This is a genomic window from Corynebacterium sp. (genome assembly GCF_030538285.1).
Classification (GTDB): domain Bacteria; phylum Actinomycetota; class Actinomycetes; order Mycobacteriales; family Mycobacteriaceae; genus Corynebacterium.
This window is the reverse complement of sequence record NZ_JAUNUG010000011.1, coordinates 1-56,916: the sequence shown is the minus strand read 5'-3', so window position 1 is coordinate 56,916 and position 56,916 is coordinate 1. Positions and strand designations below refer to the sequence as shown.

General features: G+C 65.6%; 54 protein-coding genes. 20 read left to right on the top strand and 34 right to left on the bottom strand.

What is annotated here, in order from left to right; genetic code table 11:
• Positions 1-51: 51 nt before the first annotated feature.
• Positions 52-558, bottom strand: coding sequence for a hypothetical protein (locus Q4G50_RS05545; protein ID WP_303376655.1), 507 nt, complete (start codon positions 556-558; stop codon positions 52-54).
• Between the two features lies 1 nt (position 559).
• Entirely contained in the window at positions 560-970 is a 411-nt protein-coding gene (locus tag Q4G50_RS05540; RefSeq protein WP_303376674.1) for an HAD-IA family hydrolase, read from the bottom strand.
• Between the two features lie 91 nt (positions 971-1,061).
• Between Q4G50_RS05540 and Q4G50_RS05535 the strand changes: the two genes are divergently transcribed.
• Entirely contained in the window at positions 1,062-1,436 is a 375-nt protein-coding gene (locus Q4G50_RS05535) for a hypothetical protein (protein WP_303376654.1), read from the top strand.
• On the opposite strand, the gene Q4G50_RS05530 is transcribed toward Q4G50_RS05535, so the two are convergent.
• The 4 genes from Q4G50_RS05530 to Q4G50_RS05515 are packed head-to-tail and all read right to left on the bottom strand — an operon-like array spanning position 1,387 to position 4,957.
• A complete protein-coding gene (locus Q4G50_RS05530) occupies positions 1,387-2,685 on the bottom strand; it encodes an amidase (RefSeq protein WP_303376653.1) in 1,299 nt (432 codons plus the stop codon). The genes Q4G50_RS05535 and Q4G50_RS05530 overlap by 50 nt on opposite strands.
• Complete coding sequence (locus Q4G50_RS05525; protein WP_303376652.1) at positions 2,678-2,821, bottom strand: hypothetical protein; 144 nt, start codon at positions 2,819-2,821, stop codon at positions 2,678-2,680. The genes Q4G50_RS05530 and Q4G50_RS05525 overlap by 8 nt, the downstream gene beginning before the upstream one ends.
• Positions 2,822-2,825: 4 nt before the next feature.
• The gene (locus Q4G50_RS05520) at positions 2,826-4,322 is read right to left on the bottom strand and encodes an acetyl-CoA hydrolase/transferase family protein (RefSeq protein WP_303376651.1); all 1,497 of its coding nucleotides are present in this window, start codon (positions 4,320-4,322) and stop codon (positions 2,826-2,828) included.
• The gene (locus Q4G50_RS05515) at positions 4,322-4,957 is read right to left on the bottom strand and encodes an HD domain-containing protein (protein ID WP_303376650.1); all 636 of its coding nucleotides are present in this window, start codon (positions 4,955-4,957) and stop codon (positions 4,322-4,324) included. Before Q4G50_RS05515 ends, Q4G50_RS05520 begins: the two co-directional genes overlap by 1 nt.
• A 70-nt stretch (positions 4,958-5,027) precedes the next feature.
• Between Q4G50_RS05515 and Q4G50_RS05510 the strand changes: the two genes are divergently transcribed.
• Positions 5,028-5,972, top strand: a complete 945-nt coding sequence (locus tag Q4G50_RS05510) for a GlxA family transcriptional regulator (protein ID WP_303376649.1) — start codon at positions 5,028-5,030, stop codon at positions 5,970-5,972.
• 15 nt (positions 5,973-5,987) lie between these two features.
• On the opposite strand, the gene Q4G50_RS05505 is transcribed toward Q4G50_RS05510, so the two are convergent.
• The gene (locus Q4G50_RS05505) at positions 5,988-7,502 is read right to left on the bottom strand and encodes a PucR family transcriptional regulator (protein ID WP_303376648.1); all 1,515 of its coding nucleotides are present in this window, start codon (positions 7,500-7,502) and stop codon (positions 5,988-5,990) included.
• Positions 7,503-7,617: 115 nt separating this feature from the next.
• Here Q4G50_RS05505 and gabT point away from each other — a divergent pair, with 115 nt between their 5' ends.
• From gabT to Q4G50_RS05470, 7 genes are read left to right on the top strand one after another with little or no spacing between them, the layout of a single operon-like run.
• Positions 7,618-8,943: a 4-aminobutyrate--2-oxoglutarate transaminase gene (gene gabT, locus Q4G50_RS05500; RefSeq protein ID WP_303376647.1), complete on the top strand. Its 1,326-nt coding sequence runs from the start codon at positions 7,618-7,620 to the stop codon at positions 8,941-8,943.
• A gap of 28 nt (positions 8,944-8,971) precedes the next feature.
• Positions 8,972-10,432, top strand: a complete 1,461-nt coding sequence (locus Q4G50_RS05495) for an NAD(P)/FAD-dependent oxidoreductase (protein WP_303376646.1) — start codon at positions 8,972-8,974, stop codon at positions 10,430-10,432.
• Between the two features lie 2 nt (positions 10,433-10,434).
• Complete coding sequence (locus Q4G50_RS05490; RefSeq protein WP_303376645.1) at positions 10,435-11,412, top strand: alpha/beta hydrolase; 978 nt, start codon at positions 10,435-10,437, stop codon at positions 11,410-11,412.
• A gap of 21 nt (positions 11,413-11,433) precedes the next feature.
• Complete coding sequence (locus Q4G50_RS05485) at positions 11,434-12,744, top strand: hypothetical protein (protein ID WP_303376644.1); 1,311 nt, start codon at positions 11,434-11,436, stop codon at positions 12,742-12,744.
• Positions 12,745-12,755: 11 nt separating this feature from the next.
• Positions 12,756-13,874: an alcohol dehydrogenase catalytic domain-containing protein gene (locus Q4G50_RS05480; RefSeq protein ID WP_303376643.1), complete on the top strand. Its 1,119-nt coding sequence runs from the start codon at positions 12,756-12,758 to the stop codon at positions 13,872-13,874.
• A gap of 31 nt (positions 13,875-13,905) precedes the next feature.
• Complete coding sequence (locus Q4G50_RS05475; RefSeq protein ID WP_303376642.1) at positions 13,906-15,447, top strand: hypothetical protein; 1,542 nt, start codon at positions 13,906-13,908, stop codon at positions 15,445-15,447.
• Entirely contained in the window at positions 15,448-16,923 is a 1,476-nt protein-coding gene (locus Q4G50_RS05470; RefSeq protein ID WP_303376641.1) for an NAD-dependent succinate-semialdehyde dehydrogenase, read from the top strand.
• A gap of 15 nt (positions 16,924-16,938) precedes the next feature.
• Here Q4G50_RS05470 and Q4G50_RS05465 read toward each other — a convergent pair whose 3' ends face one another.
• The gene (locus Q4G50_RS05465) at positions 16,939-18,492 is read right to left on the bottom strand and encodes a hypothetical protein (RefSeq protein WP_303376640.1); all 1,554 of its coding nucleotides are present in this window, start codon (positions 18,490-18,492) and stop codon (positions 16,939-16,941) included.
• Between the two features lie 174 nt (positions 18,493-18,666).
• Here Q4G50_RS05465 and Q4G50_RS05460 point away from each other — a divergent pair, with 174 nt between their 5' ends.
• Positions 18,667-20,718 (top strand): hydantoinase/oxoprolinase family protein, encoded by a 2,052-nt coding sequence (locus Q4G50_RS05460; RefSeq protein WP_303376639.1) that lies wholly within the window; start codon positions 18,667-18,669, stop codon positions 20,716-20,718.
• A gap of 38 nt (positions 20,719-20,756) precedes the next feature.
• The gene (locus Q4G50_RS05455) at positions 20,757-22,742 is read left to right on the top strand and encodes a hydantoinase B/oxoprolinase family protein (RefSeq protein ID WP_303376638.1); all 1,986 of its coding nucleotides are present in this window, start codon (positions 20,757-20,759) and stop codon (positions 22,740-22,742) included.
• 36 nt (positions 22,743-22,778) lie between these two features.
• Here Q4G50_RS05455 and secA read toward each other — a convergent pair whose 3' ends face one another.
• The 8 genes from secA to Q4G50_RS05415 all read right to left on the bottom strand — a co-directional run bounded on the left by secA (position 22,779) and on the right by Q4G50_RS05415 (position 31,711).
• The gene (secA, locus tag Q4G50_RS05450; RefSeq protein WP_303376637.1) at positions 22,779-25,310 is read right to left on the bottom strand and encodes a preprotein translocase subunit SecA; all 2,532 of its coding nucleotides are present in this window, start codon (positions 25,308-25,310) and stop codon (positions 22,779-22,781) included.
• Positions 25,311-25,429: 119 nt separating this feature from the next.
• Positions 25,430-26,095, bottom strand: coding sequence for a ribosome-associated translation inhibitor RaiA (gene raiA, locus Q4G50_RS05445; RefSeq protein ID WP_303376636.1), 666 nt, complete (start codon positions 26,093-26,095; stop codon positions 25,430-25,432).
• 90 nt (positions 26,096-26,185) lie between these two features.
• The gene (locus tag Q4G50_RS05440; protein WP_303376635.1) at positions 26,186-26,788 is read right to left on the bottom strand and encodes a ComF family protein; all 603 of its coding nucleotides are present in this window, start codon (positions 26,786-26,788) and stop codon (positions 26,186-26,188) included.
• A 1-nt stretch (position 26,789) separates the two neighbouring features.
• On the bottom strand, positions 26,790-28,490 hold the full coding sequence (gene lpqB / locus Q4G50_RS05435; protein WP_303376634.1) for an MtrAB system accessory lipoprotein LpqB: 1,701 nt from the start codon (positions 28,488-28,490) through the stop codon (positions 26,790-26,792).
• The gene (gene mtrB, locus Q4G50_RS05430; protein ID WP_303376673.1) at positions 28,487-30,034 is read right to left on the bottom strand and encodes an MtrAB system histidine kinase MtrB; all 1,548 of its coding nucleotides are present in this window, start codon (positions 30,032-30,034) and stop codon (positions 28,487-28,489) included. The genes lpqB and mtrB overlap by 4 nt, the downstream gene beginning before the upstream one ends.
• Positions 30,035-30,058: 24 nt before the next feature.
• On the bottom strand, positions 30,059-30,739 hold the full coding sequence (gene mtrA / locus Q4G50_RS05425; RefSeq protein ID WP_303376633.1) for an MtrAB system response regulator MtrA: 681 nt from the start codon (positions 30,737-30,739) through the stop codon (positions 30,059-30,061).
• Between the two features lie 6 nt (positions 30,740-30,745).
• On the bottom strand, positions 30,746-31,357 hold the full coding sequence (locus Q4G50_RS05420; RefSeq protein WP_303376632.1) for a dTMP kinase: 612 nt from the start codon (positions 31,355-31,357) through the stop codon (positions 30,746-30,748).
• A complete protein-coding gene (locus tag Q4G50_RS05415) occupies positions 31,358-31,711 on the bottom strand; it encodes a DUF4259 domain-containing protein (protein WP_303376631.1) in 354 nt (117 codons plus the stop codon). It abuts the gene before it with no gap.
• Between the two features lie 106 nt (positions 31,712-31,817).
• Between Q4G50_RS05415 and Q4G50_RS05410 the strand changes: the two genes are divergently transcribed.
• Positions 31,818-32,504 carry a hypothetical protein gene (locus tag Q4G50_RS05410; protein WP_303376630.1) on the top strand — a complete coding sequence of 229 codons (687 nt, stop codon included), beginning with the start codon at positions 31,818-31,820 and terminating at the stop codon, positions 32,502-32,504.
• Positions 32,505-32,690: 186 nt separating this feature from the next.
• Here Q4G50_RS05410 and manA read toward each other — a convergent pair whose 3' ends face one another.
• Complete coding sequence (manA, locus tag Q4G50_RS05405; protein ID WP_303376629.1) at positions 32,691-33,851, bottom strand: mannose-6-phosphate isomerase, class I; 1,161 nt, start codon at positions 33,849-33,851, stop codon at positions 32,691-32,693.
• Entirely contained in the window at positions 33,852-34,844 is a 993-nt protein-coding gene (locus Q4G50_RS05400) for a hypothetical protein (RefSeq protein WP_303376628.1), read from the bottom strand.
• 54 nt (positions 34,845-34,898) lie between these two features.
• On the opposite strand from Q4G50_RS05400, the gene Q4G50_RS05395 reads away from it, so the two are divergent.
• Positions 34,899-36,035 (top strand): polysaccharide pyruvyl transferase family protein, encoded by a 1,137-nt coding sequence (locus Q4G50_RS05395; protein WP_303376627.1) that lies wholly within the window; start codon positions 34,899-34,901, stop codon positions 36,033-36,035.
• Here Q4G50_RS05395 and Q4G50_RS05390 read toward each other — a convergent pair.
• The 3 genes from Q4G50_RS05390 to Q4G50_RS05380 form a co-directional block, all read right to left on the bottom strand.
• The gene (locus tag Q4G50_RS05390; protein ID WP_303376626.1) at positions 36,022-37,395 is read right to left on the bottom strand and encodes a phosphomannomutase/phosphoglucomutase; all 1,374 of its coding nucleotides are present in this window, start codon (positions 37,393-37,395) and stop codon (positions 36,022-36,024) included. The genes Q4G50_RS05395 and Q4G50_RS05390 overlap by 14 nt on opposite strands.
• A gap of 27 nt (positions 37,396-37,422) precedes the next feature.
• Positions 37,423-38,001, bottom strand: a complete 579-nt coding sequence (locus tag Q4G50_RS05385) for a hypothetical protein (RefSeq protein WP_303376625.1) — start codon at positions 37,999-38,001, stop codon at positions 37,423-37,425.
• 70 nt (positions 38,002-38,071) lie between these two features.
• Positions 38,072-38,518: a DUF3499 domain-containing protein gene (locus Q4G50_RS05380; RefSeq protein WP_303376624.1), complete on the bottom strand. Its 447-nt coding sequence runs from the start codon at positions 38,516-38,518 to the stop codon at positions 38,072-38,074.
• Between the two features lie 81 nt (positions 38,519-38,599).
• Here Q4G50_RS05380 and Q4G50_RS05375 point away from each other — a divergent pair, with 81 nt between their 5' ends.
• Entirely contained in the window at positions 38,600-39,052 is a 453-nt protein-coding gene (locus Q4G50_RS05375) for a metallopeptidase family protein (protein WP_303376623.1), read from the top strand.
• Positions 39,053-39,113: 61 nt separating this feature from the next.
• On the opposite strand, the gene Q4G50_RS05370 is transcribed toward Q4G50_RS05375, so the two are convergent.
• The 3 genes from Q4G50_RS05370 to Q4G50_RS05360 all read right to left on the bottom strand — a co-directional run bounded on the left by Q4G50_RS05370 (position 39,114) and on the right by Q4G50_RS05360 (position 41,669).
• Positions 39,114-39,431, bottom strand: coding sequence for a WhiB family transcriptional regulator (locus Q4G50_RS05370; RefSeq protein ID WP_303376622.1), 318 nt, complete (start codon positions 39,429-39,431; stop codon positions 39,114-39,116).
• Between the two features lie 248 nt (positions 39,432-39,679).
• Positions 39,680-40,771, bottom strand: coding sequence for an NDP-sugar synthase (locus tag Q4G50_RS05365; RefSeq protein WP_303376621.1), 1,092 nt, complete (start codon positions 40,769-40,771; stop codon positions 39,680-39,682).
• Complete coding sequence (locus tag Q4G50_RS05360; RefSeq protein WP_303376620.1) at positions 40,764-41,669, bottom strand: glycosyltransferase family 2 protein; 906 nt, start codon at positions 41,667-41,669, stop codon at positions 40,764-40,766. The genes Q4G50_RS05365 and Q4G50_RS05360 overlap by 8 nt, the downstream gene beginning before the upstream one ends.
• Positions 41,670-41,742: 73 nt before the next feature.
• Here Q4G50_RS05360 and Q4G50_RS05355 point away from each other — a divergent pair, with 73 nt between their 5' ends.
• Positions 41,743-43,356: an LCP family protein gene (locus Q4G50_RS05355; protein WP_303376619.1), complete on the top strand. Its 1,614-nt coding sequence runs from the start codon at positions 41,743-41,745 to the stop codon at positions 43,354-43,356.
• A 4-nt stretch (positions 43,357-43,360) separates the two neighbouring features.
• Here Q4G50_RS05355 and Q4G50_RS05350 read toward each other — a convergent pair whose 3' ends face one another.
• The 10 genes from Q4G50_RS05350 to Q4G50_RS05305 form a co-directional block, all read right to left on the bottom strand.
• On the bottom strand, positions 43,361-43,714 hold the full coding sequence (locus tag Q4G50_RS05350) for a RidA family protein (RefSeq protein WP_303376618.1): 354 nt from the start codon (positions 43,712-43,714) through the stop codon (positions 43,361-43,363).
• Between the two features lie 94 nt (positions 43,715-43,808).
• A complete protein-coding gene (locus Q4G50_RS05345) occupies positions 43,809-44,720 on the bottom strand; it encodes a hypothetical protein (protein WP_303376617.1) in 912 nt (303 codons plus the stop codon).
• Positions 44,721-44,823: 103 nt separating this feature from the next.
• Positions 44,824-45,612 (bottom strand): hypothetical protein, encoded by a 789-nt coding sequence (locus Q4G50_RS05340; RefSeq protein ID WP_303376616.1) that lies wholly within the window; start codon positions 45,610-45,612, stop codon positions 44,824-44,826.
• Between the two features lie 276 nt (positions 45,613-45,888).
• Entirely contained in the window at positions 45,889-46,746 is an 858-nt protein-coding gene (locus Q4G50_RS05335) for a prenyltransferase (RefSeq protein WP_303376615.1), read from the bottom strand.
• On the bottom strand, positions 46,743-47,033 hold the full coding sequence (locus Q4G50_RS05330) for a lycopene cyclase domain-containing protein (RefSeq protein ID WP_303376614.1): 291 nt from the start codon (positions 47,031-47,033) through the stop codon (positions 46,743-46,745). Before Q4G50_RS05330 ends, Q4G50_RS05335 begins: the two co-directional genes overlap by 4 nt.
• A complete protein-coding gene (locus Q4G50_RS05325) occupies positions 47,030-47,362 on the bottom strand; it encodes a lycopene cyclase domain-containing protein (protein WP_303376613.1) in 333 nt (110 codons plus the stop codon). The genes Q4G50_RS05330 and Q4G50_RS05325 overlap by 4 nt, the downstream gene beginning before the upstream one ends.
• Complete coding sequence (crtI, locus tag Q4G50_RS05320; RefSeq protein ID WP_303376612.1) at positions 47,359-48,930, bottom strand: phytoene desaturase family protein; 1,572 nt, start codon at positions 48,928-48,930, stop codon at positions 47,359-47,361. The genes Q4G50_RS05325 and crtI overlap by 4 nt, the downstream gene beginning before the upstream one ends.
• A complete protein-coding gene (locus tag Q4G50_RS05315) occupies positions 48,927-49,814 on the bottom strand; it encodes a phytoene/squalene synthase family protein (protein ID WP_303376611.1) in 888 nt (295 codons plus the stop codon). Before Q4G50_RS05315 ends, crtI begins: the two co-directional genes overlap by 4 nt.
• Positions 49,807-50,766, bottom strand: a complete 960-nt coding sequence (locus Q4G50_RS05310; RefSeq protein ID WP_303376610.1) for a polyprenyl synthetase family protein — start codon at positions 50,764-50,766, stop codon at positions 49,807-49,809. Before Q4G50_RS05310 ends, Q4G50_RS05315 begins: the two co-directional genes overlap by 8 nt.
• The gene (locus tag Q4G50_RS05305; protein ID WP_303376609.1) at positions 50,763-51,536 is read right to left on the bottom strand and encodes a glycosyltransferase family A protein; all 774 of its coding nucleotides are present in this window, start codon (positions 51,534-51,536) and stop codon (positions 50,763-50,765) included. The genes Q4G50_RS05310 and Q4G50_RS05305 overlap by 4 nt, the downstream gene beginning before the upstream one ends.
• Before the next feature lie 119 nt (positions 51,537-51,655).
• Here Q4G50_RS05305 and Q4G50_RS05300 point away from each other — a divergent pair, with 119 nt between their 5' ends.
• The 5 genes from Q4G50_RS05300 to Q4G50_RS05280 form a co-directional block, all read left to right on the top strand.
• Positions 51,656-52,303, top strand: coding sequence for a TIGR03089 family protein (locus Q4G50_RS05300; RefSeq protein ID WP_303376608.1), 648 nt, complete (start codon positions 51,656-51,658; stop codon positions 52,301-52,303).
• Between the two features lie 544 nt (positions 52,304-52,847).
• A complete protein-coding gene (locus Q4G50_RS05295) occupies positions 52,848-53,843 on the top strand; it encodes an ABC transporter ATP-binding protein (RefSeq protein WP_303376607.1) in 996 nt (331 codons plus the stop codon).
• Between the two features lie 103 nt (positions 53,844-53,946).
• Positions 53,947-55,254, top strand: a complete 1,308-nt coding sequence (locus Q4G50_RS05290; protein WP_303376606.1) for an ABC transporter substrate-binding protein — start codon at positions 53,947-53,949, stop codon at positions 55,252-55,254.
• Positions 55,255-55,356: 102 nt separating this feature from the next.
• Positions 55,357-56,367, top strand: coding sequence for a carbohydrate ABC transporter permease (locus Q4G50_RS05285; RefSeq protein ID WP_303376605.1), 1,011 nt, complete (start codon positions 55,357-55,359; stop codon positions 56,365-56,367).
• On the top strand, positions 56,364-56,916 hold a 553-nt coding region (locus tag Q4G50_RS05280), incomplete at its 3' end, for a carbohydrate ABC transporter permease (protein ID WP_303376604.1). The genes Q4G50_RS05285 and Q4G50_RS05280, both read left to right, overlap by 4 nt.

Sequence of the window (56,916 nt, the reverse complement as noted above, 5' to 3'; positions counted from 1 at the left end):
CGCGTAGCCTACGCGAACGTAACCAGGTTGTCTATCACCCGCAAAACTATCTCAGAGTAGTTCTATAAGGAAGGGCAGCTCAGTCGGGTCATAGAAGGCCATGAAATTGTCCTGCGCATCACCGACCGTGAGCTCGGCGTCCTCATCGCCGAGATCGGCGGCGTCGATAAGCTCGACGGCAGCCTGCGTGGCTGCCTCCGACTCCTCGATGTCAATGTGGATCGCCGCGATGTCCTCCACGCGGATCTGTGCGGGATTCAATGCCACGACAGACTCCCCGTTGTCCGGGGCCAGCGTCACCACCTCATCGGCGACGTCGACCGAGACCACCACCCGGCGGTGCGGGAAGGTCTCCTCATCGCCGATGGCCAAAAGCCGCAGGGAGGCCTCCGCGGCGTCAAGAAAAGCGGCGTAACCGATCTCATCCTCATCACCCGAGGTGTAGAACTCCAGCAGCGCGGGCGTGGCGGCGAAGCCCCATCCGGAGCGCGCGGACATCGTGCCCGTCTCGTGCAGCGTGGTGAGCATGCCAAACGTTGCCGGCAGGTAGACGCGCACCCTAGAACTCGCCCTCGATGTCAAAGATGGAACAGATCTCAATGACTGCCCGGTCAAACACCTGGTAAAGCACCCCCACCAGACCGGCCTCGACGGCGCCGCGGACATTGAGGATCGAGTCATCGACATGCACGCAGTCGTTCATCGGCAGGTCGATGGCGGCGGCAGCAGCAGCGAAGGCCTCAGCCTCCGGCTTTTCCGCGCCGACCTCACCCGACAGCACAACAGCGTCGACGATGCCCTTGTACTCCCACTCCCGGATGTGCTCCGCGCCCGGGCCGCCCGGATCGTTGGAGAGGATGGCGGTGGACACCCCGTTGGTCTTCGCCGCGGCGAACAGCTCGCGCCAGCGACGCTGCTCCTCCTCCGGCCCGTCCAGCACTCCCACATAATCCACGATCAGTCCACGCACGCGCTGCTCCCTCATGTCATTTCACTCTCGGCGTGCCACAATGATACCCAGCCCACCCCGCGTCTGTCCCCGGTGACTCACTGGAGCAGCCATGTTGTCCCCCGTCCCCGGTCTCACGCACCTGAAGGTGCTCACCCCGCAACCCCCGCTTATCGACGCCCCCGCACCCCCACCGTCCCAGCCCTCCCCCGCGCACCGCCGCGCGGAGGCCCTGACACAGATTGCCCTGGAGGCATGCTTCGGGGTGCGCCCCATACATCACCTCCGCGCCGACTATTTCGCGCCGCCCGTGCGGGTGCACGCGGCGGCGCGTCAGAAAGTGGGTATCCGGCGCCCCGTCCGGCAGGAGTCTTTCCACCTGCGTGGCGACGGCGAAATCTACGGCACCGCCACCTCCACCGGCCGCGCCTTTGCCTTCACCGGGCGGGTGGACGGAGACAAGCTTTTGAGTTTCCGGGTGCTGTGAGAGCCTGCCCGGCCCGGTAGACGGTTTCCTCATCATGGTGGCGGCCGATAATCTGCAACCCCACCGGTTGGCCGTCGACCACGCCAATGGGCACGGTCAAGGCGGGATGTCCGGTGAGATTCGCGGGCACCAGCAGTCGCGTGAGGTCGCCACGCGGGGACAACCCCGGGGAGGGCAGGGTCGGCGCGAGGAGCACGTCGACGGTCTCCAGCGCGCGGTCGAGTTCCGCCCGGATAATCTCCCGGACCCGGCGCGCCTCGAGGTAGTCTACGGCGGCGATTGCCTCCCCCAGCTGCAGGTTGAGCCGCACGGGCAGCGAGATATCCTCGGCACGTTCCTGCAATGTGCGGTGGTGGATCGCCGACGCCTCGGCCAGAGCAATGGTGGAGGTAGCCCACGGCGCATCCTGCAGTGCAGGCAGGTTCAGCTCCCGCACGGCCTTACCTTCCAGTGCACCGTCGAAAACGGCAAGTACCTGCCGGTCGACGCCGTCGAGGAACCAGCTCGCTACACCGTAAGTAAGTGGACCTGCCTCCAACCGATAGGTGCGCCCTGTCAGCGCTGCGAGGACGGCGGCGTTATCAGCGACATCTGCGGTCATCGGGCCGATACACCCCACGGTCGGGGCCAGGGCCACATCGCCACGGGTCGACACGAGCCCGTGGGTGGGTTTCAGACCTACCCCGCCGCATACCGCGGAGGGTAGGCGGATGGAGCCGGCGGCGTCGGCACCCAGCGTGGCGAACGCCAGGTCCGCCGCCACTGCCGCCGCACTGCCACCGCTGGATCCACCGGCCAGCGTGCCTGGGACGACCGGGTTGCGGACCGGCCCAAACCAGGGGTTCTCCCCGGTGATGCCCCAGGCGTACTCATTCATGTGAAGCTTGCCCAGGATGACGCACCCGGCTTCTCGCAGTTGGGTGACCACCGTGGCGTCATAGGGAGCGATGTAATCCCGGTGGGTCTGAGACCCCAGGGTGGTCACCTCGCCGGCCAGATAGATGCTGTCCTTGAGCGCCACGGGCACACCGTGCAGGGGACCGCGGGAGTGCCCGGCCGCCAGTTCCTCAGTGAGGCGAGCGGCCTCGGCGCGGGCGGCGTCGTAACGCACTGAAATATAGGCGCCGATCTCACCATCGAGGGTACCGATGCGCTGCAGTTGAGCGTCGACAAGCTCGGTCGGGGTGACGTCGCCGGCGTCGATGGCGCGGCCAACTTCGAGTGCACTGAGCGAGAGGAGATCACTCATCGGCGTATACCTCCGGGCCCGGACTGGCAGGGCGGCGCGCCTGCAGCGCCCGGTACCGTTCGGCGAGCACCTCAATCTCACCCTCCGTGGCGGGGATTCCGCGGGACTCCATGAGCTGCCGGATGAGTTTCTCCATACCCCTAGCCTTTCATTGATCCGGTTTCGAGGAACCGAGTGTGGAAGGAGAAGGCCGTGGCGAGGTCATGCGGGGTATGTAACGCTCCCCGTGCAGCTCTCTCGACGTACTCCTCGAGCAGGGGTCGGTAGTCCGGGTGCGCGACGGCGATCATCTGCTTCGCCCGGTCCCGGGGCGCCAGCCCCCGCAGGTCTGCGTAGCCATATTCCGTGATCACCACCATGGCGTCATGCTCGGTGTGGTCGATGTGCGAGGCGAAGGGCACGATCGCGGAGATCGCCCCCTCCTTCGCCGCCGACGGGGAGATGAACGTCGAGGTGAAAGCGTTGCGGGTGAAGTCACCGGATCCGCCGATGCCGTTCATGATGCGCGACCCTGCCACGTGGGTGGAGTTGATGTTGCCGTAGAGGTCGGCCTCGATCATTCCGTTCGACGCAATGAGGCCGACGCGCCGGATCACCTCCGGATGGTTCGAGATCTGCAGCGGCCGGGTGACCAGGTGCTCCCGGTAACGGGCGGCCTCGGCGTTCATCTTTTCCGCGTACTCCGGTGACAACGCGAAGGAGGTGGCGGAGGCGACGGTCATCTTGCCGGCGTCGATGAGGTCAAGCATGCCGTCCTGCACCACCTCGGTGTAGGCCTGGATGTTCTCGAACTTCGAGTCCAGCAGGCCTGCCATGACGGCGTTGGGGACGTTGCCCACCCCCGACTGCATGATGTAGCCGTCATAGCGCAGTCGCCCGGCCGAGACCTCACCCTCGAGGAAGTCGAGGAAGTGACCGGCGATCTGACGGGAGGTCTCGTCGATCGGTTTGAAGGGTGAGTTGCGGTCCGGTGCGTTCGTCTCGACGACCGCCACCACCTTGTTCACATCGATGTCGATGTAGGTCGTGCCGATGCGATCTCCGGAGTTACTGATGGGGATTGGCGTGCGGTTCGGCAGGCGCTGGATGCGGTAGACATCGGCCATGCCCTCCAGGTCGAGGGACTGCCACTCGTTGACCTCGATGATGATCTTCTCGGCGGCATCGAGGTACTCGACATTGTTGCCCACGCCGGAGGAGGGGATGAGGTGGCCTTCCTCGGTGATGCGGGTGACCTCGACGATGGCGGCGTCGATACGCCCGAGGAAACCGTGTTCCACCTGCTGCGCGGAATGTGACAGATGCATGTCCTGGTATTTCATGTCGCCGGCATTGATGGCGGCGCGCATGGAGGGGTCCGACTGATAGGGCATGCGGTAGTTGATGGCCCCGGCCTCGGCCATGACGCCGTCGCAGTCGGGTGCGGTGGAGGCACCGGTGTAGACGTTGATGTGGAACTCGTCCCCCGCGGACTGCGCTTGCTTCGCCCGCTCGGCGATGGCGGTGGGCAGTGCCTTGGGGTAAGCGGCACCGGTGAAACCGGACATGCCGACAGTGTCTCCGTGGTCGAGGAACTCAGCGGCCTCGTCGGCGGACATGACCTTGCTGCGGAGCTGTGCGTTGGCGATACGGTTCATTACTCTGCCCACTTCGAGTTGCGGATGACCTCGACGAAATCGGTGCGTTCGAAGCCGGGGACGGTGTGCGCCAGGACGTCGGCCTTGACGTTACCGAAGGTGGTTTCCGGGCGATGGCGAATGCCCGCGCTGAAGGCCTCCACAATGCCCCGCTTGAAGTCCGGGCGCGGGTGGGCGGCAACGATGGCCGCCCGATCCTCATCGCTGACGGTGTCGTAGCCGATGCCCAGGACATCGTGCTCGACACCGCGGGTGAGCAAAGCGATCTCGGCGCCCATGTGCAGCGGCACTTCGGGGGTGGTGTGCAGGGCGATGGCTGCCCACACCTTGTCGGCGTCCGCGTCAGCGATACCGTGGGTGCGCAGGAAACGGCGGGCTTCGTCAGCACCGTCGATCTCGAAGCGCTGGTCATCGCGGGCGTAGGTTCGGGTGAGCCCAAGGTCGTGGAACATGGCGGCGACGTAGAGGAGTTCGGGATCGAAAGTGACGTTGTCACGCTCGCCTCGCAAGGCGGCGAAGAGGTAGACGCGGCGAGAGTGGTCGTAGACAAGGTCGGTGGTGGCTTCGCGGACCAGCTCGGTGGCCTCGCGGGCGAGTGGGGAATCGGGGAAGGTTATGCCTGCTATGGATGTCATGTTTCCTAGTGTCTTCGCTGGCTTACACTGGGGCCATGTCCTTTCCGCCACGAATCCCTCAGAATCCGACATGAAACGGGTCGGCTTTCTCGTCTTCGAGGGCGTCACCATGTTGGACGTCACAGGCCCCGCGGAGGTGCTCAGCCGCGCCGGCATCTACGAGCTGATCTTGTTCTCCCCCACCGGGGCACCCGTCACTGCCTCCACGGGGCTGCCAGTCACCGGCACCCATCCACCGCTTATCGACGCCGCGCTCGACACCGTCATCATCCCCGGTTCCGATTCCCTTGCGGACCACCCCTTCGACGCGGCACACCTCGCGGCCGCCCGGATCCTCACCACCGGGCCACGGCGGGTGGCCAGCGTGTGCACCGGCGCCTTCCTCCTCGCCGAACTCGGGCTTCTCGACGGCCGCCGCGCCACCACCCACTGGCGCAATGCCGCTGACTTAGCCCGCCGCTACCCGCGCGTCCGGGTCGAGCCCGACACCCTCCACGTCCACGACGGCCGGTACCTCACCTCTGCCGGCATCTCCGCCGGCATTGACCTCGCGTTGTCCCTGGTGGAGGAGGATCTCGACGCCGCGGCCGCTCGCCGCATCGCCCAGGAGATGGTCATGTTCATGCACCGACCGGGCGGGCAATCCCAGTTCGCGTCCGGCGTGAACACGCCGTCCGTGCAGCACCCCATCCTGCGGGAAGTCATGCGGCTCGTGGAGGACTCGCCCGCCGAACCCCACTCGATCGCCACCTTGGCCGCGCGGGCCGCAGTGAGTGAACGTCATCTGACACGGCTGTTCCGTGCCGAACTCGGGGTCACCCCCGCCCGCTGGCTGGAACAGGCGCGCCTGTCCACCGCACAGCAGCTGCTTCTCGACGGCCACACCGTCACCGCCGCCGCCTCCCGCTCAGGATTCGGCAGCGATGAATCCCTCCGCCGTGCATTCGACCGGCGGCTGCACACCACCCCTTCGGAGTACCGGGCGCGCTTCCGCTCCACGTTCCGCGCGCGGTAAGATTCGTCCCTCCTCTCAGTCTGCACGTCGCAATGCCACGGCGACGATGAGCAGTTCGGCCGTGACCACCGGGTCGTCGAGATCCGCCTCGATGAGTTCCTCGATGGTGCGCAGCCGCTTCTTCACCGTGTGCCGGTGCGACTGCAGCTCCTCCGCGGTACGGCTGAGATTGCCCGAATTGCGGAGGAAGGCCTCGAGTGTCTGCATCAGAGCGGGGCGGGAGTCCAACTTGTCCCAGGTTTCGCGGGCCCGGCGCGACAAGGCCAGCTGGACCTCCTCCCCCGCGATCCACCCGAGAGCATGGGCATCCGGCCCGGCGTACTGCCCCTCCTTGAGCCCCAGGGCGACACGCTGCAGTTCAGTAACCATGTCACTGTCCAGGTCCTGCCAGGACAAGGTGGCGCCGAGGGCGACGCGCATGCCCCGCCGTGAGCCTTCGAGTAGCTGCATCACCTCGGCGACGCTGCGGTCACCGCGGAACAGCACGAGGGTGGAGCGGTCGTCGAGACGCAGCGAGAAGAGGATCCGGCCGCGCCGTCGCAGCTCAGTATCGAGGGAGACGAGGGAGCGTTCCAGCAACCGGGAGTTCTCGGAGCTCAGGAGCACCGGGCGGATGAGTCCGCGTGAGTCGCGGACGCTGTGGAACACCTCCGACATGGCGGCGTCGGTCTGCGTGATTCCCAGCTTGATCGCCAGGGCGAGGGAGTTGAGTTCCTGGTGGGTGCGTCGATAAGCATCGGGGCGCTGGACGATGATCTCCGCCAGGCCGGCGCAGTGGCGCAGGAGGGCGCGCGCGTTGACGTCGAACTTGTCCCCGGACGCGGCGATCAGCGCATGGGCACGCTCCCCCTCATCCCCCATGCGGTGGACGATGACGGTGAACTCACCGACCCGGGCGGCCACACCAAAACCACGGTCCTGGAGTACCTCCTGCACCGCGTGGAGGTCAATGTCCGGCTGGTCCTGCGCGCGGGCCTGGGCGAGCCACCGCCCGTCGTTGTCGGCGATCATCAGGTGCGCCCCCAGGCAACGGGCCCCCTCCTCCATGAGGCGTTCCAGACCGCCCTCGGTGGCCGCCGCGTTGAGCCTGCCCTGCATGTCCAGCAGCAATTCACGGCTGCGGTTGCGCTGCCGACCGAGCTCCGCATGCACCGCGCTGAGGATCGAGATGAAGGGGATGCGACGGGGAACGACAAAGAGCGAGATCCCCTCCTTCCGGGCCGCGGCCACCATGCCGGGTGGGGCCTCATCGTGGGTGATGCCGACGCCGAAGCCGATCCCGCGCACGCCGTGGGCGGCGACCAGGCGCACATAGTCGGCGAGGTCCTCCGGGCGATCGCGGAAGGCGATGCCGGTCAACAGGATGACGCACCCGTCACCGACGAACTCCGTCGGATCCTCCAGCTCCACCGGGTGGACCACCGTAAAGGCCTCACCGGAGTCGTGGAGGACCTCCAGTGCGAGGTCCCCCTGCCCGGCCAGCCACCGGACCGTCACCGAACCGAGTTCGGGTTCCCCTGCGGTTGTCATCAAGGCTCCGTTCTGTCGATTATCATGCTCAAAGTTCGCCACTATGGCTATGTCTGCCACCACAGGCTACATCGAATAATGAGGTGCATCACATTCGGACACGTTAGGAGTTCTCATGCAGACCATCGACAGCCGCATACCGCAGCGGCGATCCATCCAGTCCCCTGCCCCGGGGCCTGCCAGCCAGGCCCTCGATGCACGTCGTGCCGAGAACTGCGCCCGCGCCCTCCAGCCCGGCCTCCCCTCGTACATCGTCGACGGTGACGGCGGCATCCTCGTCGACGCCGACGGCAACTCGTACATCGACTTCGCCGCCGGCATCGGCGTCACCACCGTCGGTGCCTCCAACCCGGCCGTCACCGCCGCCATCGTGGAGGCCGCACAACGCTTCACCCACACCTGCTTCCTCAACGCCCCGTACGAGGGATTCGTCGCCGTGAGCGAGAAGCTCAACGAGATCACCCCGGGCGATCACGCGAAGAAGACCGCCCTGTTTTCCACCGGCGCGGAAGCCATCGAGAACGCCGTCAAGATCGCCCGCAACCACACCGGCAAGAACCGCATCGTCGTCTTCGACTCCGCCTTCCACGGCCGCACCAACCTCACCATGGCCATGACCTCGAAGAACAAGCCGTACAAGGCAGGTTTCGGCACCCTGGCCGCCGATGTCTACCGCGTCCCCGGGTCCTACCCCCTCCGTGACGGGCTGAGTGGCGAAGAGGCCGCCCGCCGCACGATCCGCACGATCGAGCAGCAGGTGGGCACCGAGGACCTGGCATGCGTCGTCATCGAGCCGATCCAGGGTGAGGGCGGCTTCGTCGTCCCGGCCCCGGGCTTCCTCCCCGCACTGCAGGAATGGTGCCAGGCCAACGACGTCCTCTTCGTCGCCGACGAGATCCAGGCGGGTATCGCCCGCACCGGGCAGTGGTTCGCCTCCTGCGACGAGAACCTCACCCCGGACCTCATCACCACCGCCAAGGGCCTGGCCGGCGGCATGCCGCTGTCCGCGGTCACCGGCCGCGCGGAGGTCATGGACTCCCCCGGACCGGGTTCCCTCGGCGGCACCTACGCCGGCAACCCGCTGGCCTGCGCCGCCGCGCTCGCCGCCCTCAACGAGGTCGAGCGCCTCGACCTCACCTCCCGGGCGCAGGAGATCGAGGCGATCATCCGCGAGGAGCTTGCCGCACTCGACGACCACCCCGCCGTCGCCGAGATCCGCGGCCGCGGCGCCATGATCGGCATCGAGTTCCTCAACGACGAGGGCCAGCCCTGCGCGGAGCTGACCTCACGTATCTCCGCCGCCTGCAAGAAGGCCGGCGTCGTCGTCCTCACCTGCGGTTCCGACGGCAACGTCATCCGCCTGCTGCCCCCGCTCGTCATCAACGAGGACGTCCTGCGCGACGGACTGTCCGTGCTTATCGACGCCATCCGCAACGCCTGAACACCACACCCCCCACAAGGAGACCATCATGACCTCTTCCCACATCTACGACTCCGTCATCATCGGCGCCGGCTACGGCGGCCTCGGCCAGGGCGCCCAACTCACCCGCGACGGCCAGAACAACTTCCTCATCCTCGAGGGTTCCGAGCAGCTCGGCGGCGTCTGGCGCGACAACAACTACCCCGGCGCGGCCTGCGACACCCAGGCCCTGATCTACTGCTACAGCTACTTCCTCAACCTCGGGGTCTCCCGCATGTTCGCCGGCCGCGATGAGATGCTCGGCTACCTGGTGGCCCTGGCCGACGAGTTCGACCTGCACAAGCACATCAAGCTCAACCAGCGCGTGTCCACCGCCGAGTGGCTGGAGGACGAGAAGCTGTGGAAGTTCACCACCGAGGCCGGTGAGGAATACCTCGGCCGTTCCTTCGTCGGCGGTTGGGGCCAGCTGTCCAAGCCGAAGATCCCCAACTTCCCCGGCATGGAGTCCTTCGAAGGTGCGATGTTCCACTCCGCCGAGTGGAACCACAACGTCGATCTGAAGGGCAAGCGCGTCGCCGCCATCGGCAACGCCGCCTCCGCCGTGCAGTTCGTCCCCCCGGTCGCCGAGGTCGCCGGCCAGCTCACCGTCTTCCAGCGCTCCGCCAACTACATCCTCCCCCGGAACCAGATCATCTTCAGCGACGAGGAGCTGCGCGAGTTCCAGGAGAACCCCGATTCCTACCGCGCCATCCGCACCGAGATCCACGAGGTCCGCGAGGCCGGCTTCGAGCGCACCCGCCAGGGCACCGACCTGGCCGAGGAGGGTGTCCAGCAGGCGATGGAGCACCTCAAGAGCCAGGTTGAGGACCCGGAGCTCGTCGAGAAGCTCACCCCCACCTACGCCTTCGGCTGCAAGCGCATCCTGCGCTCGGACAACTTCTACCCCACCTTCAACCGGGACAACGTCACGCTGGAGACCTCCGGCATCCGCACTTTCACCCCGAACGGCATCATCACCGAGGACGGCGTGGAGCACGAATTCGACGTGGTCGTCTTCGGCACCGGTTTCCACAGCCAGGCCTTCCAGGGGGACCTGGAGATCATCGGCCGCGACGGCGTCAACCTCCGCGACCGCTGGGGCAACGCCCCCGAGGCCTACCTGGGCATGACCGTGGACGGTTTCCCGAACATGTTCGTCCTCTACGGGCCCAACACCAACCTCAACCACCACTCGGTCGTCGCCATGCTCGAGGCCCAGGACAAGTACATCAGCCAGGCCGTCGACTACCTCAGCCAGGACCGCAACCACGTCCTCGACGTCCAGCCCCAGGTGCTGCGCAAATTCAACGACAAGATCCAGGCCGACCTCGAACAGTCCGCCTTCTCCGCCGACTGCTCCTCCTGGTACAAGAACGAGGACGGCAAGGTCATCAACAACTGGTCCGGCAACGTCGCCGAGTACCACGATCTCACCGCCGACCTTGAGCTGGCGGACTACGGGGTGAAGTAGGAATGATCCCCCGCCGAGCCACCGACTCCGCCCGGCCCATCGCCGACGACGCCCTCGGGGCGGTGCAGAAGTTCCACCGGGCAGGAGCCGTCTCCTTCCACCACTTCGACATCCCCGAGGTGCGGGAGAAGTACGCCGCCTCGTGTGCTGCGAACGCGTTGACGGAAACGGAGGATCCCGAGTTCGCGGATCACGACGTCGCCGACTTCCGCGTGCGCATCTACGAGCCGCGTCCGCAGGACGCCCGCCCGCAGCCGACCCCCGTGGTGCTGTTCATCCACGGCGGGGGGTGGCTCATGGGGGACCTGGATACCCACCACAGCGGTGCCCGCCGCCTGGCCGTCCTGACCGGCTTCCCCGTCGTCGCCGTCGATTACCGCCTCGCCCCGGAGCACCTTTACCCCGCCGCTGCGGACGACTGCCGGGAGGCACTGCGGTGGCTAAGCGATGCCGGGGCAGCCCACAGCATCACGGCGACGTCGATAAGCGTTCTCGGTGACTCCGCGGGCGGGCAGCTCGCCGCGGTGCTGGCCAACGAGTTCCACGACGACCCGACGATCGCGCCGCTGAGCAGCCAGGTGCTGCTCTACCCCATCGTCGACGTCACGCATGAGCGCATGAACGACGGTTCCTCCTACCGCCGCGTCACCGACGGTTTCCCGCTCGTCGCGGGCACGATGCGGTGGTTCGTCGATACGTACCTGCCCGAGGGACAGGACCGCACGGTCCCCGACCTGAGCCCGTTGCTGCACGACCTGCCGGAGGGGCTGCCACCGGCCCTGGTCATCACCGTCGATAATGATCCGCTTGCCGACGAGGGCGGCGAGTACGCCGCCGCCCTCGCCCGCGCCGGCTGCGACGTCACCTACCACCACCTCCGCGGATACCACCACGGCCTGTTCACCTCAGCGGGTGCGATCGCCCGCGGCGAGCAGGAGTTCTCCCGCATCGCCGGGTTCATCCGCGACACCGCCCTCTGACCCCCTACGTCTGGACACATCATGCTCAAACGATCACTCGGCATCGCCATGGCCTTCATCGGCGTCCTCGTCGGCGCCAGCTTCGCCTCAGGACGCGAGGCACTGCAGTACTTCGTCGCCTTCGGTAACTGGGGCGTGCTCGGAGCCATCCTCACCTCCCTGGCCATGATGGGCGCCGGCATCACCATCCTCCAGCTCGGCAGCTACCACCGGGCCAAGGAACACACCAGCGTCTTCGTCGCCATCTCCGGCCCCCTCACCGCCCGGGTGCTCGACGTGGCCACCATGATCACGCTGTTCTGCATCGGCTTCGCCATGTTCGCCGGCGCCGGAGCCAACCTCGAGCAACAGTTCGGCCTCTCCGTCTGGGTCGGCGCGATCATCATGCTCATCCTCGTGCTGGCCACCGGACTTCTCAACGTCAGCAAGGTGACATTCGTCATCGGCGCGATCACCCCGTTCATCATCGTGCTCATCGCCATCGCCACCCTGTGGACCATCTTCAACGCCCAGCCGGATTTCGCCACCCTGCACGAACAGGCCCAGGAAGTCCCGACCACCCTGCCCAACTGGTGGGTCGCCGCCATCAACAACCTCGGCCTCAACGTCATCGTCGTGGTATCCATGGCCATCGTCATCGGCGGCAACTTCCTCGACTCCCGCGAGGTCGGTATCGGCGGCATCGTCGGCGGCTTCGTCTTCCTCTTCCTCCTCGCCGTCCTCGTCGGCTCCATGTACCTCACCGTCGACGTCGTCATGGACTCCGAGATGCCCACACTGGCCATGATCACCGACATCCACCCGTCCCTCGGCGTGGCAATGGCCCTGGCCATCTTCGGCATGATCTACAACACCGCGATCGGCATGTTCTACGCCCTGGCCAAGCGCCTCACCAGGGGCCGGCCGCAGTACTTCTACCGCGTGTACGTCATCACCGTGCTCATCGGCTTTGTCCTCAGCTTCATCGGCTTCAGCAACCTCATCGGCTGGGTCTACCCGATCCTCGGCTACATGGGCATCCTCATGATGATCATCATCGGCTGGGCCTGGCTCAAGAACCGCTCCAACCTGGAGACCGAGACCGAACTGCGTCGCCGCGCTCGTGAGCTGCTGGTCAAGCGCTACGAGAACAGCGAATCCCTCACCCGCGAAGAGCGCCGGGAGCTGCGCGCCATCGCCTACAACTCGAACATCCCCGAGACGGAGTTCATCCGGGAGATCATGACCGAGGTCGACTCCGACGAGGACCCCACCGACAAGATCGCCGTCGGCACCCCGCACACCGAGCCCACCCCACCCAACCAGCCCTCCACCCCCTCGCAGCAGAAGTAAAGGAGACCAACATGAACGCCCCGATCACGATCCGCGGAGCCGTCCTAGAACGCGCCGCCGACCCCCGCCCTTACGCGGACTCTCGCCCCCTCTCCATCAGCGAGGTCGAACTCTCCCCGCCGGGGCCGGGTGAGGTCCTGGTGAAGATCAACGCTGCCGGCCTGTGCCACTCCGACCTGTCGGTGGTCAACAACAACCGCCCCCGCCCCCTGCCGATGCTGCTCGGCCACGAGTCCGCCGGCGTCATCGTCGAACTCGGCCCGGAGGTAGAGGAACTCGAGGTCGGCCAACACGTGGTCATGACGTTCCTGCCCCGTTGCGGCGAGTGCGACGGTTGCGCCACCAACGGCATGATCCCCTGCGAGGTCGGCTCCGCCACCAACAACGAGGGCACCCTGCTGGCCGGCACCCGACGGCTCACCCGCGACGGGGAGACCATCCAACACCACCTGGGCGTGTCCGGTTTCGCCGACCACGCAGTCGTCTCCGCGAAATCCCTCGTCCCCATCGGAGAGGACGTCCCCGCCGACATCGCCGCCATCTTCGGCTGCGCGATCCTCACCGGCGGCGGCGCCATCCTCAACGAGATCCAGCCCTCCCCGGACGACACCATCGCCGTCGTCGGACTGGGCGGCGTGGGCATGGCCGCCGTCATCACCGCCGCCGCCCTCGGAGTCAAGGAGATCGTGGGCATCGACATGCAGGAGTCCAAGTGCGAGAAGGCCCGTGAACTCGGCGCCACCAGCACGATGACCCCGGAGGAGGCTGCCGAAAGCGGTGCCCGCTTCTCCGCCGTCGTCGAGGCCGCCGGCCACCCGAAAGCCCTCGAGACCGCATTCAACATCACCAAGCCGGGCGGCATGACCGTCACCGTCGGGCTGCCCGCCCCTGGCTCCACCGTGGGACTCGACCCCCTGAAAATCACCGCCGAAGCGCGCCGTGTCCACGGCAGCTACCTGGGCTCCGCCGTCCCCAGCGTTGATATCCCCCGCTACGAGCAGCTCTGGCGCGAAGGCAAGCTCAACGCCGAGGGCCTCGTCTCCTCGCACATCCGGCTCGAGGACATCAACGAGGCCATGGACAACCTCGCCGACGGTGTCGCACTGCGCCAGATCATCCTCTTCGACTGACCGCACCCCTCTTGACGCTGGGAGTAGAAAGATGACGACGAGCACACACGACGAGGGGATTGGAAAACCATCCCCCCACTGGAAGGCCGGGCCCTTCGAGATCCGCCTCCCTTTCGTCCACTACCGGATTGAGTGGCCCGACTACGCGCAGGGTCTCTTCATGTGCGTCGTCGACCTCGGTGCGATCCCGCTCATGACACAGGCTCTCGGCATGCCCTTCGAGGTCGCTCTAGCGGTGGTCATCCTCAACGGGCTGCTGTACCTAACCCACCATCTGCTTGGTGACCCGGTCGTACCGGGCTGGATCACTCCGGCCATCCCACTGCTCATCGTGTACGTGGAGTCCTTCCCCGAGGGCGAACAAAGAGTGTGGGCGCTGATCAGTTTCCAGCTACTCCTCGGCGCATTCTCGATATTCCTCGGGTTGACGGGTCTGGCGTCGAAAGTGGTCCGTATCGTGCCCTCCGCGCTCCGCGCTGGAATCGTCCTCGGAGCTGGTGTGGCCGCCATTATCTCGGTCTTCGAGATGGGAGGCCGGTTCCACGATTTCCCGATCACCATCACGATTGCCGTCCTCATCGCCTTTTTCCTCATGTATTCAAAGGCGTTTGCCGCACTGCGGAAGAAGGCGGTGGGGTGGCGGTTCATCGCCTCTCTCGGAATCATCCCGTCAATCTTCGCCGCCGTGTTCATCGCACCACTGGTGGGTGAAGCAGAATGGCCGAACATCGAGTGGGGGTTGAGCCAACCCGACTTCGTCGGCCTGTGGAGTGACTACACCGTGTTCGGTCTGGGTTTCCCGCCCCTGATGATGTTCCTCACCGCGATTCCCACGGTCCTGGCTACCTACATCGTCGTGTTTGGTGACGTGCTGCAGGCCAAAGCCGTGCTGCGGGAGGCCGACCACGTGCGTACCGACGAGTCCGTGGTGTACAACCCGAACAGAGCACACCTGCTATTCGGCGGACGCAACGCCCTCATGAGCATCATCGGACCGGACGTCGCCATGTGTGGCCCCCTGTGGGCGGCCATGCACGTGGTCATCGTCGAGAGGTACAAGCAGGGCCGTCGCGCTATGAAGAGCGTGTTCGGAGGTGCTGGCTCCTTCCGTTGGGGAACCAACACCGGTCTCCTGCTTCTCCCGATCGTCACCTTCGTCGAGCCCATCCTGGCGGTTGGCCTGGCCCTTACCCTGATCATCCAGGGGTTCGTCAGTGTCCGTGTCGGCATCATGGAGGCGAAGAACCAAAAGGACCTGGGCATCGCGGGAGTGACTGCGGGAGTCCTGGCCACCCAAGGCGCGGCCTGGGGATTCGCAGCGGGCATCCTTCTGCTCATCGTGGTCTACGGCAAGGACATGTTCCGCGACGAGCGCGATGGGACTCTGCGCCCCTTCGACGAAGTTGAGAAGGAACAGGAGTTCACCGACGCCACGGCCCCCTTCACCAAGATGGCGGAACTCAACGAAGATATCCCCGAGCACCCCGGTCTCCACCGTCGCCGTCACCAGAATCCCGACCCTGGAGCCGACCCCCACCACCCCGATACACCCACCCCTGACAAGGAGTTTTAGATGACCGACAACACCCACGCCCTCCTGGCCAAGGTCCCGACCGGCCTGCTCATCGGAGGTCACTGGCGCGACGCCACGGACGGGGCGACCTTCGATGTGGAGAACCCCGCCACCGGTGAGGTGCTGCTGACCCTGGCCTCGGCGGGTTCCGACGATGCCCTCGCCGCCCTCGACGCGGCCTGCGAGGCGCAGGCCGATTGGGCCCGCACCGCGCCCCGCGAGCGTGCCGAACTGCTGCGCCGCGGTTTCGACCTGGTCCGGGAGCGCGCGGAGGAGTTCGCCACCCTGATGACCTTGGAGATGGGCAAGCCGCTGGCCGAGTCCCGCGGCGAGGTCACCTACGGGGCGGAATATCTGCGGTGGTTCTCGGAGGAGACGGTGCGGGATTACGGCCGCACCTTCCCCGCCCCGGAAGGCACCCTGCAGATGCTCACGCGTCGCAAGCCGGTCGGCCCGTGTCTGCTCATCACCCCGTGGAACTTCCCCCTGGCGATGGCCACCCGCAAGATCGCCCCGGCCATCGCCGCGGGCTGCACCATGGTGCTCAAGCCGGCGAAGCTGACTCCGCTGACCTCGCAGTACTTCGCCCAGACGATGCTTGATGCCGGTCTGCCCCCGGGCGTTCTCAACGTGGTCTCCGGGTCCTCCGCCTCGGCCATCTCCTCACCGCTCATGGCGGATTCCCGTCTGCGGAAGATTTCCTTCACCGGTTCCACCCCGGTCGGCCGCAACCTTCTCAAGGCGGCCGCCGACAATGTCCTGCGGACGTCGATGGAGCTGGGTGGCAACGCCCCCTTCCTCGTCTTCGAGGACGCGGATCTCGACGCCGCCGTCGAGGGCGCCATGGGCGCGAAGATGCGCAACATCGGTGAGGCGTGCACGGCAGCAAACCGCTTCCTCGTCCACGAGTCGGTCGCCGAGGAATTCGCCTCGCGCTTCGCGCAGCGGATCAGCGAGCTGACCCTGGGTAACGGCCTGGATGATGGAGTGACCTGCGGTCCCCTCATCGACGAAAGCGCCCGTCAGTCGATCACCGAGCTTGTCGACGACGCCGTCGAGAAGGGCGCCCGCGTCCTCACCGGCGGGGAGCGCGGTGATGGCCCGGGATACTTCTACTCCCCCACGGTGCTTATCGACGTCCCCGCCTCCGCACGCGTCGCCCGGGAGGAGATCTTCGGCCCGGTCGCCCCGATTATCACCTTCCGTGATGAGAAGGAGGCCCTGGAGATCGCCAACGACACCGAGTACGGCCTGGCGTCCTACGTCTATACCGAGTCGATCGACCGTCTGTGGCGGATCTCCGACGGCCTCGAGTTCGGCCTCATGGGCGCGAACGTCGGTGTCATCTCGAACGCTGCGGCCCCGTTCGGCGGCGTCAAGCAGTCCGGCATGGGCCGCGAGGGTGGCGCCGAGGGCCTCGACGAGTACACCAGCCTCCAGTACATCGGCATGCGGAACCCCTACGCCTCCGCCTGACCGGTGGTGCCGGGGCTACGCGGCGCCGTAGGCGTCGAGCCCCCGCCACACGGCCCAGAGCCCGAGATCGAAGGGGCGGAATCGGTGTGCTTCGGCCAGTGCCTGCAACCGATTCCGCACGGTGTTCGGGTGGACCCCTACGTCCTTGGCAGCCCGGCCCGACGACAGGTCGTGGCGGACCAACGCCAGTGCAATGTCAATCCCGCCCTTGAGTCCATTCAGCTCAGCATCCAAACCCTCCACGCAGGCCCTCAAATCGGTCTGACGAAGGGTCGCCGCCGCTCTTTCCACTGGGCCGCAGTCGTCGAACAACGCCACCCCGTCATGTTCGACTTCTTCCGCATGCCGTCCGTCGGCGTTAAGCGCGGCAACCAGTGCCTGCCTCCAAACAACGAGGCCACTGTTGGCGGCCACCTGTACGCCCCGGGCCCCGGCCGATACGCCGACCGGTGGCGGCAGAGTCGCGGCAAGTCGTCGGATCTGATCGGAGTCCGTGGTGAGGACCCCCAACCGACCCTGCAGGTTCCCGATAACCAAGGGCGCCCCGATCTCCCCAGCAACAGCGGTGGGCGCCGGGTGCAGTTCCGTGCGGAAACCGTCACCGGGCTGCCCGGCGACGAGGAGACGTATTTGCGCCTGGTGGGAGAAGCCACGACTCAGCAACCCTTGGATGATCTTCTCCTTGTCCGCCTCATCGCTGCGGAATCCCTCCAGGAGTTCCGAGGCGTTGATCAACTGTGCCTTGGAGATGTTGTTCCGTTGCTCCTTGACCACCAGCAGAAGATCGGTAAGGGCCGCTGCCGACGGGTCCCCAGGATCAGGTGCGTTTCCGCTGCGCAGGCCCCGGACGAGCCAGGTGGACTCCCCGACTACGCGTTGGGTGTCGGAGACCGCCACCGAGCGGGCATACACCGACCATCTTCCGAGTCGGAACGTCACCTGATTGTCCCGGACACCCCGCAATTGGCGTGCGATGGACCGGGCGGGGAGCTCACCGGCGCTGGCCAACACCTCCCCCTCCCGCGCGAGATAGAGAACCGCCTCCCCCGACAGACGAGAGAAACGTTCCAGCAACCCCTCCTCGGGTCTCGGTGCCAGCAACGCCGGGCTGAGTTTCTCGGTGACGGTCAGACGACGCCACGACCGGATGTTGGGATTGCGGCGCTGCAACCGGGATACGGCCATCTGGATGTCGTTGCGCGTGAGCCGGGGATCACACTGGATGAGGAGTATCCCCCGTGCCTGCGCTTGCCGGATCAGATCGTGATCGTGCTGGTCCAGGGCCGCTGCAGAACCACCGGAGGGCCGATCCTCCGCGGTTGGTCCAGTCAGCCGCCTCCAGACGACGCCGCACGCTCCCTCCAAATCACGGAGTCGCGCCCGCAGGGTGACATTGTCTGCCTCCACGAACACGAGCCAGCCCGCGACATCCCCTTCCCCGGGGGCGCACAGCCCGTGGAAGAGCCGGTCCGGAGCTCGAGGGGAAATCAGGCGGAGCCATGGTTCCTCAACGAGGAGATCGCTCACCGAGAGATCGGGATCCACCACTTTGTCCGTGATGCCCATCACACAACCACCTTTATGTCTGAGAATCGAAGGTTTAAACAACGCCTTCGACAGGCGCATATGGAGAAAACCACAAAGATTCCACACTGTTTTCAAGATTGGCACATTGCCCTATTAGTAACACCCGTGGACAGTGATGTAAATCATCTTTCCGGCCCACATAGAAACGAGTCACACATGACCGCACCGACCAAACCATTCCGCGTCGCCGTCGACGTCGGCGGCACATTCACGGATGTCGCGATCGTCAACACCGAGACCAAGGAACTCAAGGTCGCCAAGGTTCCGTCCACCCCGGAGGACCCGATGAAGGCCGTCATGAACGGCCTCACCCACGGTGACGTCACCCTGAGTGAAGTGGAGATCTTCAGTCATGGAACCACCGTCGCCACCAATGCCCTCATCCAGCGCCGCTTCCCTATGGCAGCGCTGGTGACCACGAAGGGTTTCCGGGATGTCCTCGAAATCCGCGACGGCACCAAGGACGAGCTCTGGGACGCCTACCAGGATGTCGGCCCGCCTTACATCCGGCGACGTGACCGCTATGAGGTCGAGGAGCGGATCGACTACGACGGCGTGCCCCTCACGCCGCTCAATGAGGAGGATGTCCGTGAGGTCGCTCACATCCTCCGCCGCAAGAAGGTGGAGACGGTCGCCGTGTGCCTCATCAACGCCCACGCGAACGCCGCCCATGAGAACCGGGTCGCCGAGATTCTCCGCGAGGAGCTTCCCGACGCTCTCATCTCGACCTCCTCCGAGATCCTGCCTGAGATCTTCGAGTACGAACGCTTCTCCACCACCGTCTCCAACGCGGTCCTGGCCCCGCTGGTTTCCGGATACGTCAATCGCCTCTCCGAACAGCTAGCCAACGGTGGATACGAGGGTGATCTGCTCCTGCTGCACTCGGGCGGCGGATCGATGACGCCCCAGATGGTCAGCCGCTACCCGGTCCGACTCGCCGCCTCGGGCATCGCCGCCGGAGCCATCGCCGTCCAGGACATCGCCACCCGATGCGGCTACCAGAACGCCATCGGGCTGGAGATGGGTGGCACCTCGACTGACATCTCCCTGGTGTACGAGGGGGACATCCGCATCTCGAAGCAGTGGCAGGTCGAGTACGGCTTCCCCATCACATTCCCCTCGATCGAGGTGCTCTCCATCGGTGCCGGCGGAGGCTCCCTGGCTTGGATCGACGAGGCCGGGTCCCTCCGCAACGGCCCGCAGTCCGCGGGTGCTGACCCGGGACCGGTCTGTTATGAGCGCGGCGGCACAGTGGCGACGAACACCGACGCCAACGTCGTGCTGGGCCGCCTGGGTACCGAGCTCATCGGTGGCGAGCTGATGCTCAACCCCGACGCCGCGCGGGATGCGGTCGACACCACCGTCGCCACGCCTCTCGGCCTTGCCACCGAGAAGGCCGCCGAGGACATCATCAAAGTGGCCAACGCGAACATGGCCGATGCCGTGCGCCTGTTGTCCATCCGCCGCGGCTACGATCCGCGTGATTTCGTCCTAGTCGTTGGTGGCGGCGCTGGCGCCCTGCACGCCGCGGAGGTGGCCCGCGACCTGGCCATCCCCACGGTCGTTGTTCCCCCGCACCCCGGCGTGACCTCCGCCCAAGGCTGCCTCCTCGTGGACATCCGTCACGACCTGTCTCAGATGTACCAGCAGGGCGTCGCAACGGTCGATCGGGCCGACCTCAAAGAGTCCTACCGCATCCTCACCACTGAGGCACGCGAGCGTCTGCAGCACGAAGGCATCCCCGAGGATCGCATGAAGCTCAGGTACACCGCCTCCATGCGCTACCGCGGCCAGTGGCGATCCCTGACGGTCGAAATGCCGACCTCCGACAATCCGCTGGATGACGCCATCGCCCTCTTCCACGAGGAACACGAGCGCGAGTACTCCTTCTCGGAGCCGAGCGGCGACGTGGAGCTCTACCAGATCGGACTGGTCGCCATCGGACAACTCGAGAGCCCGCCTTTCGCGCGCTTCGACATCAGCGAGCATGAGGCAGCCATCCCGGACACCACGCGGCGCGTGTTCTTCAGCGCCAACGACGGCTGGGCCGACATCCCCGTCTACCAGCGCGATGACCTGCAGGCCGGTGCCTCACTCACCGGGCCCGCCATCATCGACCAGTTCGACGCCACCACAGTCATTCCCCCGCAGGATCGTGCCGAGATCGACGAATGGGGCAACATCCGTATCCACATCGGCCAGGCCTGATCCCCTCAGATCCATCACAATCAACGGAGCACACTCCCATGACCACATTTTCACCCAGTCGACGCACGCTCGACCCCGTCACCTTCGAGGTGCTGAAGAACGCCTTCGCAACCTCAGTCAACCTCATGAGTGAGCAGATTCTGCGAACCTGCTACTCCTTCGTCATCTATTCCCGCGACTTCTCCTCCGCCCTGTGCGACGCCGAGGGCAATACTGTCATGCAGGGAGATCAGGACATCGCCGTCCACGTGGGCACACTCCACTTCCAGTGCCAGGCGGTAATCCGGGAGTTCGGCAACGACATCCACGAGGGAGACGTCTTCGCCGTCAACGACCCATACGCCGGCGGCACGCACATGAACGACGTCTCCTTTATCCGGCCTATCTTCCACGACGGCGAGCTCCTCGCCTTCGCCCAGAACAAGGGCCACTGGGCCGATGCCGGGGGCTCGGTGCCCGGTTCCTTCGACGTCTCCGCGAAGGACTTCTACTCCGAAGGCCTGCGCATCACCCCGGTGCGCCTGTGGACGAAGGGATTGTTTCTCGAGGACGTCGCCAAGCTCATGGCCGCCAACACCCGCAGCCCGGAGATCGTCATGGGTGACCTCAAGGCGCAGGCCGAGGCGACCGCGGTGTGCGAGCGTGAGATCCACCGCCTTGTCGACAAGTACGGGCACGAGACCATCAAGACCGCCCTCCGGGAAACCCAGGACTACGTGGAGGACATCGTCACCGCCCGGGTGAAGGCACTCCCGGACGGCGAGTGGACCACCGTCGACTACATCGATCTGGATCCCGCTCGAGAGGAGGGGCTTGTCCCCATCCAGGTGACCATGCGCATTTCCGACGGCCGCCTGTCCTACTCCCTCGACGGCTCGGCGCCAGCGGTCGCGAGCTTCCTCAACGCCGGGTATGGCTCGGCCTTCTCCGGGGTGGTCGCCGGCACCAAGACCTTCTTCCCAGACGTCCCACTCAACTCGGGGTTGTACCGGGCAATGGACGTCGACCTCGGACCCGAGGGAACAGTCGTCAACGCCGGTCTCCCCCACGCCGTCACCGGATTCTGTTCAGGGCCCTACGAAAAGATCATGAACGCTGTTTTCGAACTCTGGTCGAACCTCATGGAGGACCGGGCCATAGCCTGCTCCTTCAACCTCGAGTACCTCCTCGTGGGTGGCTGGGACACCCGCGAGGCCCAAGCCAAAGAAGACAAGGGGGAGTTCTTCATGTGGTACGACTGGATGGCTGGCGGCTGGGGTGGACGCACCGACCGGGACGGGTCCTCCGCCACGGCCCCCGTCTTCGGCCCCGGGCTCGCTGTCCAGCCTGTGGAGGGCCAGGAGCGTCTGTCCCCCGTCATCACCAGCCATCACTCGCTGATCACCGACTCCGCTGGCCCGGGCAGATACCGGGGTGGCCTGGGAGTGTCGAAGGGCGGTGTCCTCACCGACTGCGCCGACACTGTCATGAGTTACTGCTGTGACCGCTCCCGTTCGGTCACCTGGGGCATCGAGGGCGGGTTACCCTCCATCCCTCAGGGCGTGTGGCTCAACAGGAACAGCGCCGACGAGCAGCACCTCGGTGCCCTGTTCTCCAATGTCGAAGTCGGTCCGGGCGACACCTTCGAGCGCCCCAGCGCCGGTGGCGGAGGATTCGGGGATCCCCTCGAACGGGATCCCGCTGAGGTCCTCGAGGACGTCATCGATGGCTACGTCTCCATCAGCCGCGCCGCCAAGGACTACGGCGTAGTCATCCGGGCCATCGACCCCGAGATCGACGAATACGAGCTCGACGCCGCCGCCACGGCTGAACTCCGCGAGGAACAGCGCCGCACCCGCGTCGAAAAGCTCTCGGAGGACCCGGAGAGGGTCGCCGCGCGGTACCGGGACGGGGAGCTCGATCAACTCGACCTCATCCGCCACTACGGTGTCATCCTCGACTGGTCCACCGATGAGCTCCTGCCCACCACCACACGTCAGTTCCGGGCGCAGCTGGACAAGCGCACCCTCGCCGCCTGGGGCTGAGAACACCCGAAGGCCCGAGGTGTAGCAGCCTTGCAGCTACACCTCGGTGGTTTCCGGGGTCTCCTGCGGGGCGAACTGCTTGCGCAGCATGAACAGGTTGCGCACCGTGTCTTCCTTGATGCCTTCCTTCATGCCGTTGAACATGTCGCCGCCCTCCTTCTGGTACTCGACCAGCGGGTCGCGCTGCGCCATGGCGCGCAGGCCGATGCCCTCCTTGAGGTAGTCCATCTCGTAGAGGTGCTCGCGCCACTTGGTGTCAATGACCGGGAGGATGACCATGCGCTCGATGTTGCGCATCTGGGCCTCGCCGCCGATGGCGGAGACGTTGGTCTCCAGCTCGTCGTACTGGGCGTTGGCATCGGCAACCAGTGCGTCGCGCAGCTGCTCGGCGGAGAGTTCGCCGCCGTTATCGTCGAGAAGCTGCTGCCAGCTGAACGTCGGGCCGTAGAGGGTCTCGAGGGCGTTCCACAGCTGATCCAGGTCCCAGTCCTCGACGTAGCCGACGGCGGTGGCGCCGTTGACGTAGGCGGTGACGGTTTCGTCGATCATGTTGCGGATGTACTGCTGGATGTCCTTGGACTCGAGGATCTCGCGGCGCTCGGCGTAGATGACCTTGCGCTGCTCGTTGAGCACCTCGTCGTACTTGAGGACGTTCTTGCGCATCTCGAAGTTCTGGTTCTCCACCTGCGCCTGGGCGCCCTTGATGGAGTTGGTGACCATCTTCGCCTCGATCGGGACATCGTCCGGGACGTTAAGGCGGTTCATCATGTTCTCCATGGTCTGGCCGACGAAGCGGACCATGAGGTCATCGCGCATAGAGAGGTAGAAGCGGGTGGTACCCGGGTCGCCCTGACGGGCGGACCGGCCACGCAGCTGGTTGTCGATGCGGCGGGACTCATGGCGCTCGGTGCCCAGGACGTAGAGTCCACCGGCCTCCCGGACCTTGTCGCCGAGTTCCCGGGCGCGCTCGCGGGCCCGCGGTAGCTCCTCGTCCCAGGCTGCCTGGTAGGCCTCCTCATCCTCGAAGGGGTCGAGTCCTCGCTCACGCAGCTTGATATCGAGGATGACCTCGGGGTTACCACCGAGCACGATATCGGTACCACGGCCGGCCATGTTGGTGGAGACGGTCACAGCGCTGGGCAGACCGGCCTGGGCGATGATCTGGCCCTCCTGCTCGTGATGCTTGGCGTTGAGCACCTTGTGCGCGATGCCGCGGCGCTGCAGAAGCTCGGAGAGGTACTCGGAACGCTCGACAGAGGTGGTACCGACCAGGATGGGCTGACCGTTGGCCACGCGCTCGGCGATGTCATCGGCGACGGCGGCGAACTTAGCCTCCTGCGTCTTATAGACGCGGTCGGTGAGGTCCTCGCGGACGTTGGGGCGGTTCGTCGGGATCGGGACGACGTCGAGCTTGTAGATCTGGTGCAGCTCGGCGGCCTCGGTCTCGGCGGTACCGGTCATGCCGGCCAGCTTGTCGTAGAGGCGGAAGTAGTTCTGCAAGGTGACGGTCGCCAGCGTCTGGTTCTCGTTTTTGATCTCCACCTGCTCCTTGGCCTCGATGGCCTGGTGCATACCCTCGTTGTAGCGGCGCCCACCCAGGACGCGTCCGGTGAAGGCATCGACGATCATGACCTCGCCATTGCGGACGATGTAATCCTTGTCGCGGGTGAACAGCTCCTTCGCCTTGATGGCGTTGTTGAGGTAGCTGACCAGGGTGGAGTGCTCCGGGGCATAGAGATTGTCGATGCCCAGCTGGTCCTCCACATAACCGACGCCGTCCTCGAGCACGCCGACGGTGCGCTTGCGGTGATCGACCTCGTAGTGGATCCCCTCACGCATACGCGGGGCCAGCTGTGCGAAGACGTTGTAGAACTGGGAGGAACCGTCCACCGGGCCGGAGATGATGAGGGGGGTACGTGCTTCGTCGATAAGAATCGAGTCGACCTCATCGACGATGGCGTAGTGGTGTCCGCGCTGGACCAGATCCGCCAGGGAGCGGGCCATGTTGTCACGCAGGTAGTCGAAACCGAGCTCGTTGTTCGTGCCGTAGGTGATATCGGCGGCGTAGGCCTTCCGACGCTGGTCAGGCTGCATCTCAGAGAGGATGACACCGACTTCGAGGCCGAGGTAGCGGTGGACACGACCCATCATCTCGGCGTCACGCTTGGCCAGGTAATCGTTGACCGTGACGATGTGCACGCCCTTGCCCTCCAGACCGTTGAGGTAGGCGGGCAGCACGGAGGTCAGGGTCTTACCTTCACCGGTTTTCATCTCGGCGACGTTGCCGAAGTGGAGGGCGGCACCGCCCATCACCTGCACGTGGTACGGCTTCTGGCCGAGAACGCGCCACGCGGCCTCACGGGCAGTGGCGAAGGCCTCGAGGAAGATGTCGTCAAGGCTCTCACCGTCGGCGAGACGGGTGCGGAACTCCTCAGTCTTCCCCTTGAGTTCCTCGTCGCTGAGCGCGGTGTACTCGTCGTCGAGGGCGAGCACCTGCTCAGCCATCTTGTCGAGACGCTTGACGGTGCGCCCTTCACCGGCGCGAAGCAGCTTGGACAGTCCGAACACGTGCAGTCGTCCTTCAGGGTCAGGTGGGTTTTTGTTCTTCCGCGCCATTGTACGCAACAACGCCGATGCCGCTGCCCCCGGGATGGGTGCAGCGGCATCGAATGATCAGGCAGGGAGGGTTAGTTCTCCTCGTCCGCCAGGGAGATCAGGCCGTAGTCGAAGGCGTGACGGCGGTAGACCACGGATGGGCGGCCATTCTCCTCATTGATGAAGAGGTAGAAGTCATGGCCCACGAGCTCCATCTCCGACAGGGCGTCATCGACGCTCATCGGGGTGGCGGTGTGCTCCTTGGTGCGCACGACCTGGCCGGGGACGACGTCCTTGACGGAGTCGGCGTACGGATCAACGTCGTACTCCGCCTCCTCGCGAGCCTTCGCTGCCTCAGCCGCCAGGTTGGCGGCGGTGACGCCGGTCGAGGTCGGTGCACGGTGGCCGGAGCGCGAGATGGAACGACGTGCCTTGACCTTGCGCAGGGAACGCTCCATCTTCGCCAGAGCGGTCTCCAGTGCGGCGTAGAAGCTGTCCTCCTTCGCCTCGGCGCGGGCCAGATGGCCCTTACCGGTGGCGGTGATCTGGATGCGGTCGGACTCCGACTCACGGCGCGGGTTCGGCTCGTGCTGGAGTTCCACATGGAAGAAGGTCAGGGTCGGGTCCAGGCGCTCGATCTTGGCGAGCTTGGAGTTGACGCGCTCGGCGAAATGCTCCGGCACCTCAACGTTGCGGCCCGTGATGGTGACCTGTGCCTCGGGGCTCAGGACATCGGTGTTCTCAGCAGGTGATGTCATCTGCTTCCTCCCTAACTATTGGTGGGACTACTTCAAGTCACTCCCCATCGTACATCTGGTCATAACCGGGCGGCCATCACCCCCGCTGTTTCATGCGTGACAGATCACAATGGCACCGACCACCGTCACCCCAGCCGCAAAAAGTACCTCTGAGCTGGCCGCGAGCGTTGATCCGGTGGTGGCGACATCGTCGACAAGCAGCACGGACCCCCGCGGAATCCCCCTTAATTCCACAGCTCCGGACAGATTTTCCCGCCGCTTCTCGACGCCCAGACCCACCTGGTCCCCCACGCTCCCACGATGGCGCAGTGCCTGGCTGACGGCCAGGCCGCTGGCGCGGCACACGTCCGTAACGGGGTCGCCGCCACGCACACGGGCGTTGCGCGGGCGGGTGGGGGCGGGGACGAGGACGGGGGCGTCGATAAGCTCTCCGCGGGCGGCGAGAAAACGCACACCGGCGGCGAGCACCGCACCCACGTGCCGCCGTACCGCCAGATTGTTGCGCTCCTTCATCGCCAACACCACCCGGCGATGTGTGTCGGCGTAGGAGCCGAAAGACCACACGGGCACGTGCGGATCGACACGGGTGTGAATGCGCTGCGGTGGGCTGGCCAGCACCTGGCGGCACCGCGGGCACAACAGCTCCCCCGGCTCACCGCAACCGGCGCAGCGACGCGGGAGGAACAACTCCATGTCAGTTCGCGGCCACCGGGGCGGCGCGCATGCCCTGCAGACCGGAGACCTCACGCCAGAAGACATTGTCACCGCCGGAGGTCGGCAACTGGAGGGTGGCCTGCGCATCGGTGAGATACAGCATCGCCGGGGTCGCCGCCACAGCCACGACGGGCGCGGTGATGTTGCCGGAAGGCAGCGACGTCGCCGCGGAACCATCCTGCTCCACCCGCCACACCGGTGTCTCCGGCGTGGACGTGCCCACCAGCAACGACCCGTCCGGCTGCCAGTCCAGTGACAACGCCGTACCGCCCAGCTGCGGGGCGAGCTCCCGCACGTTGACGATGCGCCGCTGTGCCGGGCCGGGGCGTTCGACGACTCCGACGTGGACGCGGCCGTCGATGATCATGGCCACCCGCACCCCGGACTGGGAAAGGCGGATGACGGAAATCTCACCCGGGATCGTCGCCAGGGCCTCGGAGTTGACGTCTGACGCAGTGAACTCCCCGGTCGGCCCGGAACGGACGACGCGGGCAATCCGGTCACCATCGACCACCACCCACAGGTTGCCCGGGTCGAACTCGAAAGTCGGCCGCGAGATGGTCTCGGCCCGCAACGCCTCGCTGAGACCGCCCTCCAGCGGACCGGTGAACAGGACCGACTCATCCCCCTGGCGGCGCACCACTGCAACATTGCCCTGATCGGACACGTCCACGGACTCGACATCGTTGTACTGCCCCAGCTCACCCTCCACGGGGGTCACCTGGTTGGAGGAGACACGGCTGACCCGGCCGTCACTGAGTGCGAACAACGGCACCGGTGCGGAGGCGTTGACGCGCGGGTTGTACTCGGCGAAGTCATCGGTGTTGAGGGTCTCATATCCCGGCGCGAGGGGCTCCCCGTCGACGACCACGGTGTAGGGCTCCGGCACGTTCGCCACCGCCAGGGTCCACACCAGCTGCGCGGCGAAGAGCAGGCGATCCTCGGCGTCGACGTCCTCGAAACCGGTGAAGTGATAGGCCCCGTCGACGATGCCGGCGAAGTTCGCCCCCGCGGGCACGATCTGCCGCACACCCGGCTGCAACGCCGGAGAAGGCCCCTCCAGCAGCAGGGTGATCAGCGCCGAATCAAGTGACTGGTGCCCCGAGTAGATCCAGCGGCGGTCAGAAACCAGGACTCGGCCTTGCGGATCAAAGAAGAATAAACGCTGTGGCTGGAACTGATTACGCAGCTCCGTGCGCTCCAGGACCACGCCGGAGGGCAGGGACTCAATGCGCCACTCCCCTGCGGTCCGCACCATCTCGATCGTGGCCTCGTAGACACCATTCTCCGGCTCATACGCCCCGCCAGGGGCAATATTGCCAACCACAGCGCCGCGCACATTGAAGGAACGTCGCTCCGCCGTCGACCCAGCCGCGGTGACCAGGTCAATCCGGTTGACCACCAGCACCGAATCATTCGGGTCCCACTGCTCGGCAGTCTCCGCGGTCAGATAAGCGCGGGCGGCCTGGAAATCCTGCACCGGGTGCGCGTTGGCGGTGTAAAAATCACGCAACAGCAGGTCAGCCTCGCGGCCGGGCTGCGGGCCCAGATCCGAGTCCTCCTCCACCTGCGGCTCAAAGGAACGCAGGGCCTGCGGCTCAGTGTTATTCGGCAGGGTGGTGCACCCGCTCAACAGCGCGCAGGACACCACCAGGGCGGTCAGTGTACGGGGATATCTCATGTAATCGGAGCCTCCAGAGCCAGGGGGCTGTTGGCAATCGAATGCTGCGGTTGACGCGGCAGGACCACCCTGAACTGCGAGCCCACCCCGCTGGTGCCGGCGGCATCAAGCTGACCACCGTGGAGGACAACGTCCTCGCGGGCGATCGCCAGCCCGAGGCCGGTGCCGCCGGAGTGGCGGCGTCGAGAAGCATCAGCACGCCAGAAACGGTTGAACACGAGCTCCTCCTGACCGGGCTTGAGGCCCACCCCGTGGTCGGTGACCGTGATCGCCACGGTTTCATCGTTGGCGGCCAGCGCCACCTCGACGGGGTTGCCTTCCGAATGGTCGATGGCGTTGGCGATGAGGTTACGCAGCACGCGCTCGATACGGCGGGAATCGCCGGTGAACATGACCGGCTCATCCGGGGTATGGAAAACGACGTCGACCTCGAGTTTCTGCGCGAGGTGGCGGGTCTGCTCCCAGGCGGAGGTGATGCACGAGCGGGCGTCGATACGCGCCTCGGAGAGGTCGGCGACGCCGGCGTCGTGGCGTGAAATCTCCAGCAGATCCGCGAGCAACTCCTCGAAACGATCCAACTCGCGGATCATCAGCTCGGAGGCGCGCCGCGTGTGTGGTTCCAGACTCTCCGGATCAGAGGCGATCATGTCCGCCGCCATGCGCACGGTGGTCAACGGGGTGCGCAGCTCATGCGAGACATCGGAAGTGAACTGGCGTTGCAGGTTGCCGTACTCCTCCAGCTGGTGGATCTGCTTGGACAGTTTCTCGGCCATGTCGTTGAACGAGACCGCCAGCCGCGCCATCTCATCCTCACCGTCAACCACCATCCGCTCCCGCAGATGCCCCGCTGCCAGGCGCTGCGCAATCCGCGACGCCGAACGTACCGGCGCGGTCACCTGTTGCGTGGCCAACCAGGCGATACCGACCAGCAGCACAACCACCACCACGCCCGCCGCCGAGAGCAGACCGCGCAGCAGCGCCAGGGTCTGCTCATCCGACTCCATGGACAACACCAGATACACCTGCAGATCCGTCACATCGGTATCCGTCGGTGTGCCGATGACCAGCGCGTTATACGCCGAACCATCTGATCGTTCGGCGGAGGTGAACTGGAAAGACACCTGATCCTCGGAGACGAAGTGGCGCAGCTTCTCCGGGATGCGGTACCCCTCCGGGGAGGTGACGGTGGAGCCGTCCTGCTGCGCGACGACCAGCACCGGCTCATACACCGCGGCTGTCCCCGAGGCCGCACTGCGCTGCGTCAGCGCGGCGCGGGCAGAATTGAGCCGCACCTGCACCGTAGAGGTCGCCGACGTCGCGTCGATCTGCTGCTCGACGGCCACCCGCGCGCGATCGATCTCCGAATCGGCGATATCCAGCTTTGTGTCCACCAAGCGCGAGGTGACTACCGAGATGAGGGCCATCCCCAAGATCGTCATGACCACTACCGAAGCAATGAAAATCAGACCGATGACCCGCACCTGGAGCGAGGTCCGCCACGTTTCGCTGACACGTTCAAAGGCGCGGTTGAAGTAGGCGGGGATCTGTTTGAGGATGGGCGGACTCCCCTATTCAGCCAGACCGGTCTTGTAACCCACGCCACGCACGGTGAGCACGATCTGCGGGTTCTCCGGGTCCTTCTCGATTTTCGCCCGCAGGCGCTGCACATGGACATTGACCAGTCGGGTGTCGGAGGCGTGGCGGTAACCCCACACATTCTCCAGCAGTTCCTCGCGGGTGTGCACCTGGCGCGGCTTGCGGGCCATCTCCAGCAGCAGGTCGAATTCCAGCGGGGTGAGCGAGATCTCCTCGTTGCCGCGCTTGACGGTGTGCTCCGGGACGTCGATAGTCAGGTCGCCGACCTCCAGGATCTCCGTCGGCTCCGAGTCGGTGCGGCGCAGGCGTGCCCGGATGCGGGCAATGAGCTCCTTCGGCTTGAAGGGCTTGGTCATGTAATCATCGGCGCCGGTCTCCAGCCCGAGGACCACGTCCACGGTGTCGGTCTTGGCGGTGAGCATGACGATCGGCACGCTGGATTCCTGGCGGATGGCGCGGCAGATGTCCACGCCATTCATGCCGGGGAGCATGAGGTCGAGGAGAATGAGGTCCGGCTGGTGCTCACGGAAAGCGGGCACGGCCTCGTTGCCGTCCATGACCGCGATCGGTTCGAAGCCCTCGGTCTCCAGGACCAGGGTGAGCATGTCGGAGATCGACGGGTCGTCGTCCACAACCAGAATCTTGGGCGCCATGGAAAATCACAGTCCTTGCAGTTTGTGTGAGATCTCTTGCAATAGTACGTCCGGATCAGTAGTCACCAGCCAGCGACCCGCCCAGCCCTGCTCAGCCAGCCTAAGGTAGGCATCGTAGGTGCGCTGCTGCAGGTGAGCGTCACGCTCGTAGCGGTCGCGTTCCCGGGAGGCGTCGAGCTTCTCCCGCGAGGCCGCTCTTTGCGACGCCGTGTCCGGCTCCGTCGCCAGCAACACCTGCAGGTCGGGCAAGGGGAGGCCCAGACGCCCGAACTCCAGGTCATAGACCCAGTCGGCGACGGCGTCGTCCTGCAGACGGGCGGCGGAGTAGGCGGCATTGGAGGCGACGTAACGGTCCAGCAAAATGACGTGTTCGGAATCGATATAGGGCTCCAGCTGCTCCCGCGCGCCATGCCGATCCAGCGCGAAAAGCGTGGCCATGGCGTAGGCCGAGTCGGTCAGGTCCCCCATGCGGCCGTGCAGCGCTTCCTGGACGAGTTGCGCCGGGGCGGAAGTGTCATAGCGCGGGAAGGCCAGCACATCGGATTCAAGGCGCTCCCTGATCGCCGTGACCAGGGTGTTCTTGCCGGCGCCGTCGATTCCCTCGATGGCGATAATCATCTAGGACAGGGCCTCAGTGAATGCCTCAACATCCTCGTCGCCCTCCACGGACTCCAAGAGCTCGGCGGCAGCCTCGTTGAGTGCCTCGTCGCCGGAGCCGATGAGCTCCCGGATGAACGGGTAGCTGTCCGCCACATCACCGGCGGAGAACGGCGCCCCGGCCCAGATCGCGGCGATCGTCGCGGCGGCCAGGCCATTGAGACGCTCAACCTCATTGACGTTCGGCTGCTTCAGCACGAGGAGGCAGGCGTCACGCACAGCCTCCGCCACGTCATCGCTGTCGAGATCATTGAGCTCATCGAGGAAGTCGATGTTGTCGTCCTCGGCGAAGATGGCGACATCCCAAGTGCTCATTGCGGATTTTTCCTCTCTATCCCGAAACAAGTCGTTTTTTACTTATTCTTCTGATACGTTGTTACCGAGTTGTTACCAGTAAGTCACACGGAAGGAGTGGGACCAGGTGAGAAACGAAGCACGTCGCGTCTACCTCTTCATCTTCATCGGCCTGCTGGCTGCCGCGGCGATCGGTTATGGAGTCTGGCAGGCCAGCACGCCCACAACCCCTTCCGCCTCTGATACTGCCACGGTAACCCCCGAGGTAGCCACAAATTCAGATTCCGCCTCAATGACCGAGGTCACCACCCCCTCCACAGAGCCCGAAACCTCCTCCGAGGCGGTCGCCCAACCTACCTCACCCCCGCTTGCCGACGACCCTTTCCTGGCCCCCCACGCCATCGTTCAGGCAGTGCCCAGCACGATCGCTCCGACGACCGTGTACCGGCCGGAAAATGTCCGCCCTGTCGCTACCCCCGAGACGCTGGAGCCGACTGAGGCCGAGACCAGCGAGGCCACCGATACTGAGCAGACTGCGGTGACCACCCCGACGACGGCCCCGACAGAGCCGACCACGGAGACCACCACGCCTGCTCAGCCGGGCGAGACCCTCACCCCGGACGAGGACGGTCCGACCGAGCAGCAGACCGGCCAGACCGTGTCCCCGGAGCCTGCTGAGACTACTGAACCAGCGGAACCGGTGGAGACCGCCCAGCCCGAGCCGACCGAGCCTACGATCGAGCAGGCCACCGTCACCCAGCCCAATCCTGCCCCCTGGTGGGACCTGGGCCGCTGGTTCCCGTTCAGCTCCTAACGCCGCCCGGTGAGTTCGTGCATAACCCCCGTACTTAAGCATGGCGAAAATGCACGAACCCCGGTGACCTCAGTCCTGCACCACCCGCGCGCGAAGGGCTACGCGGAATACCGTGCCGCGAGGCCCCTTCCCCGTGCAGCTTAAGGCGCCTCCGCGGCATGGTCTTCCGCCTCACACCAGCCGGCCTCACGCGCAGGCGATGAACAGCTGCCCGCCCTCGACGGAGGAGATTTCCCATGCGGGGTCGTCGGCGGGGATCCAGGCCGCCTCGCCGGGGCGCAGCCCGAGGTTGCCCACCTGGATTTCGCCGGCGGTGCACAGTGCGATGGTGGGGCCGTCGTGGTGGTAGGTGAATGCGCCGGCGGGGGCCAGGTCGTGGCACTGGAGCCGGAACTCGCTGGCAGGGGTCTCGAACTCGCCGTCGACGCAGGTGACGATCGGGTCGGTGATGGAGTTGAAGCGCAGGATCCGCACCAGCTCGGGCACGTCGACGTATTTGGAGGTGAGTCCGCCGCGGAGGACGTTGTCGGAGTTGGCCATCACTTCGACCCCCAGGCCGGAGATGTAGGCGTGGAGGTGGCCGGCGTCGAGGTAGAGGGCCTGGCCGGGGCTGAGCACAATGTGGTTGAGCAGGAGGGCCCCGAGCACCCCGATGTCGCCGGGGTAGCGCTCCTGCAGGTCGAGGACGGTGCGCAGGACGTCGGAGATCCAGTCACCGCGGTCGAGTTCAGACTGCGCGGCGGCGACGATCGAGTCGATGAGTGCCACGCGCGCTGCGGCGGGGATGGTGATCCAGGTGGTGAACAGCCCGCGGAGGCTGTCTTCCTCGGCAGCCGGGTCGAGGATGGTGAGGTAGCGGTCGAGCTCTGGGCAGTCCAACTCCCCAAACAGCGCGAGGGTGTCGGCCAGGGGGCGGAATCCGACCATGGCGTGGAAGTCGGTGAGTGCGACAACCAGCTCCGGCTTGTGGGAGGGGTCGCGGTAGTTGCGGTGCGAGGCGTTGAGCGCGATGCCTTCGGCGTTCTCACGCTCGAAACCTTCGCGGGCCTGCACAGCGGAGGGGTGCGCCTGTAAGGACAGGGGCTCGGCGGCGCCGAGGAGCTTGAGCAGAAAAGGCAGCCCGTCACCGAAGGCGCCCTGCACGCGGGGGCCCAGTGCAGCGGCGGGGTCGGCTGCGATGATGTCGGTGAGCGGGCGGTCGTCGATAAGCGAGGAACCGACCGGGTGCGCGCCGTACCAGACTTCAGCCTCGGGGCGGGAGGACGGGGTGGGCTCACCGCGCAGCCCGGCGATGAGCGTGCGCGATCCCCAGGGGTAGCTCCGGTAGGTGCCGGTGAGCTTCTGCATTCAGTAGTCCTCAGATGGTGCTTCGGGCGAATCGTAGGTGGTGGCGGCGAGTCCGCGGGTGATCAGGATGAGAGCCGCGGCCACCGCTCCGATCCCGGGGGTCTCGCAGGTGACGGCCAGCGCATCGGGGATGGCCCCTGCGACATCCGGCTCCTCGGCCCAGACAACAGTCCTTAAGGGTACCAAATCAATCGGACCGTCAATGAATGGGTCGTGGAATGGGTTGCGTACGGGCGGGGCCGTCGGCGGCTCCAGTTCGTCCATGGCAGCGGCCCCGGAGGGCAGGCCCTTGAGTGACCACAGGACAGCCATCATCTCGGCGACGGCGATCCCGTGGCGCGAACGGCCGGTGTGCAACACACGCGCCTGGTCGGCGAATTCCCGCAGCTGGCGTCCGGGGTTGACCATGGTGTCGCGTTCGGGTGAGAGTTGCTCAAGTTCTTCGTCAACGACGGCGGCGATCTCCTCCAGCCGCGGGGTGACCAGTTCGGGGCTTTCCTCCAGCAGGTCGAGGACGACGCCGATGGCACTGATCCCACGCGCCGGGGAGGGGCCGATCGCGGTGGGGAGGGCGGGGATGATGACGGTGTCGGAGGGGGCGTCGTCAAGCACGGGGCCACGCGGTGGGCCGACGAGGATGGTGGTGGCGCCGCGCCGGTCGGCGCTGATCAGCCCCTGGGAGGTTTCGGGATCATCCGCGCGGTCGCCGACGACGATGACCACATCGAGCGCGCCGACGTAGGAGGGCAACGCATCGGTGATGACAACGGGCACGCGCAGGGGGGCGCGCATGCGGACGACAAAGCGGGCGGCGGCGGCAGAGACCTGGTCAGTGGCGACGACCACCAGGCTGCGCGGTTGCAGCCGGTAGAGCCCCTCGAGGCGGTCGATCGCCCCGGCGACGGCCCTGATTTGCGCTCCTTCGTGGGCGATATCGTAGAACTTCACCGTCTCCGGCGAGTAGGCGGAACCGTCGAGGTAGCTGTTGTCCATGGCCCCAGGATAGTGCCCGTGGCCTGAGGGCAGGCTGTGTGCGACCATAGGTTCATGTCCGACGTCATTTATCTCGTCGCCCCCGCTGGCTTCCCCAACTTCGGGGATGAGTTCATTGTCTCCGCGTGGTTGCGGGAGATTGCTTATCGACGCCCCCGTGCCCGCGTCATCCTTGACTGCCACTCCCCCGGCCCGGCGGCCATTCTCCACCACAATGTGCATCCAGACCTGACGGTGACGGACACGTTGTGGCGGCTCATCGACGCCTGCAGCACGGAAGCTGAGGTACGTGCCGCGGTGGCGGACCCCTCGCGGGTGCCCGCGCTGGTCACCGGCCTGAATCTGGCGAAGTCGGCGGCGCTGGTTCATGTGCTGGGCGGCGGGTGGATCAATGACACGTGGCCGCAGCACACCCGCCTCATCGCGGCCGTCGGGGCGCTGGAGGGCCGGAAGGTGGCCACCGGCCAGGGCCTGCATCCGGGTACGCAGGTGGCTGAGCGCCTCGACTGGTCAGCTTTTGAGCTGCTCACCGTCCGCGATACCCCCTCGCTGGCACTGGCCGATGCGCTGCCCGCCCCCGATGATTCCTGGCTTGCCGCCACCGACCCCCAGGCGCGCCACGGCCTGGGCCATGGCCCCGAGGACGCGCGTCTGCGGGGCACGGTGGTCTCGGCGCAGTCTGACCTGTTGGGGATCGGGGTGGATGAACTGGCCGGGAGGTTGGTCCGCCAGCTGCGTGAGTTAGGCACTACCGGCGATGACCTGGCTTTTGTCGAGTGTATTCCCGCCGGGGACTGGCAGGTGTGGGACGCGATGTGTCGCCTGGATCCGCAATTGACCGCCGGCGCCCGTTTCGTCGGTTTCGATGAGTTGTGGGCGCACGGGTTACCTGCCCGCGCGGGGCAGACCTGGTTGTCCACGCGTTTCCATCCGCATCTCATTGCTGCGGCGCGGGGCGCCCGGGGCATTGCGGTCGCCGCCCACGAGGGCGACTATTACCGGGTCAAGCACGAGTCCGTGGGTTCGGGTTGGCCGGTAAGCACGCTGGTGGAGCCGACCCAGCCTGGCGAGGGGGTGGCGGATGCCGCTGAACGTCGGCTGGCGGCAGAGTCCACCGCCGAGCGCCTCTACCCCGCGGCCCGCCGGGAGCGTTGGAGGCGCGAGGCCAAGCGGGTGCTCAGGCGCGGATGACAGCGAGGATCTCGGCGACGAGTTCCTCCACCTCCGCGCGGGTCGGCGCCTCGACGTTGAGCCGCAGCAGCGGCTCGGTGTTGGAGGCGCGGACGTTGAACCACGCCTTCGAGTCCTTAAGGTCGACGGTGACACCGTCCATGTCATCGACGGACGCGGTGCGGTCGGCGAAGGCATCGAGCACGGCCTGCGTGCTGGCGGCCTGGTCGGCGACAGTCGAGTTGATTTCACCGGAGGCCTCGTAGCGGTGGTACTCGGCCATCATCTCCGACAGCGGCTTGTCCTGCGCGCCCAGAGCCGCGAGAACGTGCATGGCGGCGAGGATGCCGGAGTCCGCGTTGAAGAACTCCGTGAAGTAGTAGTGCGCGGAGTGCTCGCCGCCGAAGACGGCCCCGGTCTCCGCCATTTTCGCCTTGATGAAGGAGTGCCCGACGCGGGTCCGCACGGCGGTGCCACCGTTCTCGGCGATCACCTCCGGTACCGAGCGGGAAGTGATGAGGTTGTGGATGATCGTCGCTCCCGCGTTTTCCTGCAGGTAGCGCTTTGCGACGATCGCCGTGATCGCCGAAGGGCTCACCGGATCACCGTTGTCATCGACGACGAAGCAACGGTCGGCGTCACCGTCGAAGGCCAGGCCGATATCGGCCTTCTGCTCGACGACAAAGCGCTGCAGGTCCTTGAGGTTCTCCGGCTCCAGCGGGTTGGCCTCGTGGTTGGGGAAGGTGCCGTCGAGCTCGAAGTACAGCGCCCGCACATCGAGCGGCAGGCCCTTGAACACCTCGGGCACGGTGTGCCCGGCCATGCCGTTGGCGGCGTCGACGGCCACCACCAGCGGGCGGATGCTGTGCAGATCAACGAGGTCGCGCAGATACTCGCCATAGAGCTCCAGGGAATCCTGTTGCTTCTCGACGCCCCGCTCACCGTCCCATTCCGGCACCCCGTCGACCAGCATGTTGGTGATCTCCGCCAGTCCCGTGTCCTGCGAGACCGGGCGGGCACCCGAGCGGCACAGCTTGATGCCGTTGTATTGCGCCGGGTTGTGGGAGGCGGTGAACATCGCGCCGGCGCACTGCAGCGTGCCGGCCGCGAAGTAGAGCTGATCGGTGGAGTTCAGTCCCAGCATGATCACGTTGAGGCCCTGGGCGCGCACCCCTTCGGAGAAGGCGGCGGCCAGCTCCGGGGAGGAGGGTCGCATGTCATGGCCGATGGCCACGGTGGTCTCGCCTTCTTCCCGCAGCAGGCGGGCGAAGGCGGCACCGGTGTCCCGGATGAACTCAGGGGTGATCTGATCGCCGACGACGCCACGCACGTCATAGGCCTTGATCACACGGGACACGTCTTCACGGTTGTGCTTGGTCATGGGGAATGATGATACCCCGGATGTGTCTTAGTGGGACCAGACGACGATCGTGTAGATGGCACCGTCCCGCTCATCATGGGCGGTGGTGGTGCGGTAGGTCATCTCGGGATTGGTCGGCCAGGAGCCGAGCCACTCGAGCTGCTCCTGCGGTTGTGCGACGGGTCCGCACATCGCCAGGATGTGCACGCCTTCCCCGTTGCCCACCGCGGTGTACTCGGTCTGCTGGAGCTCAGTGGCGCATTGCGCGGCGTTGATCGGAGTGATCAGGCCCTCGTCGATCGAGTCGATCTCGAAGTCCGCGACATTCTGCATGTCCGCGCGCATCTGCGACTCGGGGTGGATGCGCGCGAGTTCCTCATCCAGCTCTGCTCGCAGCGCCTCAAAGCCGGCCGAGCGCGGGGTGTCCTGCGCCGTGGCGGAGTCACGCGTTTCTCCGGTGTCAATCGCGTCGAGCGCGGCAGCCACCTCGTCCAGGGACGCGGTGACCTCGGCCAGATCAGCGACCAGACTATCGGTGTCATCCTGTGCGACTCCGGGGGCAGCGAAGGTTACGGCGAGCAGGGCGGAGGTCGCCAGAATGGCAGCAATACGCGTGGTATGCCCCATGGCTACTGAGAATATCCCAGTTCCCGGGGTATGGGAAGCGGCGGAAACTAAATACTCTTAAGAACCCACTTTAAGGGGTGGGAGAACTATCAGGATCCTCAGTGGAGATGACACGCAGATGAGCGCGGCGGCGCTGTTTCTCGTCATACACCCGCCGGGCGCGGTGCACCGGATGCGGTGAGGTTTCCGGGTCGGAGGGATCAGCCGGGTGCAGTTCCGGGCCCGCGGACTCGACGAGGCCGCTGGTGACCCGCCCCGCCTCCCGGACAGCCTCGGCCAGTGCCGTGAGGTCTTCGTCGTCATCGATGTCGATGTGATTGACGCGCAGCATCTCCCAGCCCAGGGGGGCGGTGATCTTCTCCGCATGATAGTCGCACAGATCCCAGCTGTGCGGCTCGGCGGCAGGTGCCAGCGGGCCCACCACGGCCGTGGATTCGGCGTACGCGTAGGTCATGGTGGCCACGGCAGGCTTGCCGCAGCCCGGGCGGGAACAACGTCGGAACTGGCTCACGGGCACCAAGTCTAAACCCTTGCTTGAGAATCCGGTAGCCCTGCGCGCCGCCACCTTCCCGAGGGGCACACTGCCTAAGCTGATCCCATGCACACCAGGACGTTCCGCGACCGCCGCGGCCGGGGGCTGCGCGGCCCGTTATTACCCATGGAGATCCCGCGCCACCGCACCCGCGCGGAATCCTTCGACGTCGCCGTCCTGGAAGCCTATGCCCCGATCCAGCACTCCTATCCGGAGCAACTCGCGCAGCTCGACATCGCCGTGGACACCGTGCCGCGCATGCGACTGCGCGCCGACAGCATCCTGCCCGACGAAATCGTCGCCGATGGCCCGGTCCCCTTGGGGCGCGTCATCCCTGCGGGCATTGACGCGCAGGGGCGTCCCACCCGGGCCCGCCTCGTGGTGTTCCGCATGCCCATTGAGCAGCGCAGCGCCTCCCCGCAGGAGCGCGAGGATCTGCTGACGGGAATCCTCACCGCACTGGTGGCCCAGTACCTCAATCTGGATCCGCGGGACATCGACCCGGATTTCCAGTTCTAAGTGGCACACTGACCCCGGAATCACGAAAGCGACCCCGCAGGGTCGCTGGTATCGGTCAGTATCAGCCGATCTGCTTCTTCAGGCGGCGGCGCTCACGGTCGGAGAGCCCGCCCCAGATACCGAAACGCTCGTCGTGTTCGAGTGCGTACTCGAGACAGTCATCGCGGACCGCGCAGGCCTGGCAGATGCGCTTGGCTTCCCGGGTGGATCCGCCCTTCTCGGGGAAGAATGCTTCCGGGTCGGTCTGGGCGCACAGCGCCTGGTCCTGCCATTCCTGCTCGACAGCGCCGAACAGTTCATCGAGGCTCATGTTCGCAGCCGATCCGTCCATGCTGGCCACTCCTCCTCGGAGAACGGCGCCGTTAGCCATGTCTTCCACGGTGTCCCCCTTCTCCGGTCGGTGGTTGGTTGTGGTGTTTCTTACACTGATGTGATTACACACGCGATCACTAAATGTCGTCAACCGAAAAAGGGGGGAATATGAACCAGAAACACGTTCTCGCAGGCCGCTAATCACACCAGTAACACCAACCACACCTCTTCCCGCCCGGGGGGAGAAGGCGGGGGTACTACATATTGTGGAGGTGCGGATTCCTGACAACTACTGACAGGTTTCCCGGCGTGTCGTCACGCGTCAGAGGAGAAACGCACTCCATTGTCCGGAATGATCACACCTGGCCAGACGCGCATTCCGCCCTCCAATTCGCAGCGCGCACCGATCTGCGCGCCCTCACCGATGACACATCCGGTGATCCGCGCGTTGGCACCGATTCGGGCGCCGGACGCGATGATGGAATCGCGGATCACCGCGCCCGGTTCAATGGTCACGCCATCGAAAACCACGGTGTCGTCGAGGCGGCAACCCGCCCCGATCTCAGAACCACGCCCCACCCACGTGCCGCCGACCAGGATCGTGCCGGCGGCGACTCCGGCGGTGTCGTCAACAAGCGCCTCCCCGGTACGTCCTTCCAGCAAAGGGGAATGCGCGATGCCGCGCACCAGGTCGGAGGAGCCGCGGACGAAATCGTCGGGGCGGCCCATGTCGCGCCAGTAGGCGTAATCGACGTGGCCGAAGACACGGCGGCCGTCGGCAAGCAGCTTGGGGAAGGTCTCGCGCTCGACGGAGACGACGCGCCCCGCCGGGATCTCCTCGATGATCTCGCGGCGGAAGACGTAGCAGCCAGCGTTGATCTGATCGGTCGGCGGATCCTCGGTCTTCTCCAGGAACTCCAGCACCCGGCCATCGCCGGAGGTGGGCACGCAGCCGAAGGCACGCGGGTCGGGCACGCGCACGAGGTGCATCGTCACGTCTGCTTCCTTCTCGGCGTGCGTATTCAGGATCGCGCGCAGGTCGGTCCCACCGAGGACGTCGCCGTTGAACACCATGACGGTGTCGTTGCGCAGCTTGTCGTAGACGTTGCGGATACCGCCGCCGGTGCCCAGGGCCTCCTCCTCCACGACGTACTCGATGTCCAGGCCCATCTCGGAGCCGTCGCCGAAGTACTCCTCGAAGACCTCCGCCTTGTAGGAGGTCCCCAACACGACATGCGTGATGCCGGCGGCCTTGATGCGGGCGAGCAGGTGCTGCAGGAAGGGGTACCCCGCCGTCGGCAGCATCGGCTTCGGCGTGTTGACGGTCAGCGGGCGCAGGCGGGTGCCGCGGCCACCGACGAGGATGACGGCATCGGTACGCGAGGGATCAACAAGGAAATCAGACATGCGAGTCCTTTCTGTCGGCGCGGGCCCGGGTGACGGCGATGGAGCTGCGCGCCTGCAGTCCTACCCGGATCAGTCCCCGCAGGGGTGCCTGCCACCAGTGTGGCAGGCGATCGGCCTGGAAACGATAGGCCGACTCGTGGTGCGCGGGCAGCATGGTTTCCGAGTGCTGTCCCGCGACATGCCCCTTGGCGTGCGTGATCTTCGCCGCCGGGCAGTAGACGTTGGTGTAGCCGGCGCGCGCCAGCCGGTCGCCGAGATCCACATCCTCCATGTACATGAAGTAGCGCTCGTCGAAACCGCCGACCGCATCGAAAGCATCCCACCGCACGAGCAGGCAGGATCCGGACAGCCAGCCCGCCTCCCGCTCAGCGCTCATGTCGGCGTTGTCCTGGTACGCGCGCGTCCACGGGTTACCGGGCCAGATCTGCCCGAACAGTGCGTGTCCGATGCCGTTGCGCAGGGTAGGCACGGCACGGGCGCTGGGGTAGATTGTGCCGTCCGGTTCGATGATCTGCGGCCCGACCGCACCTGCCTGCGGGTGCCTGTCGAGGCAGTCGATCAGCGCATCGATCGCTCCGTCCTCGAACACCACGTCAGGGTTGCTCAGCAGCAGATAGTCGGCGCTAATGTCCCCCGCATCGCGGGCGGGCCGCAGGTGGCGGGCCCCGACATTCATGCCGGTCCCGTACCCCAGGTTGCCCCCGGTGGGCAGGTACTCGACGTTGTCGCTTCTCGACGCCGCTTCCTCCGGCACCCCATCTTTCGATCCGTTGTCAGCCAGCACGACATGCACGTTGCGGGTGGTGGCTGCGGGCAGGCTGTCGAGGAACGCCTGAAGGTGTCGGCCCGGCGAAAAGGTCACCGTGATAACGGCGATAGGTGGCTGCGAGGTGGTCACAATGCGTTGAGCATAGTGGGAATGGTTGCCGCGGGGCCGCTACGCCACTCCCGATGTCCTAGACTTAACCCCCGTGAGTGACAAGTACCGCCGCGTCCGCGACATCCAGGCCGCCCCCAGCACTGCGGGGGCCGCGTCGGCGACGCGCCAGTACGGGCCCGCCCCCATCAAGGCGATCCTGGCGATCCTGGCCATTTTGACGGTGCTGCTCTCCGGATTGGGCTACTTCGCCGTGGGCCGCCTCGGCTCCGATGTCGCCTCCGCCGGCAACCTGGCGCTCGGTGGTGGCCAGGGGCTCAAGGGGCAGGCGCAGGACGGGGCGACGGACATCCTGCTGGTCGGCTCGGATTCGCGTACCGACGCCCAGGGCAATCCCCTCTCCGACGAGGAACTTGAGCGCCTGCGCGCCGGCGTCGATGACGGCGAGGAGAACACCGACACCCTCATGGTCATCCGCGTGCCCAATGACGGATCCTCCGCCACCGCGATCTCCATCCCGCGCGATACCTATGTTGCCGATGAAGACTTCGGCAACATGAAGATCAACGGTGTCTTCGCCGCCCATAAGATCGCCAAACGCCAGGAGCTGGGCACCACCGGAAACGCCAGCGAGCGGGAGATCGAGCAGGCCGCCACCGAGTCCGGCCGCCAGGGCCTGATCGGGGCGGTGTCCGATCTCACTGGCGTGGAGGTCGACCACTATGCCGAGATCGGATTGTTCGGCTTCGTGCTGCTTACCGACGCCGTCGGCGGCGTCGAGGTCTGTCTCAACGAGGACGTGCAGGACGAGTTCTCCGGCGCGGACTTCCACGCCGGCACCCAGACCCTGGATGGCGCGCAGGCCCTCGCCTTCGTCCGCCAACGCCACGGCCTGCCCCGCGGCGACCTGGACCGCATCGTCCGCCAGCAGGCCTACATGGCCTCCCTGGTGAACAAGGTGCTGGCCGCCGGTACCCTGACCAACCCCACCAAGCTCTCCGACATGGGCACCGCCGTCGAGCGTTCCGTGGTCATCGACGACAACTGGGACATCATGTCCTTCGCCACCCAGCTGGCCAACCTGGCGGGCGGCAACGTCGTGTTCAACACCATCCCGGTGACCTCCATCGACGGTGTCGGCGATTATGGCGAATCCATCGTCACCGTCGATATCCCCACCGTCCACGCCTTCATGGATGATCTCCTCGGCCCGCTGGAAGGCTCCGAGGATGACCCCGCCCCCGCCCCCGCGGCGGAGGCCCAGCTGGCGGGCAAGGACATCCACGTCCTCAACGCCGGGGTGACCACCGGCCTGGCCGGCAACGTCGGCGGCTGGCTCAGCGAGGAGGGCTTCGACGTCGTCGAGGTCACCAACGCACTGCCCGGCATCTACACCGTCTCCCAGGTCGTCGCCGCCGATGCCAACGATCCGGATGCCCGCGCGCTGGCCGATGCCCTCGGCGGCCTCGAGGTCACCGAGAACGCCGGCCTGGACTCCGACACCCTCATCGTGGTCACCCACGACGACTGGACCGGCCCCCTGGGCGACGCCTCCCTCGTCGGTGACTCCTCCGTCGGTCCCTCCACCGGCGCGGGCGTCGGCGCCGGCGAGACCGAGACCGTGGGTACCCCGGGCTCTGATTTCGGCGAAGCCGAGGTCTCCCCCGAGATCGACGCCGGCGGCGACGGCCCGCGGTGTGTGAACTAGAGGGCTAGTCCCCCACGTACGCGATGGCGTCGATCTCCACGCTGGCGCCATAAGGCAGACGCGAGGCCTCGAGGAAGGTGCGCGCCGGACGGGCCTTAGCGAAGTGCTCCGCGAACTGCTCGTTGGCATCCTCGCGCAGGGTGATGTCGGTGACGAAGTAGGTCAGCTTCACCAGGTCTTTAAGCTCGCCACCGGCGGTGGCCAGGCGCTCGGTCATGCGGGCAAGCGCGGCGTCGAGAGCCTCTTTTCTACCCTCCACCGGCTGGTAGTTCTCATCCACGGACAAGGCCCCGGAGACGAAGATGAAATCGCCGGCGCGCTTGGCCATCGAGTAGGGGTGGTCAGGGGTCGGCTCCATAGCGGGTTCCTTTCAGGTCAGGGCGGGTGCATCCCATGATGTCCCCTTAACGTGACCTCCGCCACGGTTTACGGAAACCACCCCTGAAAAGGGACTACCGCGCGGCGGCCTCCTCGAGGTCATCGGCGTAGAAGTTGCCCCAGTACCCCTCCACCACCTCCCAGTCCTCGACGGGGCCGTGCAGCGCCAGGAGGTCATCGTTGAGGACGAAGCCCTCGTAGCCTACGAGCTCGTGGAAATGCCCGTCTTTGACGTGGTAGATCCAGGGGACGAGCGGTTCCTCGGCGTTCTGGAACGTGCCGGCGGTCATCTCGACCATCGCCAGGATCATCGACGCGTGGGTCGCCGGGACAATCACCACGTGCTTTCGGGTGGGCATGGATACGAAATAGCCGTGCTCACACTTATTGAGTTTGAGGTTCCTGCGGCAGTCGTCGATAAGCAAAGCAATCGACGGAGTCTGCCGGAAACCATGGACAATGACCCCGCCCATCTCGCGGACAATGTCGAGACCCCGCGAATACGCCTTGATCTTGGCGTTGGCCGCGGCATCGAGGATCTCCAGGTCAACGATCTCCGTGAGGTGCGACAGCGGGACCATCTGATTGGTCTCATTCTCCCGCAACACATACGTGAACACGAGGTCGTCGGTGAAGGGGAACCCGTCCAGGAAATCGGGGAGTGTATCGATCCGGTGGACCACCTTGGTCACCGTCGAAAGCACACGACGACGGTCCAGTGGAAGACGACTCCCCGGGCCGTTTCTCGCCTCCGCGATGGGAGTGAGGAGGGAGCCCCAGAAGTGGTCGAGGATCTCCCCCTCGAGCTCCTCGTCGTTGCGCTCGAGCATGGAGAGCAGTTTGTGAATACTGGCCTGGGCGCCGGCGGCGGCGTCGAGAATGATCTCGGTGTCGTCGAGGAAACGCGCATTCGGATAGAGCTCGGCGAGGCGCGCGAGGCACTCATTGTGGATACGGGTGAGACGATCGGCGGTAATAACGGACAAGATTTCCCCCTGTAGGCTCGCCCGCGCCGACTGCGCGGGGTCACCATACTTAGACTCGGAAAACGGGGGAAAGGTTCCCGGGAGGGCGGCGCCGATTCCTACCTTAGGGCCCATATATCCATTCGCCGTTGATACACATCATCATGCGCCCCTGGGAATCCTGTCCGCCGTGTTCACCGTCGACGCAGGCACCACCGGGGGAGGCAGTACCAGCCCCCTGGGCAGGTGGCCCCAATACCCACGTGTACAAGCCATTGCCCATTCCGACGCACACCAGATTTTCGCCGCTCGCACTCACCACAGGCTGCAGTGCCTGTGCCGCCGAGCACGGGGCTCCATTGGCGGGGGCTGAAGCGGGCGCAGGTGCGGGCGCGGGTTCTGACTGAGGGACCGGCCTGATTTCCTGCGGCTCCTCGGCTGGAGCCGCGGGTGTCGTGGGGTCGGCAATACGCTCGGTCGTGGTGGGTTCGGTCTGGTCCCCAGAGGTCAAGGTGAGATCGATGAATGTGTGGTCATCGTAGTGGGTGGAGGGATCCGCGAATCCGAGGAGCATAGGCTCAGCATCAGCGGGCAACATGAAAACCCACGTCATGTCCTTCGCGAACCCGGGGTTGGTGTTGTCGTTGCATTCGGGGTTTCCCGGAATGCGGAACAGCTCGTCGACCGGCTCGAACTCACGCTCGCGCTCGTCGAAAACGTTGGCCTGCACTGCAAAACCACAGGTCAGATCCCACGCTTCTGAACCAGTGTTCTCCACCTGGGTCTCTATGACGACGAATTTTCCACCGCTGTCCGGAACCGCAGTCTCGGTCGCCGCAACGTCAGCCCGTCGGTTTCTTTCCAGAACGGGACGTTCCTGCGCCTCGGTGACCCTGAGAACCGTCAATGTCACCCCTGGGGCCTCCACCGCCTCGCCGATACCGGGATACCCCTGTTGTTCGGCCGTCGGGGAAACCGTGGATTCCGCGGTAGCAGGATCATCGATGCCCGTGTCCCCCTCATCTGCGCACGACACCAGCGCGAGAGCGGTGACAAGAGCTACAACGCCCTTTTTAGCGAGTTCTTATTCATGAACACTGTCCTTTCTCCTACCCCCTCAGAATAGGTTGCAGTGCTGACACGGCCGGTTGCCTTATCGAGCAACTGTTCCCCAATCCGCTCGCCCCGCCTACAGATACACCGTCGCCAGGGATATCGTCACGATTGCGCCGACCAGGTAGTTCAGCCAGAGAAACACCCGCCAGGCGCGGTTGACGTCCTCGCAGGTCTCGTCGGTGATGTTCCAGAAGCGCAGGGTGTTGGCCACATATCCCAGGCCGGCGACTCCGACGATCCATCCCGGGGCGGACAGCAGGAACAGCAGCAGCGCAGCCACCAGGTAAGCACCAGCCGCCAGTCGCGTCACTGCGCGGGCGCCGAAGGCGGTGGCTATCGACGACAGCTCACCCTCCCGGTCCGCCTTGACGTCCTGGACCGCGCCGAGCGCGTGGCTGGCCATGCCCCACAGGAAAAAAGCGCCGACGGCCACCCAGAAAAAGCCGGGCAGTTCACCCACCCGGATGGTGGCGCCGACGATGGCGGGCGTGACGAAGTGCGCCGAGGAGGTCACCGAGTCCAGCACCGGGCGTTCCTTGAAACGCATCGGCGGGGCGGAATACGCCACGACAGCGGCCACCGACATCGTCAGCCACAACGCCGACTGCCAGGTACCGGCGGCGTACATGACCACCAGGAAAGGCAGTGTGCTCAACACCGAGGCCCACAGCAGGGGCGCGTGCATGGACTTCGGGAGCACCGCTCCCTCGACGCCGCCCTTGCGGGGGTTGCGGATGTCGGACTCGTAGTCGAAGACGTCGTTGATGCCGTACATGGCGATGTTGTACGGGATGAGGAAAAAGACGACACCGACCCAGAACAGCCAGTCGAGGTCACCTCCCACCAGCAGGTAGGCCAGGCCGAAGGGGAAGGCTGTGTTCACCCAACTGATGGGGCGGGAGGCAGCGAGAACACCGCGCAGGGTTCTCATCGTCGTCCCTTCCCCAGCCACAGCGCGGGGATGACCAGCGCGGCGAACACGGGGTAGAAGAAGTCCTCCACGGGCACCAGTCCCAGCTGGAGGCCCAGGCGTTGCTCCTCGCCGTAGCCGACGAGCTCTGCCCAGATCATGACGTTGTCGAAGATCGCGGTGAGCACCAGCAGCACGGCCATGACCAGGGCAGTCACCGCCAGTTGGCGGGGTGCCGCTTTACGACGCCACCAGGCCACCACCAACCCCACCACCAGGAAGGGAACACTGATAAGCAGGTAGGTCATGGGCTCACCTGCCTGACGCGGGCGTCGAGAAGCATCCGCGCTGCGGACGTGAGGTTGATGGTGAGATAGGTGAGGAAGAACAGGAAGATCGGCTCCTCGATGGGCATTTCTGGGGCCAACTCGATGCCCGTCATGTAGTCGGAGGCACCCCGGTAGAAGGATCCGGTGACAATCCCCAGGGCGTCCCACACGAGGAAGGCCCCCACCACGACGGCGCTGAGGATGCTGGCGCGGCGGGCGTCGTGGAAGAACGCGAGGTTCCAGCGCCAATCACACAGGACCATGCAGCCCAGGGTGACCAGCAGGATGCTCAAGTATGCGAAACTCACGCACCCACCTCCGGCAGGGCGCCGGGGCTGTCATCCCTGCGCAGACGTTTGATGACGTTCTCCGCGGAGATCAGGCACATGGGCACGCCCACCCCCGGCACCGTGGTCGCACCGGCGTAATAGAGACCTTTCACCTTGCCGGAGACGTTGCGGCCGCGAAAGAAGGCGGACTGTCGCAGCGTGTGCGCCGGGCCGATGGAACCGCCACTCCAGGCGTGATAGCGCTCGGCAAAGTCGGCGGGCCCGACGGTGTGGCGGGTGACGATGCGCTCGATAAGATCCGGGATCCCTGCCCAGTCTGCGAGCTGGGCGACGGCGGCGTCGGCAATCGCCTCGACGGCCGGCGTGCCGGACCCGCGGAATAAAGTGCCGTGGCCGAGGGATTCCGCGGCGGCGACCGGTACCAGGATGAAGAGATTCTCGTGCTCCGGCGGGGCGACACCCTCCTCGGTGGCCGAGGGCATGGAGACATAGATCGACTGGGAAGCATCCAGCGGGCGCTGCGCCTGCGGGCCGTCGAAGACAGCGGCGAAATCGGTGGACCAGTCCCTACTGAACAGCAGGTTGTGGTGGACGAGCTGCGGCAACCGGCCACGCACGCCGAGCATGACCAGCACCGTGCCGATGCCTGGATCCCGTTTGGCGAAGTACTTCTCCGGGTAGGTACGCAGCTCCGCGGGCAGGAGTCGGGTCTCGGTGTGATGCAGGTCCGCACCGGAGACGACGATGTCGGCGTGCAGTTCCTCCACCTGCCCATCGGCGGTGCGCACCCGCAGCCCTGTCGCCTGCTTATCGACGCTCGTGATCGCCGTGACTTCCGTGTTCAGCCGGATCTTCACCCCTTGCTCCAGCGCCAGGCGGTGCAGCGAGTTGACGACAGAGGTGAATCCGCCGACCGGGTAACGCACGCCCTGCACCAGGTCGGTGTGGCTCATGAGGTGGTACAGCGCCGGGGTCGATTCCGGCCTGGAAGACAGGAACACCGCCGGATAGGTGAGGATCTGACGCAGGCGGGTATCGGTGAAACGCTTATTGACGAAGTCTTCCAGCGAGCCCGTCAGCAGCCGACCGAGCCTCCCGGCGCGGGAGAGCACATCGCGGTGTACGAGGGGTTTCAGCGCCGAGAACGTGGTGTACAGGAACCGTTCCAGAGCAATCCGGTAGGAGTCCCCGGCACTGTCGAGGTAATCGCGCAGCTTTTGTCCCGCGCCGGGCTCGATCTCTTCGAACAGCGCTGCGGCCTCATCGACCCCGCTGGGCACGTCGACGGGCTGCCCACCCTCGGGGAACACCCGGTAGGCGGGGCTGAGGTCGACCAGGTCCAGCTGCTCTTCGCTGGAGGTGCCCAACAACCGGTAGAAATGCTCGAAGGCATCGGGCATGAGGTACCAGGAAGGGCCGGTGTCCCAGCGGAAACCGGGCCACTGCTCCACGGTGAGATCCCCGGCGCGCCCGCCGACGGTGTCGAGCTTCTCGACGACCGTCACCTGGTACCCCTCCTGCCCCAGCAGGGCGGCGGTGGCCAGACCGGCGACGCCGGCTCCGATGACAAGGGCGGTACGAGTCATGAACGTCCTTCTTTCATACGGGAGGAGCGGGCCACGGCCTTCGCCAGGATCGCGGCCTTGGTCCGCCGGGGCACGCTGATGCGCCGGGTGAGTAGCTCGGCGGCGGGGGTGGCGTCGATACGCTCATTGAGCTCGGCGAAGAGGTTGGTGGCGGCCAGGACCCCGGCGCGCGCTGTCGGTGGGAGGAGGGGGATGACGGAGCGGGCGTCGATAAGCTCGCTTCTGATCTCGGCGACGAGCCGGGCCTTATCGCCCTCCGTGAGTGAAGTGATATCGACTCCGGGGAAATAGCTGCGTCCCAGCACGCTGGCATCCTCGTGCAGGTCACGGAGGAAGTTGACCTTCTGGAACGCCGAGCCCAGGGAGCGGGCGCCGGCCTCCAGGCGCGCGCGCTCCGCATCCGACACCGGGTGGTCCACGAGGAAGGCCTGCAGGCACAGCAGGCCGATGACCTCGGCCGAACCGTAGACGTAATCCTCGAAACTGCCCTGGTCGTGGCTGGACTGATTGAGATCGCGGCGCATGGAGGAGAAGAATGCGCGCACGTGCGCGGGGTCGAAATCACAACGCCGCGCCGTCTGCGCATAGGCGTGCAACACCGGGTCAACGTGGAAGCGGTGCTGTGGGGCGGCGAGGACGGCGGCCTCGTAATCGTCGAGCAGCTGCTCGCATTCGGTGTGGCTGACACCGGCAGCCTCGACGGTGCCGTCGACGATCTCATCGGCGATACGCACCATGGCGTAAAGGTTGCGGATGTCACGCCGCACGCTCGGGGACAACAGCCCCGTCGCCAGGGAAAAACTCGTGGAATAGGAGGAGATGACCTTATGCGCCGCGCGCACCGCCATGCGGTCATAGCGGCGGAGGTAATCGAACTCAGGCATAAGTACGCAGCATCCCTTCGATCCGGTCGGTCACAACATGCAGATCATCCCTGATCCCGGGTTCCAGCACTGCCTTGTCAATGAGGGTTCGCGCCACATCCAGATGGGCCTGCCCCTCCCCCACCACAGCGGCCGCGACCTCTGCCAGGCGGAGGGGATCGGTGTCAGCACCGGCCTCCATACGCATCGTCATGAGGGTCGCACGCCCGTGAAGGACATCGCCGCCAGCGAGCTTCCCGGTCTCCACGGACTGTCCGATCGTGCCCGCGATATCGTCGGCAGCCTGGTATGCGCGGCCCAGCTCCCGGGCGATGGGCTCCATGGGGGCGGGGTCACGGCCCGCCGCCAGTGCCCCCAGTTTCAGGGGCGCCCCGAAGCTGTAATCCGCGGTCTTGAGGTGGTTGCTCAGGCGCACGAGCTCGGGATCAGGATTATCCGCCACCGAGTGCGCGATATCGAGGATCTCCCCGACGATGGTCTGCTGCGCAGCGGAGTTGAGGATGCTCAAGGCCCGACGCACCAGAGTGTCATCGAGGTCGGAGTTGATGAGAATTCCGATCGCACTATTGAGCCCCAAGTCACCGGCGGTGATGGCGATGGAGGTGCCCAGGTGCGCGTTGTCGAACTCATCGCGGACGGCGGCGTGGACGGTGGGGTGTCCGCGGCGGGTGTCATCGCGGTCGATGATGTCGTCGTGGATGAGAAACGCCCCGTGGATCATGTCGACGCACGCACCGAACACCGTCGCGGCCTGCAGCTGCGCGCCCGTCACCTGACCGGCAGAGATGTGCACCAGCCGGGCCCGCAGATGCTTACCGCCCAGCGCGAAGGTAGCCACCCCCTGGTTGGCGTGCTCCAGCAGGCGGGAGCTGCTCGGGGCGAGCGTGCTTATGTGCGCCACGTAGTCATTGAGCAGCGCCATGCTGCCGGCGACACGGTCCTCGAGGTTCATGCCAGAACCTGCTGCACCCGCTCGCCGAGCAGCCCGCGGGCCGCGAGTCGGCGATGAGGTGGGTGGTGACGCCAGGCACGCAGGATGGTGTGCATGCCGCGGCGGAAACGCCGGACTATCTGGCGGGTTCCCATCAGTGCGCGGGCGTCCATGTCGAGGGTGAGGTCCGGCTGAAACCAGACGGTCTCCTCCGTGCGCACCTCAAAAGACATCTGCATGTCCTCATGGGATTCGGTATCGGAAGAATCCAGGCGCTCCCTAACGTTCTGCCACCACTCGCGGCGCACCGAATAGTTCGTGCCGAACAGCGGATAGTGGCCCAAGGCCGAGCCGACGCTGCGGCGATAGGCGGTGAGGTAGGCAGTGCTGGCGAGATGCCCGGCCCAACCCGGGATCTCAAAACGCGCCACCCCGGTCACGCCGATGACCCGGCGGCCCGGGGATCGCTCTGCGGCGTCCCACGCGGCGTGGAGGCGAGTGAGGTAGTCGGCGGGGGCGATGACATCAGCGTCGATGCGCGCGAGAATGTCGCCGCTGGCGGCATCAAAACCGGAATGGGTGGCCCATGTGATTCCACGGCGGGGTTCTTCCAGGACAATCGCGCCAGCCTGACGTGCTACCTCGGCGGAATCATCAGTGGAGCCGTTGTCCACGACGATGACCTCATCCGGTGCGGTCTCCTGTGCAGCTAGTGACGCCAGGCAGCGGCGCAGCAAAGAGGCATCGTTCAAGCAGGGGATGACGATGCTGATTGTGCGGGATCGAGGCACGCGAGGAACCTTACTTGTCTCCATAAACTCGGCGGGTTGGCAACTACGCTACGCGAAATCAACGTATAGCGAAGTATTCATGCGACACGTTTTCTGCCTTCTGCCTACGATGGGACGGCATGGAGCTTCTCGCACACCTGCTTCGGACCGACCCCTCGACCCCGCGCCTGACCGTCTACAACGAAACAACCGGCGCCCGCCTCGACTTCTCCGCCGTCACGCTGGACAACTGGGCGGCAAAGGTCGGCAACATGCTCATCGAGGAACTCGACCTTGACTCCTCCTCCCGCATCATCATCGATCTGCCCGTCAGCTGGCAGTCCGCGGCGATCGTGCTCGGGGCACTGGCCGCCGAAGTTGATTGGGGCTTCAGCGGGGAGGGCGACGTGGTGTTCACCTCCCCCGCCGCATTCGACCGCTGGGCCGGGCAGGGGCGCGACATCGTCCTAGTAACCGACGATCCCTTCGGACGTGGCGTCGTCGAATCCGGTCTCGAACTTCCCGCCGGCGCCATCGACTTCGGCCCCACCGTCCGCTTCTATGGCGATGATTTCTTCGGCCCCGCCCCGGCCCTGATCGACGTTGTGCCCGCAAGCACCGCCCCCGAGCGCGTCCTGTCCACCGGCTGGACTTCCGAAGACGGCCTGGTGGAGGCCGTATTGGCGCCGCTATCGGTCGGGGGCTCGGCAGTCGTCGTCGCCGGGATGGTCGACGCCGAGCGCCTGGAGGAGATCGCCGCCGCGGAGAAGGTCACCGCGCGGCTGTAGTAGCTGCCTGCGTGCGGGCTGCCGGGCCACTCCCAGGCTCACAAACAGAGCAGCTCGACAGGCCTCACCTGCGGGCGCTGACGCTTAGAACATGACGACGGCTCCGACCAGGATCAGAACGAGCCACAAGTAGGGACGATCAGCAGAATAGCGACACTTGGTCGCACTGCCGTGTTGTTTAACCGGACAACGGGTGGAGTACTGACACATCCTGGATCTTCTCCTCGGGACTGATGTATTAAGGACGACGGTGAACTCCTGAACTCGCGTCCATGAGCCCGACCATCTCCATCACATCAGGCGACTGTGCACGCCAACCCGGCACAAAAGTGAGCCATTGCCATCGCCGATTGGCCTCACTTTTGCTCCCCCCCGAGTTCTGACGTACCCCGATGCGTGTGCCCGCCACCTCTTCTCCTGGGCTTTTGGCACCGTACGTGCGTAAAGGTACGCCACGACGCGCTAATGTGGTGCACCGCTCCATCCTCTGCTTTTACTCGCCACCTCCGGCCCTGCTTCACCCCACGGTGTTATCGTCAATCACATGGCAACGGTCACATTTGACAAGGTGTCCATCCGCTACCCTGGCGCTGAGCGCCCGACGGTCCAGGATCTGGATCTGGAGATCGCGGACGGTGAGTTTCTCGTGCTGGTGGGCCCCTCGGGCTGCGGTAAGTCGACGACTTTGCGTGCGTTGGCTGGCCTGGAGCCTGTGGACTCCGGTCACCTGCTCATCGATGGCAAGGACGTCACCGGAGTGGAGCCGGGTGACCGGGACATCGCGATGGTGTTTCAGAACTACGCCCTGTACCCGCATCTGAGCGTGGCGAAGAACATGGGTTTCGCGCTGAAGTTGGCGAAGATGCCTTCGGCGGAGATCAATAAGCGGGTACAGAACGCCGCGGAAATGCTCGGCCTGGAGGAGTTCCTGGACCGCAAGCCGAAGGATCTCTCCGGTGGCCAGCGCCAGCGCGTGGCCATGGGGCGGGCGATCGTGCGGGACCCGAAGGTCTTCCTCATGGATGAGCCCCTGTCGAACCTCGACGCGAAGCTGCGCGTGCAGACCCGCGCGGAGCTGGCTGCCTTGCAGCGCCGCCTGGGCACCACCACCGTCTATGTCACCCATGATCAGGTGGAGGCCATGACCATGGGGGATCGCGTGGCGGTGCTCAAGGATGGCATCCTCCAGCAGGTCGCTCCGCCGCGGGAGCTTTACGACGCCCCCGTCAACGAGTTCGTCGCCGGTTTCATCGGCTCCCCGTCGATGAACCTGTTTCCCGGTGACGGTGTCACTTTGGGGGTGCGGCCGGAGGCGATGGAGGTCGGCGTCGAGAAGCAGGGGTGGGTGAGCAAGCACGGAACGGTGGACCTCGTGGAGGAGCTGGGCTCGGAATCCTATGTCTACGCCTCGAGTGAGGGTGTGCGCTTGGTCGCGCGGCTCGGTGATCAGCCGGTGCCGGCACGCGGGGAGGCCGTGACCTTCTCCTTCGATCCGGCACGCGCGCATCGCTTCGACCCCGAAACCGGCCTCCGCCTCTGAGATTCACCCCCGGCAGGGGGTGATCCCGGACAAATCACACCTACGTTATTACCTGGATCACTACATTGAGGGACATCCGATGCTCCCGAAAGGTGAACCACAGATGAATATTGCATTGAAGCGCCCGGGCCGTTCCCTGGCTGCCATCGCCATCGTCTCCACCGTCGTCCTCGCCGGCTGTGCCGACGGCGGCGACACCGACGAGACCACCACGGCCACCGCCACCGACACGGCCACCACCACCGCCACCGAGGCGGCCTCTGACTCGGAGGAGGGCCGCGGCCCGATCACCTTCGCGATGGGCAAGAACGATACGGACAAGATCACCCCGATCATTGAGAAGTGGAACGCCGCCAACCCGGACGAGGAGGTCACCCTCTCCGAGCTCGCCGGTGAGGCCGACGCCCAGCGCGAGACCCTCGTGCAGTCCCTGCAGGCCGGCAACTCCGACTACGACGTCATGGCCCTGGATGTCATCTGGACCGCCGACTTCGCCGCCAACCAGTGGCTCGCCCCGCTGACCGGCGCCCTCGAGGTGGACACCTCTGACCTGCTGCAGTCCACCGTGGACTCCGCCACCTACAACGGCACCCTCTACGCGCTGCCGCAGAACACCAACGGCCAGCTGCTGTTCCGCAACACCGAGATCATCCCGGAGGCCCCGTCCAACTGGGCCGAGCTCGAGGCCTCCTGCGCCGACATCGAGGGCGACTGCCTCACCCTGCAGCTCAAGCAGTACGAGGGCCTGACCGTCAACACCGTCGGCTTCATGGAGGGCTGGGGCGGTTCCGTGCTCGACGACGCCGGCGAGGTCACCGTCGACTCCGACGCCTCCAAGGAAGGCCTGCAGGCCCTGGTTGATGCCTACGACAACGGCACCATCGCTTCCGCGTCGACCTCCGCCACCGAGGAGGAGACCAACCTCGCCTTCGTCGGCGGGGACACCGCGTACGCCATCAACTGGCCGTACATGTTCACCAACGCCGAGGATGAGACCTCCGAGATCGCGGGCAACTTCGAGGTCCAGCCGCTGGTCGGCAAGGACGGTGTCGGTGTCTCCACCCTGGGTGGCTACAACAACGGCATCAACATCAACTCGGAGAACAAGCAGACCGCACTGGACTTCATCAAGTTCATCATCAACGAGGAGAACCAGACCTCCTTCGCTGAGGCTTCCTTCCCGCCGGTCCTGGCCTCCATCTACGATGACGAGTCCCTGGTCGAGCAGTTCCCGTACCTGCCGGCTCTCAAGGAGTCCCTGGAGAACGCCGCACCGCGTCCGGTCTCCCCGTTCTACACCGCCATCTCCAAGGCCGTGCAGGACAACGCCTACGCCGCACTGACTGCCGGCAAGTCCGTCGATGACGCGACCGCCGACATGAAGGCCGCGATTGAGCAGGCCTCCAACTAGGGCTCGCGCGAGCGTCGATAAGCAACACCACGAAGACCTGCCCCCTCGGGCGGGTCTTTTGTGGTTTCGTGTGAAGTAACACTTTCCTCAAAGGAGCCGCACATGAATACCCGTGCCGGTCAGGCGCGTTCGGCAGCCTGGCTGATCGCCCCCGCGCTCATCGTCTTGGCCATCGTCATCGGCTACCCGATTCTGCGGGCGATCTTCTTATCTTTCCAGGCGGACCGCGCCCTCGACCCCGCTACAGGGTTGTTCGTCGAGGGTGGTTTCGCAGGATTCGACCACTACCTCTACTGGCTGTCGAATCGGTGCATGTCCCCCTCCGGTAACGTGTCCACCTGCCCGCCGGGTGTGCTGGCCACCGACTTCTGGCCGGCGGTGCGCATCACCTTGTTCTTCACGGTGGTCACCGTCACCCTGGAAACCATCCTCGGCATGTTCATGGCCCTGGTGATGAACCGGGAATTCCGCGGCCGCGGCTTCGTCCGCGCCGCCGTGCTCATCCCGTGGGCGATCCCCACCGCCGTCACCGCGAAGCTGTGGCAGTTCATCTTCGCTGACCGAGGCATCGTCAACTCCCTGTTCGACACCTCGATCTCGTGGACCACCGATCCCTGGGCGGCACGCTCCGCCGTCATCATCGCCGACGTGTGGAAGACCGCCCCCTTCATGGCGCTGCTCATCCTCGCCGGGCTGCAGATGATCCCGAAGGACGTCTACGAGGCCGCGCGTGTCGACGGCGCCTCCCGCTGGCAGCAGTTCTGGCAGATCACGATGCCGTTGGTCAAGCCGGCGCTCATGGTCGCAGTGCTGTTCCGCACCCTCGACGCGCTGCGCATGTACGACCTGCCGGTCATCATGATCTCCGCGTCCTCCAACTCCCCCACCGCCACTATCTCCCAGCTGGTGGTCGAGGACATGCGGCAGAACAACTTCAACTCCGCCTCCGCCCTATCGACGCTCATCTTCCTGCTCATCTTCGCGGTGGCGTTCATCATGATCCGCTTCCTCGGAGCCGATGTCTCCGGGCAACGCGGCGTCAAGGGCAGGAAGATCCCTGGGGCGAAGAAGCGTAAACAGGTCAAGATGCAAGAAGAGGAGGTCGTGGCATGAGGCGCGCAACGCTGTGGCACTACCTGGGAGTGCTGTTCATCATGTTCTGGGGCCTGGCGCCCTTCTACTGGATGGTCATCGTCGCCCTGCGTGACAAGCGCTACACCTTCGACACCACCCCGTGGCCCACGCACGTCACCCTGGAGAACTTCTCCGACGCCTTGGCCACCGATAAGGGCAATGATTTCCTCGGGGCGATCGGCAACTCGCTGCTCATCTCCGTCGCAACGACCTCACTGGCGGTCATGGTCGGCGTGTTCACCGCCTACGCCCTGGCCCGGCTGAACTTCCCAGGCAAGGGCGTGGTCACCGGCATCATCCTCGCCGCGTCCATGTTCCCGGGCATCGCCCTGGTCACCCCGCTGTTCCAGCTGTTCGGTGACCTGGGGTGGATCGGCACCTACCGAGCGATGATCATCCCGAACATCTCCTTCGCACTGCCGTTGACCATCTACACCCTGGTCTCCTTCTTCCGGCAGCTGCCCTGGGAGTTGGAGGAGGCCGCGCGTGTCGACGGCGCCTCCCGCGGCCAGGCCTTCCGCCTCGTCC

What these genes read in the sequence shown, in the direction of transcription:
- Q4G50_RS05485 (WP_303376644.1), top strand. Translation starts at nt 11,434, where the DNA reads ATGCTCAAACGATCACTCGGCATCGCCATGGCCTTCATCGGCGTCCTC.
- Q4G50_RS05505 (WP_303376648.1), bottom strand. Translation starts at nt 7,502, where the DNA reads ATGACAACCGCAGGGGAACCCGAACTCGGTTCGGTGACGGTCCGGTGG.
- Q4G50_RS05470 (WP_303376641.1), top strand. Translation starts at nt 15,448, where the DNA reads ATGACCGACAACACCCACGCCCTCCTGGCCAAGGTCCCGACCGGCCTG.
- Q4G50_RS05530 (WP_303376653.1), bottom strand. Translation starts at nt 2,685, where the DNA reads ATGAGTGATCTCCTCTCGCTCAGTGCACTCGAAGTTGGCCGCGCCATC.
- Q4G50_RS05310 (WP_303376610.1), bottom strand. Translation starts at nt 50,766, where the DNA reads ATGAACCTCGAGGACCGTGTCGCCGGCAGCATGGCGCTGCTCAATGAC.
- lpqB (WP_303376634.1), bottom strand. Translation starts at nt 28,490, where the DNA reads ATGAGATATCCCCGTACACTGACCGCCCTGGTGGTGTCCTGCGCGCTG.
- Q4G50_RS05330 (WP_303376614.1), bottom strand. Translation starts at nt 47,033, where the DNA reads ATGACCTACCTGCTTATCAGTGTTCCCTTCCTGGTGGTGGGGTTGGTG.
- Q4G50_RS05475 (WP_303376642.1), top strand. Translation starts at nt 13,906, where the DNA reads ATGACGACGAGCACACACGACGAGGGGATTGGAAAACCATCCCCCCAC.
- Q4G50_RS05285 (WP_303376605.1), top strand. Translation starts at nt 55,357, where the DNA reads ATGAATACCCGTGCCGGTCAGGCGCGTTCGGCAGCCTGGCTGATCGCC.
- Q4G50_RS05375 (WP_303376623.1), top strand. Translation starts at nt 38,600, where the DNA reads ATGCACACCAGGACGTTCCGCGACCGCCGCGGCCGGGGGCTGCGCGGC.
- Q4G50_RS05295 (WP_303376607.1), top strand. Translation starts at nt 52,848, where the DNA reads ATGGCAACGGTCACATTTGACAAGGTGTCCATCCGCTACCCTGGCGCT.
- Q4G50_RS05480 (WP_303376643.1), top strand. Translation starts at nt 12,756, where the DNA reads ATGAACGCCCCGATCACGATCCGCGGAGCCGTCCTAGAACGCGCCGCC.
- Q4G50_RS05510 (WP_303376649.1), top strand. Translation starts at nt 5,028, where the DNA reads ATGAAACGGGTCGGCTTTCTCGTCTTCGAGGGCGTCACCATGTTGGAC.
- Q4G50_RS05495 (WP_303376646.1), top strand. Translation starts at nt 8,972, where the DNA reads ATGACCTCTTCCCACATCTACGACTCCGTCATCATCGGCGCCGGCTAC.
- Q4G50_RS05400 (WP_303376628.1), bottom strand. Translation starts at nt 34,844, where the DNA reads ATGGACAACAGCTACCTCGACGGTTCCGCCTACTCGCCGGAGACGGTG.
- Q4G50_RS05490 (WP_303376645.1), top strand. Translation starts at nt 10,435, where the DNA reads ATGATCCCCCGCCGAGCCACCGACTCCGCCCGGCCCATCGCCGACGAC.
- gabT (WP_303376647.1), top strand. Translation starts at nt 7,618, where the DNA reads ATGCAGACCATCGACAGCCGCATACCGCAGCGGCGATCCATCCAGTCC.
- Q4G50_RS05415 (WP_303376631.1), bottom strand. Translation starts at nt 31,711, where the DNA reads ATGAGCACTTGGGATGTCGCCATCTTCGCCGAGGACGACAACATCGAC.
- Q4G50_RS05300 (WP_303376608.1), top strand. Translation starts at nt 51,656, where the DNA reads ATGGAGCTTCTCGCACACCTGCTTCGGACCGACCCCTCGACCCCGCGC.
- Q4G50_RS05290 (WP_303376606.1), top strand. Translation starts at nt 53,947, where the DNA reads ATGAATATTGCATTGAAGCGCCCGGGCCGTTCCCTGGCTGCCATCGCC.
- Q4G50_RS05385 (WP_303376625.1), bottom strand. Translation starts at nt 38,001, where the DNA reads ATGGGGCATACCACGCGTATTGCTGCCATTCTGGCGACCTCCGCCCTG.
- Q4G50_RS05315 (WP_303376611.1), bottom strand. Translation starts at nt 49,814, where the DNA reads ATGCCTGAGTTCGATTACCTCCGCCGCTATGACCGCATGGCGGTGCGC.
- mtrA (WP_303376633.1), bottom strand. Translation starts at nt 30,739, where the DNA reads ATGGCGCCCAAGATTCTGGTTGTGGACGACGACCCGTCGATCTCCGAC.
- manA (WP_303376629.1), bottom strand. Translation starts at nt 33,851, where the DNA reads ATGCAGAAGCTCACCGGCACCTACCGGAGCTACCCCTGGGGATCGCGC.
- Q4G50_RS05460 (WP_303376639.1), top strand. Translation starts at nt 18,667, where the DNA reads ATGACCGCACCGACCAAACCATTCCGCGTCGCCGTCGACGTCGGCGGC.
- Q4G50_RS05525 (WP_303376652.1), bottom strand. Translation starts at nt 2,821, where the DNA reads ATGGAGAAACTCATCCGGCAGCTCATGGAGTCCCGCGGAATCCCCGCC.
- Q4G50_RS05350 (WP_303376618.1), bottom strand. Translation starts at nt 43,714, where the DNA reads ATGGAGCCGACCCCTGACCACCCCTACTCGATGGCCAAGCGCGCCGGC.
- Q4G50_RS05395 (WP_303376627.1), top strand. Translation starts at nt 34,899, where the DNA reads ATGTCCGACGTCATTTATCTCGTCGCCCCCGCTGGCTTCCCCAACTTC.
- crtI (WP_303376612.1), bottom strand. Translation starts at nt 48,930, where the DNA reads ATGACTCGTACCGCCCTTGTCATCGGAGCCGGCGTCGCCGGTCTGGCC.
- Q4G50_RS05515 (WP_303376650.1), bottom strand. Translation starts at nt 4,957, where the DNA reads ATGACATCCATAGCAGGCATAACCTTCCCCGATTCCCCACTCGCCCGC.
- Q4G50_RS05535 (WP_303376654.1), top strand. Translation starts at nt 1,062, where the DNA reads ATGTTGTCCCCCGTCCCCGGTCTCACGCACCTGAAGGTGCTCACCCCG.
- raiA (WP_303376636.1), bottom strand. Translation starts at nt 26,095, where the DNA reads ATGACATCACCTGCTGAGAACACCGATGTCCTGAGCCCCGAGGCACAG.
- Q4G50_RS05335 (WP_303376615.1), bottom strand. Translation starts at nt 46,746, where the DNA reads ATGAGAACCCTGCGCGGTGTTCTCGCTGCCTCCCGCCCCATCAGTTGG.
- Q4G50_RS05520 (WP_303376651.1), bottom strand. Translation starts at nt 4,322, where the DNA reads ATGAACCGTATCGCCAACGCACAGCTCCGCAGCAAGGTCATGTCCGCC.
- Q4G50_RS05455 (WP_303376638.1), top strand. Translation starts at nt 20,757, where the DNA reads ATGACCACATTTTCACCCAGTCGACGCACGCTCGACCCCGTCACCTTC.
- Q4G50_RS05440 (WP_303376635.1), bottom strand. Translation starts at nt 26,788, where the DNA reads ATGGAGTTGTTCCTCCCGCGTCGCTGCGCCGGTTGCGGTGAGCCGGGG.
- Q4G50_RS05390 (WP_303376626.1), bottom strand. Translation starts at nt 37,395, where the DNA reads ATGACCAAGCACAACCGTGAAGACGTGTCCCGTGTGATCAAGGCCTAT.
- Q4G50_RS05365 (WP_303376621.1), bottom strand. Translation starts at nt 40,771, where the DNA reads ATGTCTGATTTCCTTGTTGATCCCTCGCGTACCGATGCCGTCATCCTC.
- Q4G50_RS05420 (WP_303376632.1), bottom strand. Translation starts at nt 31,357, where the DNA reads ATGATTATCGCCATCGAGGGAATCGACGGCGCCGGCAAGAACACCCTG.